The sequence below is a fragment of the Hymenobacter metallilatus genome, assembly GCF_003944705.1.
Classification (GTDB): domain Bacteria; phylum Bacteroidota; class Bacteroidia; order Cytophagales; family Hymenobacteraceae; genus Hymenobacter; species Hymenobacter metallilatus.
Genome location: NZ_RWIS01000006.1, coordinates 226,239 through 283,909 on the forward strand (window position 1 = coordinate 226,239; position 57,671 = coordinate 283,909).

The 57,671-nt window shown below is 60.1% G+C and carries 47 protein-coding genes (1 of these 47 only partly in view); 25 read left to right on the forward strand and 22 right to left on the reverse strand.

Annotation, left to right across the window (positions count from 1 at the left end):
- A protein-coding gene (locus EI290_RS11105) for a TonB-dependent receptor domain-containing protein (protein ID WP_125429840.1) crosses the window boundary here: on the forward strand, nt 1-2,133 show its 3' portion. 459 nt of this gene lie to the left of the window's left edge; only the last 2,133 of its 2,592 coding nucleotides appear in the window; the start codon falls outside the window, past its left edge; the stop codon is at nt 2,131-2,133.
- A gap of 146 nt (nt 2,134-2,279) precedes the next feature.
- On the opposite strand, the gene EI290_RS11110 is transcribed toward EI290_RS11105, so the two are convergent.
- The 3 genes from EI290_RS11110 to EI290_RS11120 all read right to left on the reverse strand — a co-directional run bounded on the left by EI290_RS11110 (nt 2,280) and on the right by EI290_RS11120 (nt 5,495).
- On the reverse strand, nt 2,280-2,489 hold the full coding sequence (locus EI290_RS11110) for a hypothetical protein (RefSeq protein WP_125429843.1): 210 nt from the start codon (nt 2,487-2,489) through the stop codon (nt 2,280-2,282).
- A gap of 185 nt (nt 2,490-2,674) precedes the next feature.
- On the reverse strand, nt 2,675-4,090 hold the full coding sequence (locus EI290_RS11115) for a dihydrolipoamide acetyltransferase family protein (RefSeq protein ID WP_125429845.1): 1,416 nt from the start codon (nt 4,088-4,090) through the stop codon (nt 2,675-2,677).
- A 151-nt stretch (nt 4,091-4,241) separates the two neighbouring features.
- Nucleotides 4,242-5,495, reverse strand: a complete 1,254-nt coding sequence (locus tag EI290_RS11120; RefSeq protein ID WP_125429848.1) for a competence/damage-inducible protein A — start codon at nt 5,493-5,495, stop codon at nt 4,242-4,244.
- 101 nt (nt 5,496-5,596) lie between these two features.
- Here EI290_RS11120 and EI290_RS11125 point away from each other — a divergent pair, with 101 nt between their 5' ends.
- Nucleotides 5,597-6,421, forward strand: coding sequence for a DUF4197 domain-containing protein (locus EI290_RS11125; RefSeq protein ID WP_125429851.1), 825 nt, complete (start codon nt 5,597-5,599; stop codon nt 6,419-6,421).
- A gap of 111 nt (nt 6,422-6,532) precedes the next feature.
- Nucleotides 6,533-7,294: a DUF4197 domain-containing protein gene (locus EI290_RS11130; protein WP_246008925.1), complete on the forward strand. Its 762-nt coding sequence runs from the start codon at nt 6,533-6,535 to the stop codon at nt 7,292-7,294.
- Nucleotides 7,295-7,424: 130 nt separating this feature from the next.
- Here the strand turns inward: EI290_RS11130 and EI290_RS11135 are convergent, their stop codons facing one another.
- The 6 genes from EI290_RS11135 to EI290_RS11160 form a co-directional block, all read right to left on the reverse strand.
- A complete protein-coding gene (locus tag EI290_RS11135; RefSeq protein WP_125429854.1) occupies nt 7,425-7,790 on the reverse strand; it encodes a hypothetical protein in 366 nt (121 codons plus the stop codon).
- A gap of 178 nt (nt 7,791-7,968) precedes the next feature.
- Nucleotides 7,969-8,601, reverse strand: coding sequence for an ABC transporter ATP-binding protein (locus EI290_RS11140; RefSeq protein ID WP_125429857.1), 633 nt, complete (start codon nt 8,599-8,601; stop codon nt 7,969-7,971).
- A 101-nt stretch (nt 8,602-8,702) separates the two neighbouring features.
- Nucleotides 8,703-9,503, reverse strand: coding sequence for an acyl-ACP--UDP-N-acetylglucosamine O-acyltransferase (lpxA, locus tag EI290_RS11145; protein ID WP_125429860.1), 801 nt, complete (start codon nt 9,501-9,503; stop codon nt 8,703-8,705).
- Between the two features lie 99 nt (nt 9,504-9,602).
- Complete coding sequence (locus EI290_RS11150; RefSeq protein WP_125429863.1) at nt 9,603-10,994, reverse strand: bifunctional UDP-3-O-[3-hydroxymyristoyl] N-acetylglucosamine deacetylase/3-hydroxyacyl-ACP dehydratase; 1,392 nt, start codon at nt 10,992-10,994, stop codon at nt 9,603-9,605.
- A 110-nt stretch (nt 10,995-11,104) separates the two neighbouring features.
- Nucleotides 11,105-12,145, reverse strand: coding sequence for a UDP-3-O-(3-hydroxymyristoyl)glucosamine N-acyltransferase (gene lpxD, locus EI290_RS11155; RefSeq protein ID WP_125429866.1), 1,041 nt, complete (start codon nt 12,143-12,145; stop codon nt 11,105-11,107).
- 136 nt (nt 12,146-12,281) lie between these two features.
- The gene (locus tag EI290_RS11160; RefSeq protein ID WP_125429869.1) at nt 12,282-13,511 is read right to left on the reverse strand and encodes an HD domain-containing protein; all 1,230 of its coding nucleotides are present in this window, start codon (nt 13,509-13,511) and stop codon (nt 12,282-12,284) included.
- 352 nt (nt 13,512-13,863) lie between these two features.
- On the opposite strand from EI290_RS11160, the gene porX reads away from it, so the two are divergent.
- Entirely contained in the window at nt 13,864-15,429 is a 1,566-nt protein-coding gene (gene porX, locus EI290_RS11165) for a T9SS response regulator signal transducer PorX (RefSeq protein ID WP_125429872.1), read from the forward strand.
- A 79-nt stretch (nt 15,430-15,508) separates the two neighbouring features.
- The gene (locus EI290_RS11170; protein WP_125429875.1) at nt 15,509-16,051 is read left to right on the forward strand and encodes a hypothetical protein; all 543 of its coding nucleotides are present in this window, start codon (nt 15,509-15,511) and stop codon (nt 16,049-16,051) included.
- Between the two features lie 66 nt (nt 16,052-16,117).
- Here the strand turns inward: EI290_RS11170 and EI290_RS11175 are convergent, their stop codons facing one another.
- Together EI290_RS11175 and EI290_RS11180 are read right to left on the reverse strand one after the other, a co-directional pair.
- On the reverse strand, nt 16,118-17,152 hold the full coding sequence (locus tag EI290_RS11175; RefSeq protein ID WP_125429877.1) for a LacI family DNA-binding transcriptional regulator: 1,035 nt from the start codon (nt 17,150-17,152) through the stop codon (nt 16,118-16,120).
- 132 nt (nt 17,153-17,284) lie between these two features.
- On the reverse strand, nt 17,285-18,358 hold the full coding sequence (locus tag EI290_RS11180; protein WP_125429890.1) for a glycoside hydrolase family 43 protein: 1,074 nt from the start codon (nt 18,356-18,358) through the stop codon (nt 17,285-17,287).
- A gap of 494 nt (nt 18,359-18,852) precedes the next feature.
- On the opposite strand from EI290_RS11180, the gene EI290_RS11185 reads away from it, so the two are divergent.
- The 3 genes from EI290_RS11185 (at nt 18,853) to EI290_RS11195 (ending at nt 22,371) form a co-directional block, all read left to right on the forward strand.
- The gene (locus EI290_RS11185) at nt 18,853-19,884 is read left to right on the forward strand and encodes a glycoside hydrolase family 43 protein (protein ID WP_125429893.1); all 1,032 of its coding nucleotides are present in this window, start codon (nt 18,853-18,855) and stop codon (nt 19,882-19,884) included.
- Nucleotides 19,885-20,019: 135 nt separating this feature from the next.
- Nucleotides 20,020-21,120 (forward strand): glycoside hydrolase 5 family protein, encoded by a 1,101-nt coding sequence (locus EI290_RS11190; protein ID WP_125429896.1) that lies wholly within the window; start codon nt 20,020-20,022, stop codon nt 21,118-21,120.
- Nucleotides 21,121-21,309: 189 nt separating this feature from the next.
- Nucleotides 21,310-22,371 carry a glycoside hydrolase family 43 protein gene (locus EI290_RS11195; protein ID WP_125429899.1) on the forward strand — a complete coding sequence of 354 codons (1,062 nt, stop codon included), beginning with the start codon at nt 21,310-21,312 and terminating at the stop codon, nt 22,369-22,371.
- A 91-nt stretch (nt 22,372-22,462) separates the two neighbouring features.
- Here the strand turns inward: EI290_RS11195 and EI290_RS11200 are convergent, their stop codons facing one another.
- The gene (locus EI290_RS11200; protein ID WP_125429902.1) at nt 22,463-23,524 is read right to left on the reverse strand and encodes a UDP-glucose--hexose-1-phosphate uridylyltransferase; all 1,062 of its coding nucleotides are present in this window, start codon (nt 23,522-23,524) and stop codon (nt 22,463-22,465) included.
- A 261-nt stretch (nt 23,525-23,785) separates the two neighbouring features.
- The gene (gene galK, locus EI290_RS11205; RefSeq protein WP_125429904.1) at nt 23,786-24,955 is read right to left on the reverse strand and encodes a galactokinase; all 1,170 of its coding nucleotides are present in this window, start codon (nt 24,953-24,955) and stop codon (nt 23,786-23,788) included.
- A 425-nt stretch (nt 24,956-25,380) separates the two neighbouring features.
- Between galK and EI290_RS11210 the strand changes: the two genes are divergently transcribed.
- The 6 genes from EI290_RS11210 to EI290_RS11235 all read left to right on the forward strand — a co-directional run bounded on the left by EI290_RS11210 (nt 25,381) and on the right by EI290_RS11235 (nt 35,348).
- Nucleotides 25,381-28,479, forward strand: coding sequence for a SusC/RagA family TonB-linked outer membrane protein (locus tag EI290_RS11210; protein ID WP_125429907.1), 3,099 nt, complete (start codon nt 25,381-25,383; stop codon nt 28,477-28,479).
- 45 nt (nt 28,480-28,524) lie between these two features.
- A complete protein-coding gene (locus EI290_RS11215; protein ID WP_125429910.1) occupies nt 28,525-30,072 on the forward strand; it encodes a RagB/SusD family nutrient uptake outer membrane protein in 1,548 nt (515 codons plus the stop codon).
- 153 nt (nt 30,073-30,225) lie between these two features.
- A complete protein-coding gene (locus tag EI290_RS11220; RefSeq protein ID WP_125429913.1) occupies nt 30,226-31,290 on the forward strand; it encodes a glycoside hydrolase family 43 protein in 1,065 nt (354 codons plus the stop codon).
- A gap of 36 nt (nt 31,291-31,326) precedes the next feature.
- Nucleotides 31,327-32,958, forward strand: coding sequence for a family 43 glycosylhydrolase (locus EI290_RS11225; RefSeq protein ID WP_246008926.1), 1,632 nt, complete (start codon nt 31,327-31,329; stop codon nt 32,956-32,958).
- Nucleotides 32,959-33,078: 120 nt separating this feature from the next.
- A complete protein-coding gene (locus EI290_RS11230) occupies nt 33,079-34,302 on the forward strand; it encodes an aldose epimerase family protein (protein ID WP_185816956.1) in 1,224 nt (407 codons plus the stop codon).
- A gap of 401 nt (nt 34,303-34,703) precedes the next feature.
- Nucleotides 34,704-35,348, forward strand: a complete 645-nt coding sequence (locus EI290_RS11235) for a cysteine hydrolase family protein (RefSeq protein ID WP_125429916.1) — start codon at nt 34,704-34,706, stop codon at nt 35,346-35,348.
- A gap of 180 nt (nt 35,349-35,528) precedes the next feature.
- Here the strand turns inward: EI290_RS11235 and EI290_RS11240 are convergent, their stop codons facing one another.
- The 4 genes from EI290_RS11240 to EI290_RS11255 form a co-directional block, all read right to left on the reverse strand.
- Nucleotides 35,529-37,991, reverse strand: coding sequence for a TonB-dependent receptor (locus EI290_RS11240; RefSeq protein WP_125429919.1), 2,463 nt, complete (start codon nt 37,989-37,991; stop codon nt 35,529-35,531).
- Between the two features lie 190 nt (nt 37,992-38,181).
- Nucleotides 38,182-38,616 (reverse strand): MarR family winged helix-turn-helix transcriptional regulator, encoded by a 435-nt coding sequence (locus tag EI290_RS11245; protein WP_125429921.1) that lies wholly within the window; start codon nt 38,614-38,616, stop codon nt 38,182-38,184.
- Between the two features lie 255 nt (nt 38,617-38,871).
- The gene (locus EI290_RS11250) at nt 38,872-41,322 is read right to left on the reverse strand and encodes an outer membrane beta-barrel protein (RefSeq protein WP_125429924.1); all 2,451 of its coding nucleotides are present in this window, start codon (nt 41,320-41,322) and stop codon (nt 38,872-38,874) included.
- A gap of 275 nt (nt 41,323-41,597) precedes the next feature.
- Nucleotides 41,598-42,854, reverse strand: coding sequence for a pyridoxal phosphate-dependent aminotransferase (locus tag EI290_RS11255; protein ID WP_125429927.1), 1,257 nt, complete (start codon nt 42,852-42,854; stop codon nt 41,598-41,600).
- Nucleotides 42,855-42,976: 122 nt separating this feature from the next.
- Here EI290_RS11255 and tsaE point away from each other — a divergent pair, with 122 nt between their 5' ends.
- Complete coding sequence (tsaE, locus tag EI290_RS11260) at nt 42,977-43,396, forward strand: tRNA (adenosine(37)-N6)-threonylcarbamoyltransferase complex ATPase subunit type 1 TsaE (RefSeq protein WP_125429930.1); 420 nt, start codon at nt 42,977-42,979, stop codon at nt 43,394-43,396.
- Between the two features lie 87 nt (nt 43,397-43,483).
- A complete protein-coding gene (locus tag EI290_RS11265) occupies nt 43,484-44,713 on the forward strand; it encodes an alanine dehydrogenase (RefSeq protein ID WP_125429933.1) in 1,230 nt (409 codons plus the stop codon).
- Between the two features lie 255 nt (nt 44,714-44,968).
- On the opposite strand, the gene EI290_RS11270 is transcribed toward EI290_RS11265, so the two are convergent.
- From EI290_RS11270 to EI290_RS11280, 3 genes are all read right to left on the reverse strand, one after another.
- Nucleotides 44,969-45,592 (reverse strand): DUF6134 family protein, encoded by a 624-nt coding sequence (locus EI290_RS11270; protein WP_246008927.1) that lies wholly within the window; start codon nt 45,590-45,592, stop codon nt 44,969-44,971.
- A 115-nt stretch (nt 45,593-45,707) separates the two neighbouring features.
- Nucleotides 45,708-46,676: an arsenosugar biosynthesis arsenite methyltransferase ArsM gene (gene arsM, locus EI290_RS11275; RefSeq protein ID WP_125429939.1), complete on the reverse strand. Its 969-nt coding sequence runs from the start codon at nt 46,674-46,676 to the stop codon at nt 45,708-45,710.
- Nucleotides 46,677-46,728: 52 nt separating this feature from the next.
- Nucleotides 46,729-47,523 (reverse strand): DUF547 domain-containing protein, encoded by a 795-nt coding sequence (locus EI290_RS11280; RefSeq protein WP_125429942.1) that lies wholly within the window; start codon nt 47,521-47,523, stop codon nt 46,729-46,731.
- Between the two features lie 98 nt (nt 47,524-47,621).
- On the opposite strand from EI290_RS11280, the gene EI290_RS11285 reads away from it, so the two are divergent.
- The 9 genes from EI290_RS11285 to EI290_RS11325 all read left to right on the forward strand — a co-directional run bounded on the left by EI290_RS11285 (nt 47,622) and on the right by EI290_RS11325 (nt 56,205).
- Nucleotides 47,622-48,719 (forward strand): BamA/TamA family outer membrane protein, encoded by a 1,098-nt coding sequence (locus tag EI290_RS11285; protein WP_125429945.1) that lies wholly within the window; start codon nt 47,622-47,624, stop codon nt 48,717-48,719.
- Between the two features lie 116 nt (nt 48,720-48,835).
- A complete protein-coding gene (locus tag EI290_RS11290) occupies nt 48,836-49,525 on the forward strand; it encodes a TIGR04283 family arsenosugar biosynthesis glycosyltransferase (protein ID WP_125429948.1) in 690 nt (229 codons plus the stop codon).
- Nucleotides 49,525-50,556: an NAD-dependent epimerase/dehydratase family protein gene (locus tag EI290_RS11295; protein WP_125429951.1), complete on the forward strand. Its 1,032-nt coding sequence runs from the start codon at nt 49,525-49,527 to the stop codon at nt 50,554-50,556. Before EI290_RS11290 ends, EI290_RS11295 begins: the two co-directional genes overlap by 1 nt.
- Nucleotides 50,546-51,376 (forward strand): SDR family oxidoreductase, encoded by an 831-nt coding sequence (locus EI290_RS11300; protein WP_246008928.1) that lies wholly within the window; start codon nt 50,546-50,548, stop codon nt 51,374-51,376. The genes EI290_RS11295 and EI290_RS11300 overlap by 11 nt, the downstream gene beginning before the upstream one ends.
- A 63-nt stretch (nt 51,377-51,439) precedes the next feature.
- Nucleotides 51,440-51,772 (forward strand): arsenosugar biosynthesis-associated peroxidase-like protein, encoded by a 333-nt coding sequence (locus tag EI290_RS11305; RefSeq protein WP_125429957.1) that lies wholly within the window; start codon nt 51,440-51,442, stop codon nt 51,770-51,772.
- Between the two features lie 120 nt (nt 51,773-51,892).
- Nucleotides 51,893-52,942 carry an arsenosugar biosynthesis radical SAM (seleno)protein ArsS gene (arsS, locus tag EI290_RS11310; protein WP_125429960.1) on the forward strand — a complete coding sequence of 350 codons (1,050 nt, stop codon included), beginning with the start codon at nt 51,893-51,895 and terminating at the stop codon, nt 52,940-52,942.
- A 98-nt stretch (nt 52,943-53,040) separates the two neighbouring features.
- On the forward strand, nt 53,041-53,499 hold the full coding sequence (locus EI290_RS11315) for a BLUF domain-containing protein (RefSeq protein WP_125429963.1): 459 nt from the start codon (nt 53,041-53,043) through the stop codon (nt 53,497-53,499).
- A gap of 92 nt (nt 53,500-53,591) precedes the next feature.
- Complete coding sequence (locus tag EI290_RS11320) at nt 53,592-55,436, forward strand: PAS domain-containing sensor histidine kinase (protein WP_125429966.1); 1,845 nt, start codon at nt 53,592-53,594, stop codon at nt 55,434-55,436.
- Nucleotides 55,437-55,524: 88 nt separating this feature from the next.
- Complete coding sequence (locus EI290_RS11325) at nt 55,525-56,205, forward strand: MIP/aquaporin family protein (RefSeq protein ID WP_125429969.1); 681 nt, start codon at nt 55,525-55,527, stop codon at nt 56,203-56,205.
- A 5-nt stretch (nt 56,206-56,210) separates the two neighbouring features.
- Here EI290_RS11325 and EI290_RS11330 read toward each other — a convergent pair whose 3' ends face one another.
- Both EI290_RS11330 and EI290_RS11335 read right to left on the reverse strand, forming a co-directional pair.
- Complete coding sequence (locus EI290_RS11330; RefSeq protein WP_125429972.1) at nt 56,211-57,125, reverse strand: flavin reductase family protein; 915 nt, start codon at nt 57,123-57,125, stop codon at nt 56,211-56,213.
- Nucleotides 57,126-57,153: 28 nt separating this feature from the next.
- Nucleotides 57,154-57,636: a hypothetical protein gene (locus EI290_RS11335; RefSeq protein WP_148103634.1), complete on the reverse strand. Its 483-nt coding sequence runs from the start codon at nt 57,634-57,636 to the stop codon at nt 57,154-57,156.
- Nucleotides 57,637-57,671 lie beyond the last annotated feature (35 nt).

Here is a 57,671-nt window from a genome sequence, read left to right on the forward strand (position 1 = left end):
AGTCTGGTGGAGGAGAAGGTGGACCGCACGGTGTACAACGCCGAAAAGGACGAAACCACCCGGGGCGGCGACGCCACCGACGTGCTCAAGCGGGTGCCCAACCTCTCCGTCGACCTGGATGGAAACGTGAGCCTGCGCGGCAGCCAGAACATCCGGGTGCTCATCAACAACCGGCCCAGCACCATTTCAGCCAACAGCATTGCCGACGCGCTGAAACAAATTCCGGCCGACCAGATCAAGACCGTGGAGGTAATTACCTCGCCCTCGGCCAAGTACGATGCCGAAGGCTCGGGCGGCATTATCAACATCGTTACCAAGCAGAACAACCTGCAGGGCTTTACGCTGGATTTGCGTACCAGCGCCGGTTTGCGCAGCTCCGACCTGGGCCTGAACGCCTCGTACCGGGTGGGCAAGATGGGCTTTTCTTTGGGCGGTGGTGGCCGGGGCCAGTACAACGTGCCGGGCTCCTTCCGCAACGAGCAAACCACTTACTCCATCAACGGCACCGACGTGGCCAACCGCCAGCTGCTGACGCGCACGGTGCAGTCGGCCGATACGCGCCAGCAGAACGTGTTCGGGCGCTATTCGCTGGGCTGGGACTATGACATCAATAAGTACAACTTTCTCTCGGCCTCGGTGCAGCTGGGGCTGCGCAACGGGTCCAATTACCAGGATAATCTGGCCTCGCAGACTACGTTTTTCCGGCCTGCCCTGGGTGACTCGCTCACCAACCGCCTGAGTGATGTGAAGGTGCTCGATAACTCCAATACCCTGGACGCCACACTGAACTACACCCGCACCTTCGAAACACCTCAGCGCGAGTTTAGCCTGCTGGCCCAGTACAGCCGTAACACCCGCACCAACAACTTCACCAACACCACCCTCAGCGGGGAAGGAGCCGGCGACTACCGCCGCAACCTCAACGACAGCTACAACCAGGAAATTACGCTGCAGGCTGATTATCAAACGCCCCTGAGCAAAACCCAGCTGCTGGAGTTCGGGGCTAAGGACATCATGCGCCGCGTAAACAGCGACTATATCACCTTCCTGAACGGGCAGCAGCAGACGGGTACCAACCTGTCGAACGTGTTTGACTACAACCAGAATATTGCAGCGGCTTACGCCTCGCTCACGCAGAGTTTCCTGAAAAGCTACACCCTGAAAGCCGGGGCCCGCTACGAGTACACCACCATTACGGCCGATTTTCGCACCGGCAATGAAACATCTATTCCCTCGTACGGGGTGTTGGTACCCAGCGTGAACCTCTCGCGCAAGCTGGCCAACGGCAACGTGCTCAAAGCGGCCTACAACTACCGGATTCAGCGGCCCTCCCTGCAGTTCCTGAACCCCAACCGGCAGTCGGGCAACCAGTTGCAATACACCGAGGGCAACCCCGAGCTAAAGCCCGAGTACACCAACAACTACGAGTTGGGCTACAGCACCTTCATCAAGCAGACTTCCTTGAACTTCTCGGTGTTTGCGCGTAATACCAATGGCTCCATTCAGCCAATCCGGGAGCAGGACGGGGCTCTTATCCGGACTAGCTACGCCAACATTGGTACCGAAAACGCCTATGGCGGCAGCGTGAATGCCAACGTAAATATCCAGAATAAGCTTACCCTGGGTGGCGGACTGGATGTGTATTACGCCACACTCGACAACAATACGTCCAATGTACTGTACGCGGCCAGCAACCAGGGCTGGGTGGCCAGTGGCCGCCTAATGGGCGGCTATACCTTTGCGAAGGGCTGGGGCGTACAGGCCTTTAGCTTCTATCGGGGGCGGCAAGTACAGCTGCAGGGCTACCAGGGCGGTTTCGGGGTGTATAGCCTGGGCTTAAAGAAGGATTTCGCCGATAAGAAAGGCAGCATCGGTTTCGGGGCCGATAACTTCTTCACCCCGGTGAACCGTATCCGCAGCTCCATCAGCACCCCCGCTCTCGACCAGTACAGCGTGAACGTGCTGCGCCGCTCGGGCTTCCGCGTGAACCTGAGCTACCGCATTGGTAAGATGAGCATGGCCCAGCCCAAGCGCAAACGCTCCATCAACAACGACGACCTGAAGGACGGCGGTGACGGGGGCAACGGCGCCGGCGCTACTCCCGCTCAAGGTGCCAGTGGGGGCCGGCCCTAGCGTGAGTATAGCCGCTGTCATTGCAAGAAGGCACGATGACGCAGACAACCGGAAAGCCCCTGACGTACGAGCACGTCAGGGGCTTTTCGTTGGGTTGAAACCAGCGCTAAGGCGAATAATAATGCGTTATACGCCCACTAGCTTACTTACTTGCCCACTTTCAGGCTGTCGGGCACGGCGCGGCCGCGGGTAGCCTGGGTGAGCTGATTCTGAAGCTGGAAATTCACCTGCTCGCAGTCGGTGAAACGGCGCTGGGCCATTTCCAGAGCGGCTTCTGTAGTGCGCAGGCGCTGGTACAGAAACAGAATCAGGCCCAGGGCAATGAGCAGGGCTACCAAAGGCAGAGCTTTATTCATAACAGGAAGGAAAAATCAACGGGCCGCCAGAAAAGAAAATCTGGCCATCGGGCAAAAATACGGCTTCGAGCCGCAAAAAGGGCCCCGCCACGTAACCACGGCGGGGCCCTTCGCATACACCTCTAAGCTCTAAGCTCTAAGCTCTAAGCTCTAAGCTCTAAGCTCTAAGCTCTAAGCTCTAAGCTCTAAATACTGGTAGAGGGGTCGAACTGTTCGAGGTAGTCGGCCACGCGGCGCACAAACATACCGCCCAGGGAACCATCGACTACGCGGTGGTCGTAGCTGTGACTCAGGAACATGAAGTGGCGCACGCCAATCAGGTCGCCCTGGGGAGTTTCAATAACAGCGGGCTTTTTCTTGATGGCACCTACGGCCATAATGGCTACCTGCGGCTGCATAATGATGGGCGTACCCATCACGTTGCCGAAGGAACCCACATTACTTACGGTGTACGTGCCGCCCTCCAGATCCTCGGGCTTGAGCTTGTTGGCCCGGGCCCGGTTGGCCAGGTCGTTCACGCGCTTGCTCAAGCCGTTCAGGTTCAGCTGGTCGGCATTGTGGATAACGGGCACAATGAGGTTGCCGGAAGGCAGAGCCACGGCCACGCCCACGTTGATGTCGCGCTTCTTGATGATGTAGTCTCCCTCAACCGACACGTTGATGTTGGGGAAGTCCTGGATGGCGCGGGCAATGGCTTGGATAAAGATGGGGGTGAAGGTGAGGTTCTCGCCTTCCCGCTTCTTGTAGGCGTCCTTGTGCTTGTTGCGCCAGTTTACAATTTCCGTCACATCGGCTTCCACAAAGGAGGTAACGTGGGGCGAAATCCGCTTGCTGTCCACCATACGCTGAGCAATCATCTTGCGCATACGGTCCATTTCCAGCAGCTCCTGCCCCCCGCTGATGGAAGGTACAGCCTTGGTAGGTAGTTGCTGGTTGTTGGTTGCTGGTTGTTGGGTGGGAGCAGTGGCCGGAGCGGCCGGGGCAGCTACCGGAGCCGGGGTAGCAGGTGCATTAACCGGGGCCGCCGCTGCCGGCGCGGCGGCTTGGGCCAGCGGCTGCTTGCCGGCGGCTACATAGTCGAGAATGTCTTTTTTGGTAACGCGACCTTCGCTGCCAGTACCCGGCAGGTATTCCAGGTCGGCCATCGAAATGCCTTCTTCGCGGGCAATGCTGAGCACCAGCGGCGAGTAGAACCGGCCGGCCTGGGGTTGGGTCGTGGCAGCTACGGCCTGTGCCGGATTGGCCTGCGGGTCGTGGGCCTCGGGCAGATAGGGTACCTCGGCCGGAGCCGTTACGGCACCATTGATGGCAGGCGCAGGAGCCTCGGCGGCGGCCGGGGCAGCCGGGGTGGCAGCTGCCGCATCAGTTTCAATTACGGCAATGGGAGCACCTACGGCTACTACCTGACCTTCCTGAACCAGTATTTCCTGCAGTACGCCAGCGTAGAGGGCGGGCACTTCGGTATCTACCTTGTCCGTGGCTACTTCCAGTACCGATTCATCCTGCTCGATGGTGTCGCCTACTTGTTTGAGCCATTTCAGAACGGTGCCTTCCATGATGGATTCGCCCATCTTGGGCATCGTCATTTCCACTCGTGCCATGCGGTTGGGGGTCTTGGGGAAAAAGGGTGGGGTGGGGGTTGGTGCCCCAAAGGTAAGTGAAGTGTTGGACTGTTGGATGGCCCAATTGTTGGATTGCAGGATTGTTGGATGGGTGAGGGATGTCACTCCAACCATTCACCCATCCAATAATTCACCCCTTGCCTACTTCCAGCCGTAGCAGATTCAGGGCGGCCGTAGTTGTGTACTCCAGGTTCAACTGCCGGCCCCGATTGAAGCTGAGTTGGCGCGTTACGGTGCGGTGGGCGTCGGCGTAGGCAATGCAGATGGTGCCGACGGGCTTGGTATCAGTACCTCCGTCGGGGCCGGCAATACCACTGGTAGCCAGGGCCACATCCACGCCCAGGCGCCGACGCAGACCCTCGGCCATTTCGGCCACGGCTGCCTCGCTCACGGCTCCGTGAGCGGCCAGGGTTTCGGCTTTTACCGCCAGCTCGCGCATCTTCACCTCGTTGGAGTAGGCAATGATGCTGCCCTGATAGTAGCGGGAGCTGCCGGGTACGCTGGTGAGGCGGTGGGCCAGCAGGCCGCCGGTGCAGCTTTCAGCCGTGCCCACCGTAAGGCCCCGCTCGGCCAGCAGAGTGCCCACGGCTGTTTCCAGGTTAATTTCACCTTCGGCGAAAATATGGTCGCCGAGTAGGGTACGTAGCTCGGGCAGCAGGGCTTCCATACGGGGCCGCAGGTCCGGCTGCCCGTCGTCGTGACCAGTCAGGCGCAAGCGCACCCCGCCCAGAGAGGGCAGATACGCCAGTTTTACATTGGCGGGCAGGCGGTTTTCCCACGCCTCAATGCGTTGAGCCAGGAAGGATTCGCCCAGGCCCACCGTCTGCACAACCACGTGCTCGATGGCGGGCGTCTGGAAGTGCTGACGCAACCGGGGTAGCACCTGCTCGGTCATCAGGCCTTTCATCTCAAATGGTACGCCGGGCATACTCACAAACACGGTGCCCCGGTCTTCGAACCACATGCCCGGGGCTGTGCCCAGGGCATTGTGCAACACGGTGCAGGCCGCCGGCACCAGGGCCTGCTGGCGGTTCACTTCCAGCATGGGCCGGTTGTAGCGGGCAAAAATACCTTCCACGTGGCGTAAGGTGGGCTCATGCAGTACCAGTTCGGAGTGGAAGTAACGGGCCAGTACGTGCTTGGTGAGGTCGTCTTTCGTGGGGCCCAGGCCGCCGGTCATCAGTACCACCTGAGCCCGTTGCCGGGCCTGGTCCAGGGCCGCCACAATTTCATCGGCCCGATCCGACACGCTGGTAATCTGGCGCACGCGCAACCCCAGTTTACCCAGTTCCTGGCCCATAAAGGCCGAATTCGTATCCACGACCTGCCCATACAGCAGCTCGTCGCCAATAGTCATAATTTCAACGTCCGGAATGAGGGGCATAGGGAGGGTGGTTAGGAGGAGTGCTGGATTTGGCGCAATATTGGCAACTCGCCCGCTAACAACGCCATTTTGGCCCCCAGGTTTTTTCACTTCTCCCCCGTATGACATCCTTCCGCACCCTGGCCCTGGGCCTTACGCTCACGCTGGCCGCCACTCAGCTGGCTTCCGCCCAAACCAAAACCACCACGAAAAAAACTACATCTACCACCAAAAAAACCACCACCGCGAAAAAAACTACTCCGGTCAAAAAAACCACCACCACTACCAAGACTGCCACCACCAAGGCCCCGGCTCCTGTTGCAGCACCCGTTGTTCCGCTTACCGCCGACGAGGCCACCGGAGGACTGCGCGAAGCACTCACCCAGGGCGTAACCAAAGCCGTGGCCCAGGCCGGCGAAACCGATGGTTTCAACGGCAACTCGGATATCCGCATTCCGTTTCCGCCCGAGGCTGAGCTGGTAGCTGCCACCCTGCGCAAGGTACGGGCGGGGGCTCTGGTTGATAATTTTGAGGTTGCTCTTAACCGGGCTGCCGAAACGGCGGCGGCACAGGCTAAACCCATTTTCCTCAATGCCGTGCAGAACCTGAGCCTGCAGGACGCGCTTACCCTGGCTGCCAGCAAGGAAAGTGATGCGGCTACCACGCTCCTGTATGAAAAAACGGCTGCCGACCTTCGCACTGCCTTTCAACCAACCGTGCAACAGTCGCTGGAGCAAACAGGAGCCATCAAGCTGTACGCCGAAATGGTGGCCCGCTACAATAAAATTCCTCTGGTTACGCCCCTCAACCCTCAGCTGGTACCATATGCCACTGAGAAGACGGTAGATGGGCTGTTTGCCCTGATTGCTACCGAAGAAGGGCGCATTCGGGCCAATCCGGCAGCCCAGGGCAGTGCCTTGCTGAAGCGCGTATTCGGAAGCCGATAGGTCCCTGCACCTCGGCTATATCGGGCGTGGAAAGCAGAAAACGGGACAACTGTTTTTGGTCCGGTTTCTGCAAAAGCAACCAGCAGCCCCTTATCGGCTCTTTCTTTTGCTATGACCAACCGCCGCTTTCTTCTGTTACCCGCTCTGCTGCTGGGTATGCAACTCTCCGCTTCCGCGCAGCTCAGGCTGCCCAAGCTGGGCGACATCCTCAAAACCACTACAACGACTACCACCACCACTACTACCAAATCTGGTGGGGTAGGGAGTATCAGTCAGGATGAGGCGGCCCGCGGCCTGAAAGAGGCGCTGACCCTGGGCATCAGCAAGGGGGCCGACCAGGCTTCCAGGCAGGATGGTTTTTACCTGAACAAGCTGATCCGGATTCCGTTTCCGGCCGATGCCCAGCGCGTAGCCAATACGCTGCGCTCCATTGGGCTGGGCAGCCAGGTCGACCGGTTTGAGCTTACTCTAAACCGGGGAGCTGAGGATGCGGCCAAAAGTGCCAAACCCATCTTCCTGTCAGCCATCAAAAGCCTCACGTTTAAGGATGTATGGGGTATTCTGACGGGAGAAAAGGATGCGGCCACCAACTACCTCAAGCGCACAACTACCGAGCAGCTTACAGCTGCGTTCAAGCCCATCATGCAGAAAAGCCTGGATCAGGTGGGGGCAACCAGGTACTACACTGATCTGACCACCCGCTACAACCGGATTCCGCTGGTAACACCGGTGCAAACCGACCTCAACCAGTATGCTACCGGTAAGGCCATCGACGGGTTGTTTACCCTGGTAGCGCAGGAGGAAGCCAACATCCGGGAGAACCCCCTGGCCCGTACCACCGACCTGCTTAAGCGGGTATTCGGCTGGAAGTAGCCTACTCTTCATCAATGCCGCTCACGCAGTGGGCCGGCAACCAAAAAGAGGCCCGCACTCGGAAGAATGCGGGCCTCTCTGGTTCCAGTTAACCGCCAGTCAGGGAAGGGACGGATGCTAATTAAACGACTTAGAAGTCGTCATCGTCGTAGCCGGAGCTGCGGCGGCCGCTGCCGGTGCGGTGGCTGCCGTAGCCGCCGTCCTCGTCATCATCCTCGTCGCCGAAATCATCCTCATCGTCGAGGGAGCTGAACCCACGGCTGCCATCGGGGTCTTCGGCCGCTTCGGCAGTGGTGTATTCATCCTCAGTCATGCTGGCCAGATCCAACGCCTCATCGTGAGAGGAACCCGTGTCGCGCCACATCAGATAATCAGCATACTTAGCCGAAAGCTGATCTTCCGAATTACCACGGGTTGCGCTGCCGCCGGTAGCGGCAAAATTATCTAGCTCATCGTCATCGAAGAGGTCGTCATCCAGGTCGTCGTGTTGTCTCATGGCCTTGCTAGGGGCGGTAAGGGTGAAAAATTCTGGACTAAGCCAGGGCGTGTTCCAGGTGCGAAGATACGTGCAGAAGGGCCTACAAGGTTGCAGCCGGTTACGCAGCCGAAGTGGCCCCAGGGCTTAGGCCCCAGAATCAGGCAGTTCCGAACAATGGTATATACCTAAAAAGAGGCTAACGGGCCGCCTGTGCCCCAAAATCGGTAATCCGGATGTGCTCCTGGCAGAAGTCGTACTCTTCGGGCACGTTACTGGAGAGCAGTACCGTGCGGCCCGGCAGAGTAGCCCGGATGTGCTCCTGATACCAGGCCACTCCGGCCCGGTCGAGGTTGGTGGTGGGCTCATCCAGCAGGAGCAGGGGCGTATCGGCGTACAGGGCCAGGGCCAGCTTCAGGCGTTGCTTCATGCCACTGGAGAAGTCGCGCACGAGCTTATGGCGCGATTTTTCCAGGTACATACATGCAATCAGCTGCTCTGGGGTAAGGCCGGGCTGCAGCGGTTTGAAGCGCGTGTGAAACCGAATCAGCTCGGTCAGGCTCAGCTCCTCAATCAGCTCCAGGTAGGGGGCGGCAAAGGCCAGGCACGTCGGAACATCCTCTACGGCCACAGTATGCCCATGCAACTCATATCCAACAGTACCCGCAGTCGGCAAAATCTGCCCCGACAACGTGTTCAGTAAGGTGCTTTTACCGGCACCATTGGGCCCCAGAATAGCGGTGGCCGTACCTGCCCGGAAGGTGTGCGTAAGGTTCCGGAAAATCCATTCTTGGGCAAACCGCTTACTCAGGCCAGTGGCGGTAATCTGCATTCTTTCAGAGCTTAGACTTGAGAACTTAGAGCTTAGACTACATACTGACGCTACAAACGCAAGAACGAAGTCTAAGCTCTAAGTTCTCAAATCGTGTTTCTCTACTCTCCGCTGCCGTTGCTACCCCGGGAGTAGCCCTTAATTACGCCGCGGCCGGAGTTCCGGATAAAGTTTACTACCTCATCCCGTTCCGGGGAGGGAGCCAGCTCCAGCTCAATCTGGTCGAGGGCGGCGGCGTTGTTGAGCCCGCTCAGGAACAATAACCGGTAGAGCTGCTGGATTTCAGCAATTTTCTGATCCGAAAATCCCCGGCGGCGCAGGCCAATACTGTTGATGCCCACGTAGGTAAGCGGCTCCCGGCCAGCCTTCACAAATGGTGGTACGTCTTTACGAATCAGGGAGCCGCCCGAAATCATGGCATGTGCCCCAATGTGCACAAACTGGTGAATAGCCGAAGAGCCCCCCACAATGGCATAATCTCCTACTTCCACGTGGCCGGCTACCTGCACGGTGTTGGCCAGAATACAGTTGTTACCAATTACACAGTCGTGAGCTACGTGCACGTAGGCCATGAGCAGGCAGTTGGCCCCGATAACCGTTTTGAGCTTGTCGACCGTACCTCGGTTTACCGTTACGCACTCCCGGATTACCGTATTATCGCCAATATGCACGGTGGTTTTCTCGCCGGCAAACTTCAGGTCCTGAGGTTGAGCAGCAATAACTGCCCCGGGAAAAATCTTGCAGTTTTTGCCGATGCGGGCCCCGGCCATAATCGTTACGTTGGGGCCAATCCAGGTGCCTTCCCCGATTTCCACGTCCTTATCGATGGTGGTGAAGGGTTCCACTACCACGTTCTGGGCAATTTTGGCTTCGGGGTGAATATAGGCGAGCGGCTGGTTCATTCGTTTTAATTAAAAATTAAAAATTAAGAATTAAAAAATTGAAGTAAATGCTCCTATTCAATTAAAAAGGAGACATTTTTAATTCTTCATTTTTAATTTTTAATTCTTTTTCACAATGCTGGCCGACATTTCGGCTTCCATTACCACTTTCCCGTTCACGTAGGCTTTGCCGCTCATTTTGGCAATGCCACGCTTGATAGGAGCCGTCAGCTCGCATTTGAACAGAATCGTGTCGCCGGGTTTAACCATTCGGCGGAAGCGGCAGTTTTCAATTCCCAGAAAATACGTCCAGTAATTTTCCGGATCGGGCACAGTGCTCAATACCAGAATACCGCCGGTTTGGGCCATGGCCTCAATTTGCAGCACGCCCGGCATTACGGGGTTGCCGGGGAAGTGGCCGGGAAAAAACGGCTCATTGAACGTTACATTCTTCACGCCCGTCACGGTGGTGGCGTCCAGATGAATGATCTTGTCGATGAGCAGGAAGGGGTAGCGGTGGGGCAGGGTAGCGGCAATCTTGTTGATGTCCATTACCGGCTCCCGGGCGGGGTCGTAGGCCGGCACCGGGCTGGTGTGAGCCTCCATCATCTTCTTCTTGATGCGCTTGGCAAAGGCCACATTGGCCGCATGGCCGGGCCGGGCCGCCAGAATCTGGCCTTTCAGGGGGCGGCCTACCAGGGCCAGGTCGCCTACGAGGTCCAGCAGCTTGTGGCGGGCGGGCTCGTTTTTATACCGCAGGTCCACGTTGTTAAGGATGCCTTCCTTCTTGACGGCTACTTTGGGCTTGCCCAGCATGGTGGCCAGGTCGCCCAACTCCTCGTCGCTCACCACGCGGTCTACCACCACAATGGCATTGCTCAAATCCCCGCCCTTAATCAGGTTGGATTTGTAGAGGGCCTCCAACTCATGCAGAAAGCAGAAGGTGCGGGAGGAGGCAATTTCTGAGGTGAACTGGTCGATGTGGGTGAGTGAGGCATGCTGGGAACCCAGCACCGGCGAGTTGTAATCCACCATCACCGTGAGGCGGTAGGAGTTGAGGGGCAAGCCGGCAATTTCTACGGCCCGGGCGTTGTCCACGTAGCGGATTTCGTCGGGGATTTCGAAGTAGTTGCGCAGGGCGTTCTGCTCTTCCAGGCCCACCTCCATCAGAGGTTTGATAAACTCGTAGCTGCTGCCATCCATAATGGGCGGCTCAGGACCATCCAGCTGAATCAGCACATTATCAATCTGCAACCCTACCAGCGCGGCCAGCGTGTGCTCCACGGTATTTACCCGGGCTCCGTTCTGCTCAATGGTAGTGCCCCGGGAAAGGTCTACCACATTATCTACGTCGGCATCCACAATGGGCTGGCCGGGCAAATCGACGCGCTGAAACTTGTAGCCGTGGTTAACAGGGGCGGGGCAGAACGTCATGGTGGCCTGCACGCCGGTATGAAGGCCAATGCCACTCACGGTGACGGGGGCCTTTATGGTATGTTGCTTGTCGTTCATTTTCTGAGTTGTCAGTTGTCAGTTGCCAGTTGTCAGTTGTCGGACCATCGAAAGCGGGATGGGGCCAACAACTGACAACTAGCAACTGACAACTCAAATAGACTGCAAAGCTAGGGCTTTTCCTGTTCGGTACGGCTGCGCTCCAGTTGGGTCAGGCGGCGCTCCAGGTCGGGGAGGTGCCGGAATACGGCATTGGCCCGCAGACTGTCGCGTAGGTTGAAAGCCGGGGAGCCCTGCAGCAGCACGCCCTCTTCCTTAATGGATTTGCCCACGCCCGACTGCGCCGTAACCGTTGTGCGGTTGGCCAGGCTCAGGTGGCCGGCAATACCCGTTTGGCCCGCCAGTACGCAGAAATCCCCGATTTTAGTGGAGCCTGAAATCCCCGTTTGAGCCGCAACCACGGTATGACGGCCAATTTCCACGTTGTGGGCAATCTGAACGAGGTTATCAATTTTGGCACCTTCCCGGATGATGGTAGAGCCCAGGGTGGCACAATCAATGGTGGCATTGGCCCCAACACTTACATTGTCTTCCAGTACCACGTTGCCAATCTGGGGGATGGTGCGGTAGGAGCCATCGGGCTGGGGGGCAAAGCCAAACCCATCGGAGCCAATAACGGCCCCGGCGTGAATGGTGCAGCGGCTCCCGATGCTGGTTTCGGCGTATACCTTGGCTCCGGCGTACAAAATGGTCCCATCCCCGATTTTCACCCGGTCGCCAATGAATACGTGGGGAAAAATCACCACGTCCTGCCCGATTTCGCAGTTTTCACCAATGTAGGAAAAGGCGCCGCGGTAGTGGTTGCTGCCAATGCGCGAGCTGGCCGCCATGTAGGCGGGTTCCTCAACGCCGCGCTTACCGGTGCGGGTGGCCTGCTGATAAAACTCCAGCAGGGTGGTGAAACTGGTATAGGGGTCTTCTACCCGAATGAGGGCGGCCGGCACAGGATGGCGCAACTCCAGCCCGTGGCCAACAATAACGGCCGAGGCTCCGGTGGTATACAGATGGTGCTCGTATTTCAGGTTCGCCAGAAAGGAAAGGGCACCGGCTTGGGCTTCCTCAATTTTGGCGAGTCGGTCGATGCGCAGGGAGGCGTCGCCTTCCACAGTTCCGCGCAGTACTTCTGCTATCTGGCCTACGGTAAATTCCATCGGGCAAAAGTAGATAAATATTCAGTTGTCAGTTATGAGTTGCCCGTTGTCAGAAGGTGCAAAATAGGGGGGAAAGCTAATTCGCAGCGTGTTACTGGCAACTGACAACCGACAACGAGTAACTACCAACTGACACTCACAGAATCTCCTTGGGGTAGCAGATGTAATGCTTTTCCACGCGCTGGCTGATGGCGCGGATGTTGGGCAGATCGGAGGCTTCGGCCACGTTCACCACCCGCCCGCGCTTGGTGAGCACGTCGATAGGGTCCTGGCCGCCAATGTCGTAGGCGTTGTTGCTGATGCGGCCCGTGAGCATCAGCTGAGCCGCATCGGCGGGGGGGAGTTGGAAGTGCTCGGCAATCAGCTCCACAATGCCCAGCTGAAACTCCTCGTCGAAGGGTTCGGCCTGGAGCGTAATTTTGAACAGGTGCCGGTCGAGCAGGCTTTGGGCCAGGTAGTTGAGTACTTTGTCGGGGTGGTCGGCCCAGAGTTTCACGGCCCCCCACACGTCGGTGTCGTCCAGGCGGGTAAAGCGGCGCAGAATCTGGTCGTCCTGCTCAAACTCCTGCTGCGTAACGTTGCGCGAGAGAAAGAAATGCAGGTTGGGCGAGGCGGGTACCTGCACGCCCGCCCGCACCAGGTCGCGGGCCCGCTCCATTATCCGAATCACCATCTGCTCGGCCGAGGTAACGGTTTTGTGCAGGTACACCTGCCAGTACATCAGGCGCCGGCTCACCAGAAAGTTCTCGATGCTGTACACCGCCTTTTCCTCCAGTACCAGCTTTTCCTCCACCACGGTCAGCATCTTGATAAGGCGGTCGGCACCGGGGCGGCCCTCCTGCACGCCGGTGTAAAATGAGTCCCGGTTGAGGTAGTCCAGCCGGTCCATATCCAGCTGGCTGCTCACGAGCTGGTGGAAAAATGGCCGGGAGTAGGTGCCTTCAAAAATCTGGATTGCCAGGTCCAGGGCGCCCTTAAACTGGGCGTTGAGCTTGCGCATGAGGTGCAGGCTGATGGCCTCGTGGTGCACGTCGTCGAAGAGGCTACGCTCCAGGGCGTGGGAGAGGGGCCCGTGGCCAATATCGTGCAGCAGAATAGCCGCCATGGCGGCCTCACCTTCCCGGGCCGATATTTTCACGCCTTTGTCCTTGAGCGTGCGCAAAGCCAGCGTCATCAGGTGCATGGCCCCCAGCGCGTGGTGGAAGCGCGTGTGCAGTGCCCCCGGATACACAAACATGGTAAGGCCCAGCTGCTGAATCCGGCGCAGACGCTGAAAATAGGTGTGCTCAATCAGGTCAAACAACAACTCCGTGGGGATGGTCACAAACCCATACACCGGGTCGTTGAAGATTTTCTTTTTGTTCATGAGAAGGAGAGAAACCGGGGCCTGGAAACCAGCCAACACCCAGCGAAAAGGAACGGGAAAGTAGGTTCTGTGTTGTTACTACACCAGTACGCCCCCATTGAGGGCCGAACGAACGCCCGGTGAAGTCGACATTTTTCGGCTACTTTACCGCCGAGTTGGGGCGAAGTATAGGCCGGTGCGAATTTTTTAAATCAAAAACCACGGATTGGGAGTAAAGCTACTTACGAAACTTCAGTTGCATTTTGCAGCCACTACTTGCAGCTACCGCGCAAGATGTGGTATCTGTATTTCGTAAAGTGCGTTTAATGACGCGCCGGGCAGTGCCGGGCGCTACACCCCAAGTCCCCACCACATGCAATATTCGATTCTCTGGGCCGATGACGAAATCGACCTCCTGAAGCCTCACATCCTCTTTCTCAAAGACAAAGGCTATGATGTAACCGGCGTAAACTCCGGGGCCGATGCCATTGAGGAAATTCAGGAGAAGACCTACGACATTGTGTTTCTGGATGAAAACATGCCCGGCCTGACGGGGCTGGAAACCCTCACTGAAATCAAGGCTGTGCGGCCTACTGTGCCAGTAGTCATGATTACCAAGAGCGAGGAGGAGCACATCATGGAATCGGCCATCGGTGCCAAAATTGCCGATTACCTGATTAAGCCCGTCAACCCCAGCCAGATTCTGCTGTCGGTGAAAAAGGTGCTCGACAACAAGCGCCTGGTGAGTGAGGCTACCAACAGCGGCTACCAGCGCGACTTCCGCCAGCTGGGTATGCAGCTCTCCGACCGTCTCAGCCCTTCGGAGTGGGCCGATGTGTACAAAAAGCTGGTGTACTGGGAGCTGGAAATCAACGAGACAGAGGGCAAAAGCATGGCCGACGTCTTCAACATGCAGAAGGATGAGGCCAACACGTACTTCGGCCGCTTCATCACGGAGAATTACGAGGACTGGGTAAACGGCGACGATGAGGAAGCCCCGCTCATGTCGCACCAGCTGTTTAAGGAGCGGGTGTTCCCGATGCTGAAGGATACCGGCGACACGCCCGTGTACTTTGTGCTCATCGACAACCTGCGCTACGACCAGTGGAAGGTGCTGGAGCCCATTATTGCCGAGCTGTTCACCGTTGATTCGGAGGAAACCTACTACAGCATTCTGCCTACCACCACAGCTTACGCCCGCAACGCCATCTTCTCGGGCATGATGCCGGGCGAAATTCAGAAGAAGTATCCTAACCTGTGGGTGTGGGACGACGACGATGAGGGCAAGAACATGCACGAGGCCGAGTTCATGGAAATCATGTTCCAGAAGAACAACCAGAAGGCCAAGTACAGCTACAACAAGGTAACCAACCTGCAGGCCGGCAAGGATTTGCTGGGCAAAATGGCCAACCTGCACAACAACTACAAGCTCAACGTCATCGTCTACAACTTCGTGGACATGCTCAGCCACGCCCGCACCGACATGGCCATGATCCGGGAGCTGGCCGCCGACGAATCGGCCTACCGCAGCATTACCCGCTCCTGGTTTCTGCACTCCCCGCTGTATGAAATGATGCAGCAGATTGCCGAGCGCAAGGGTAAACTCATCATCACCACCGACCACGGCACCATCCGCGTAAAACGGCCTTATAAGATTGTGGGCGACCGGAACACGAACACCAACCTGCGCTACAAGCACGGCAAAAACCTCGGTTTCGACGACTCCCGCGACGTATATACCGTACGCAAGCCGGAGCGCATCTTCCTGCCCCGCGAAAACGTGAGCACCGCCTACGTCTTCACCGTGGGCGACTACTTCTTCGCCTACCCCAACAACTACAATTACTACGTGAACTACTATAAGGACACGTTCCAGCACGGCGGCATTTCCCTGGAGGAGTGCATCATCCCGTACGTGGTGCTCAGCCCGAAAGGGTAGAAATTTAGATTCCTCGCTTAGTTTACAACGGCAGCTTTTCGAAAGGAAGCTGCCGTTTGCTTTCGGCAAAAAACTGGAAATGAAAAAGACTTTCGTACTGTATCTGCTAATATTCGCATTGGCGGCAAGTTGCCAAAACAAGGACGTGGATAGTCAAACGCATCAGCGCGCAGAAGTTGAAAAGCCAATGCCCAAGCTGCCGCCAGCATTGTTAAAGCCCAAAGGAAAGGCTAGAGAATACGTTGTTTTGCCTTTTAGCGAAAAGCATACACATTCACTGATAGGCGCAACGCCATCAACATTGACGGAGAAAGAAATAAGCCAAGTGTATGCGTTGGTACAGAAGGCTATTGCAGAATACAATGCTAGTGATACCTTTAAAGGCGAATTCAGAGGAGCAAATGATCCGATTGATATTGTAAACTATAGACTTCAGTTGATACCGGGCATATCAGCTGTTGGGGAGAAAATAGTCTGGGTACAAGGCTTCTGCTCTGATATGCACACAGATTGGAAAACGACGCGGTTGCAAGTACACGATGGAGGCAATTGCTATTTTCGAGTTGATATTAATTTGTCTCGAAAGAAGAGAATAAGGTTTACTGTTAATGGTGAAGCTTAGCAAACTGCTACAAACCAAACAGGCCGGTCAATTGACCGGCCTGTTTGGTTTGTAAATAATACATCCCTATTTCTTCCCGCTTACTCGTTCCGAGGACTCTCGCACCAATAAATCGGGCTGGAGCACGACGCGGCGGGGGGAGAAGGTGCTACTGTGCTCCTCGCGCATCTCCAGAAACAGCCGCACCGCCGACTGGCCCATCTGCTCGCAGCGCTGGTCGACGGAGGTGAGCATGGGCTCGGTAAGGGAGGTGAAGGTTTCGTTGCTGAAGCCGGCCAGGGCAATATCCTGGGGCACGCGCAGCTTACGGCGTTTCAGCTCCTGCAGCGCCCCAACCACCGAAAAGTCGGAGGCCGAAAAAACGGCGTCGGGTGGGTTGGTCAGAGCCAGCATCTGCTGCATACCCTCGATACCATCTTCCAGCGTCATGTCGCAGGTGAAGATTAACTCCTCCACTATGGGCAGGCCGGCTTCCAGCAGAGCATCAATGTAGCCCTGGCGGCGGTGCTTGTAGATGTTCAGGTGCTGGGGGCCGCTGAAGTGGGCAATGCGGCGGCAACCTTGTTTAATGAGGTGTTTAGTAGACTGGTAGCCGCCCTCCCGGTCATCGAGCACTACGGCACTTACATCCAGCCCATCCAGCACCCGATCAAAGAACACCAGCGGAATTTCCTGCTTCCGTACCTTTTCAAAGTGCTTAAAGTCGCGGGTAGTGCGCGACATTGACACCAGAATGCCTTCCACCTGGGCACTAAGCAGGGTTTCGATGTTCTTGCGCTCATGGGCTACGTCCTCATTCGACTGGCAGATCATGATGTTGTAGCCCGCCTTGGAAGCAATGGTTTCAATGCCCTTGACTACCAGCGTAAAGAAGTGCCCGTCGATGTGGGGTACCAGTACACCCAGCAGATTACTGCGGCCCTTACGCAAGCCAGCGGCCAGATGATTGGGTTGGTAATGCAACTCTTTGGCCAGTTTCCAGACCCGCTTTTTAGTCGCGTCGCTGATGCCCGGATGGTCGCTCAGCGCCCGGGAAACCGTGGAAACCGATACACCCAATTGTTGGGCCAGGTCGGTGATGGATGCTTTCGTACGGGCCACGTTGAGGCAGCTTAAGGAGGATGAGGCAGAACTGCCGCGCAAGGTTTATGCAACTGTTCAGTCACTGTTTATGCAAACGTACGCAAAGCAACCCGAACCCTGGCTGGTACGAAAGCCGTTAGTGCCAAAGGCTCAGGGCCGGGGCTGGGGCGTGTAGGTTGGCCCCAGGCAGCGGGGCCCCTGGCTTGTCCAGGCCAGCCGATCAATGCACAGCTGGCGCTCCGTCATATCGGGGTTCCAGGCATGATACACCAGATATTCCTGCTTGCCGTCGGGGCTCATGATGTGGGAGTGATGCCCCGGCCCGCGTACGTGCCCCTCCACCGCCGCCAGCACCCGCGGGCCTTTGCCTCCCCCTGCCTCGGAGTAGGGGCCCATGATGTGGTCGGCCACGCAATAATCAACGCCGTAGCGGGAAGTAAGAAAGTTGGCACCACTGTAAAAGCAGTAATACTTGCCCCCGTGCTTGCGCACAAAGGGTCCTTCCAGAGTGTGCCACTCCGGGAACGTCTGGCCGCCATAAAGCGGCATTGTGCGGTTTTTTTCGAATACCGTCCAGTCGTGGCGGGCCCGCATAACGGTGCGGCTCTGCCCGGCCAGGCGTGTCATATCCAGCAGCCGGTCCACCACCAGGCCAGTGCCCGGCCGGTAGCCGTTGTCGGAGTCTATAAAGTCGCGGGCGTACAGGAGATACCACTGCCCATCGGTATCCTGGAAGGGATGGGCATCAATGGTGAATTTACTGGCCGGTACATCGAGCAGGGCCGTTTGGGTGTACGGTCCCTGGGGCGTTTTGCTGGTGGCCACGTGCAGGCGGTGCCCCACCGATGCTCCAATTGCCCCCCCGCCCATGGAATAGTACATGTAAAAAATGCCCTTGTGATACACTACTTCAGGGGCCCAGAAGTCAGCCCCTTCGGCCCCGGCGGGCGGAGTGAGGGCCCCACCCGCAACTTTCCAGTCGACCAGATTATCGGAGGTGAGTAGGGTAAAAATGCGGCCATCAGGGGTGCGGCCCTGGCCGGTGGTGCCAAATGCATAGTAACGGCCCTGGTGCTTGAGCACAAAAGGGTCGGGAAACTGGCCGGCGTATACGGGGTTGGTGTAGGTGAGGGCCGCAGGGCGGGCCGTGGCTTGGTGCAGTAAGGCCAGGGAGGCCAGGCCTGCAGTGGCTTGTTGCAGAAAGGTGCGGCGTGAGTAGGGCATAGGAAAGTAAGTAAAAGCGGAAGATGATGGAAAGCTGACGGTGCAAGGCAGGAGGCGCTACGCTTGCGGAAGGCTGGCTTATAAGTTATTCCCGCCCCTGTCAGGTACTCCGGCCGTTGAACTAGCAGCTGGAAGTAGACGAGAAATAGTCGGGAATATGAAAGGTGAGTGAGTACTTATACTGGGGACGGGGAGGAAGCTTGCAGCAAGATGCAGATAAATGTGCAAACGTTTGCGTTATTGCATTCGGGAGATTAGCTTGCACCGTTCCAAGGAGGCTGGAGCTTCCTGTTGGCTAACTCAGTGCTGGCTCCCTGCGTTGCCCTACCTATTCACCACCGCGGAACAGCTGAATACTAGCCCCCCTTGGTAGGCCCGCAACTACCGCTTCGGCTGCTGACGGCGGCACCCAGTCTGGCCCGTCCCGGTGCATTTCCCCGGCTCCTGCTTCCATAAGGATGCTTGCTCATTGTCTTCCTTGCTTTTCTACTGCTATGTTTCCTACTTCCCGCCTGCGTGCTGCGTTGCTTGGAGCCGGGCTGGTGGCGTGCGTGGCCGCGGCCGCGCAGGCTCAGCAGCCTCCTGCCACCTTCCGCAACCCCTTGCGCCCGGAGGGCCCCGACCCTTGGGTAATCTGGCACGGCGGCTTTTACTACTATACTCACACCACCGGCCATAATATCACGCTCTGGAAAGCCCATGCCTTAAGCGCCGTGGCCCAGGCTCCGGCCGCAGTGGTCTGGACGCCGCCTGCCACCGGCCCCAACTCCGCCGAAATCTGGGCCCCGGAGCTACACCGCCTCGATGGTAAATGGTACCTGTATTATACCGCCACCGATAAAGCTAATGCCGGGGATGCCACCCGCTACGTGTTTGTGCTGGAAAACGCCGCGGCCGACCCCACCACCGGTACCTGGACCGACCGGGGCAAGGTGAATACTGCCCGCCCCGGCCTCGATGGCTCGGTGTTTGAGCAGGACGGCCAGCGGTACTTTGTGTACTCAGCCTACGTTGGGAACCAAAGCGTATTGGCTATTGCCCCCATGACGAGCCCGTGGGCGCTAGCCTCCGACAAAGAAGTAATTATTGCCCGCCCCACTTTTGACTGGGAAAAAGGGGGCGGCCGCCAGATTTTGGAAGGCCCCGAGTTCCTGCAGGGGCAGCAGGGCCAGTTGCTAGTGGTGTACTCCGCCAGTACCTGCTGGGACGATAAGTACTGCCTTGGGATGCTTACGGCCAGGAAAGGCAGCAACCCGCTTGTGCCGGCATCCTGGGTGAAAACTCCTAACCCGGTTTTCGGGCCTTCCGCTGAAAATAAGGTGTGGGGAACGGGCCATAACTGCTTTACCAAGTCGCCGGATGGGCGCGAGGACTGGATTGTGTATCATGCGAAAACCGCCGCCGACGGCAAGTGTGCCGGCCGCAGCTCCCGTATGCAGCGTTTCACCTGGAACCCCGACGGTACCCCCTATTTCGGTGTACCCGTGTCCATTCTGCAGCCCCAACCCAGGCCCTCGGGGGAGTAGCCCCAAACCGGTTGCTGACGTGCTGCGCGTTTCAGCGGGCGGGCTACCTGCTTCATCATTTGAGGTACTGGGTGCCGAGAGTAGCTTCATACCGTGCTCTGCAACTTTTCTTTCCTTTCTTCCTTGCTTTCTTCCATGAAAAAACTGCTGTTCCTGCTGTTGCTGCTGACTTCCACCACCAGCACGTTCGCCCAAAAAACCAAGATCAAAACCAAAGGCGTGGCGGCTACGGCCGCCGCTCTGCAGGGCCAGCGCTGGTCGGTGGAGAAGGCCCAGGCCTGGTACCGGCAGCACCCCTGGATGTCGGGCGCCAACTTTACTCCCAGCACCGCCATTAACCAGCTGGAAATGTGGCAGGCCGATACCTTCGACCCCGCTACCATTGATAAGGAGCTGGGCTGGGCCGAACGTATTGGCTTTAATACTATGCGGGTGTTTTTGCACAGCCTGGCCTGGCAACAGGACCCCCAAGGCTTTAAGAAGCGCGTGAACGACTACCTCGCCATTGCCGATAAACACCATATCCAAACGATGCTGGTGTTTTTTGATGACTGCTGGGATGAACACCCGCAACCAGGCAAGCAGCCGGCCCCCAAGCCTGGCATTCATAACTCGGGCTGGGTGCAGGACCCCGGCGACCCCACCTCCCGCGACTCAGTTGCTTTCCTCAGGCTGAAGCCGTACGTGCAGGATGTACTGCGCAGCTTTGCCAACGACAAGCGCATTCTGCTCTGGGACTTGTACAACGAGCCGGGTAATAAAGGGGAAGGCAATGCGTCGTTGCCCTTGCTGCGCAACGTATTTGCCTGGGCGCGGGAAGTCAATCCCAGCCAGCCCCTCAGCGCCGGTATCTGGAACCTGGGTTTCCTGAAGCTGAATACCTTTCAGGCCCTGAACTCTGATATTCTGACCTACCACAACTACGATGACCCCGGCGTCCATCAGCTCGTGATTGAGCTGCTGAAAACCCACGGCCGCCCCATGATTTGCACCGAGTACATGGCTCGCCCCCGCAACTCACGCTTTGTAAATACCCTGCCTTTGCTGAAAAAGAACAATATCGGGGCCATCAACTGGGGCTTGGTCGATGGTAAAACCAATACCAAATACCAGTGGGACGTACCCATTGCCGACGGCGGCGAACCAATAGAGTGGTTTCACGAAGTGTTCCGCAGGGATGGTACGCCCTATCATCAGGATGAGGTGGATCTGATCCGGACCCTGAATGGGAAGTAGCCGCAACGCCGTCCCGTAATTCTACGTCGATTCGGGCCGCCCGCCTGCGCTTCGGAAAGTAGGAGAAGTGCTGGATGTTGCCAGTCGAAAATCTGCGGCCTGCCTAAGCTGCTGCTGACTCAGGGCCACCCAGTGGCTCCGCCTTTTCCGGAACGAACGGATACTTACACGCCTAATTTCGTATCGGTCATGCTAAAATCATTTTGCGGTGGGCTGCTGCTGGGAGCCGGGCTGCTGGCTGGCCCGGGAAGCCAGGCGCAGGGGCCGGCCCCGGCAGCCACGTTCACCAACCCGCTGCTACCGGCCGGTGCCGACCCCTGGAGCATCTACCACAACGGCTTTTACTACTACACCCACACTACGGGCCGCAATATTACCCTCTGGAAAACCCCTTCACTCAGCCAGTTGCGTACGGCCCCGAGCAAGGTTGTCTGGACGCCGCCGGCTACCGGCCCCAACTCCCGCGAAATTTGGGCGCCGGAGCTGCACCGCCTGCATGGGAAATGGTACCTCTACTACGCCGCCGACGCCGGCCGCAACCCGGACCACCGCCTCTGGGTGCTGGAAAACAGTGCTGCCGACCCCCTGGAAGGCACCTGGGTTGATAAGGGCCAGATAACGGATGCCACCAATACTTGGGCCATTGATGGGTCGGTGTTCGAGAATAATGGGCAATTGTACTTCGTGTGGTCGGGCTGGGAGGGTGATGTGAATGGTCGCCAGAATATTTACCTGGCCCGAATGCAGAACCCCTGGACCATAGCCGGCCCCCGCCTGAAAGTTTCGACCCCCGTATACAGCTGGGAACGGAACGGCGACCTGGGCCCCCAGGGCGACCCGCCCCACGTGGATGTAAACGAGGGGCCGCAGCTATTGCGCCACCACGACAAGCTCTACCTCATTTACTCCGCCAGTGGCTGCTGGACCGATACGTATGCGCTGGGTATGCTCACGGCCTCGGCCAGTGCCGACCTGCTCCAGCCGGGCTCCTGGGCGAAGTCGTCCCAACCGGTTTTTCAGCAGAATGCAGCCAACGGGGTGTATGCTCCCGGCCACAACTCGTTCTTTACCTCCCCCGACGGTACCCAAAACTGGATTCTGTACCACGCCAACGATGCCCCTGGCCAGGGCTGCGGCCGCTTCCGTACGCCCCGGGCGCAACCCTTCACCTGGAACCCCGATGGTAGCCCCAATTTCGGTAGCCCAGTGCCGGTCGGGCGGCCGTTACCCCGGCCCTCGGGTGAAAAATAAAATGATAGAAAAGGCCTGTGGTGGTGCACCACAGGCCTTTCTGCTCCCTGCTACCCTGTTGCCTCGGCAGCGCCTCCGGCCAGTTGTTGTTTCAGGAGTGTTGCTCGGGTAGCTGCTTGTAATGCACTTCCGGCAGTTCCCGCAGGCGCTGGGCGGCGTATTCCGGCGTAATGTCGCGCTGTGGGTTGGCCAGCAGCTCGTAGCCGACCATAAACTTGCGCACCGTAGCCGAGCGGAGCAGGGGCGGAAAAAAGTGCATGTGCATGTGCCACTCGGGGTGCTCCTGGCCGTCGGTGGGGCGCTGATGCAGGCCGGCGGAGTAGGGGAAGGAGGTCTGGAACAGGTTGTCGTAGCGAATGGTCAGACGGCGGAGGATGTCGGCAAAGGCGTCGCGCTCCGGGTCGGTAAGCTGGGTTACATCCGACACGGGGCGACGGGGCAGCACCAGCGTTTCGAAGGGCCAGGCCGCCCAAAACGGTACCAGCACTACCCAGTGCGTATTTTCCAGCACTACGCGGGTTTGCTCCCGTAGCTCAATATCCAGATATTCGGCGAGCAGGGTGCGGCCATGCTGCTGGTAATAGGCTGCCTGCTGTCCGGTTTCCTTGGCCGGGTCGCCGGGTACCGTCCGTTGGGCCCATATCTGGCCATGGGAATGAGGGTTTGAGCAGCCCATTACCGCCCCCTTATTCTCAAAAATCTGAACGTAGTTGATATCAGGGCGGCTGCCCAGCCTGGCAAACTCCTCGGCCCACACATCCACCACCCGCCGGATTTCCGGGGTACTCATTTCAGGCAGGGTGAGGTCGTGGCGGGGCGAAAAGCAAATAACGCGCCCCACCCCCGATTCTGCCTCGGCCCGTAGCAAGCCCCCTACTTCCACGGAGCCGGCAGGAGCATCGGGAGTGAGGGCCGCAAAGTCGTTGTCGAATACAAACGTGCCCTCATACGCCGGGTTCACTTCTCCGTTGGCGCGGGTGTTGCCGGGGCAGAGGTAGCAGGTTGGGTCGTAGGCCGGCCGCTGCGTGCGGTCGGGGGCCTCCTGTTGGCCCTGCCAGGGCCGCAGCGCCCGGTGCGGCGAGACAAGCAGCCACTCACCCGTGAGCGGGTTGAAGCGTCGGTGTGGTTGTTGAGCGAGGTCGAAGGCAGCCATTGGACAAGAGCAACGACGGCAAGCCGTCGGGAAGGTGGAAAGATAGGTAGACAAAGCAGGGGCAGGACCTGCTAAGCGCCCAAACCAGGCACTGACCGCTTCGGGCCGGGGCGGCTGGCAGCAGTTCCCACGCTACCGCCTGCCGCTCATCCGGCCCAAAACAATCAGGTACTAGTGCGTCGTCGGCCCGGCGGCCGGCAGGTTATCAGGTGCAGCATGACCCCAGCCGTTGCTGAACAGCGGCGAGCAAGCTGGCTGCACTCAGGAGGGCACTACGGCAGGCTCCAGTACCTGCACGCCTCCTACAATGGTGGTTTGGTAGGTTTCCAGCTCCCGGCCCAGCTGTTGCTGGTAGGCCGCTTTCATAGCGGCCACAAATGACTCCACCTGGGCCGGTACTACCAGGTTAATAGTGCAGCCACCAAAGCCGCCCCCCATCATGCGGGCTCCGTACACACCGGGCAAGGGGCGGGCGGCTTCTACCAGCACGTCCAGCTCGGGGCAGCTTACCTCGTAATCGTCGCGCAATCCGGCGTGGGAGGCATACATCTGCTGCCCGAAAGCAGCCAGATTGCCGGCTACCAACTCATGGCAGGCCGTTACAACCCGTTGGTTTTCTTCCACTACGTAGCGGCAGCGCCGGTATACCACCTCGCTTATTTCAGACTGGTGAGCTGCCAGCTGTTGCAGCGTTACGTCGCGCAGACTGCTTATCTGCGGGTAGTGCCGCTGTAATACGCTTACTCCCTGCTCGCACTCCTGGCGGCGGGTGTTGTACTCGGAGCTGGCCAGGCTGTGCTTCACACCGGAATTGCAGAGCACAATATGGCAAGCCTGGGTATCAAAGGGAAAATACTCGTACTCCAGGGAGCGGCAATCCAGCCGCACCACCTGGCGGGGCCGCCCGAACAAGCTGGCAAACTGGTCCATAATACCGCACTGCACCCCCGCAAACTCGTGCTCGGCTAGTTGGGCCATCCGGGCCAGGTCCATCCGCTCCAGGTTGGTGCCCAACAGCTCGTTGAGGGCAAAGGCCAGCCCGCACTCCACCGCCGCCGACGACGACATGCCGGCCCCGATGGGCACGTTTCCGCCAAATACGCAGTCGAACCCCGGTACCGTAACTCCACGCTTCTGAAACTGCGCTACTACTCCTTTCAGGTAATTGGCCCAGTGGGGCTGGCCCGGCTGCACGTTGGCCAGCTCAGTGGTATAGTGCTCTTGGTTGTCGTAGGAATACAGCCTGGCCGAGGATGTGCCGTTGAGGGCAATGGCAAAGAGAATTTCCTTGTCGATGGCAGCGGGCAGCACAAAGCCGCCGTTATAATCGGTGTGTTCCCCAATGAGGTTTACCCGGCCTGGTGCCCGTACCAAAACAGGCGCAGATGAGAAATGCTGCCGGAAAGCGGCCGTGATGTGAGTGGATAGCATGGCGGAGCGGTAAAAGCGTTGCGGCGGGGTACCCGTTGACTGACCCTGCTACGGGTGTAACGAGATGCAAACGTTTGCAAGTTTAAAATTTATTTTGCTCGTAACAACACGATGATCGACTATTTATTAGTCGAAAATGATATTAAGGAAGGGGTAAGTTGTACTGTGTGCCACTGGAGTGAAAGGAAATATTTTTTCCGTTCTTGACATTTGAGTGAATACTCACTATCCTTACGCTGTCAAACAGAAGCCGGTATGCGGTATTGATAGCCTATATTCTGCCTCTCCGGTTCAAATCCTCTCCTTTCTGCTAAGCTGTGCATTTTTTGCAGCTCAGTGTCCCTAGTTGCCGCAAACGTTTGCATTTGCCTGCTACACGCAAACGTTTGCAATTCCCACTTCTTCAAACACCCATTCTGCGTCCCATGAAGAACTCCTTACCCAGTGTGCGCCGGCCAATGGTGCCGGCGCTGCTTACCTGCCTTCCCCTGCTGGCTCCTCTCCTCGGCCAGGCCCACACTCTGCCTCCTGCTTCCGCTACCGATGGGGGAGTAGTATGGGCTACTACTATTACCGGCCGTGTGCTGGACGAGAAAGGCCAGGGCATGCCCGGCGTTACTGTGCTCGAAAAAGGCACGGCCAACGGCGTCACCACCGACGGCGACGGGCGCTACAGCCTGTCGGTAGCTGATAATGCCACGCTGGTTTTCTCCTTTGTCGGATATGCTACGCAGGAAGTGCCTGTAAACGGCCGCAGCACCGTGGATGTGCGCCTGGATGTGGATAGCAAGGTGTTGAACGACGTGGTAGTAGTGGGTTATCTGACCCAGAAGCGCGAAGATGTAACCGGCTCGGTGGCCAGCGTAAGCGGCCGGGATGCCCAAAAAGCCCCCGTGGCTACCATTGCCGAAGGTATTCAGGGGCGTTTGCCCGGTGTGCAGGTTATCAACTCCGGAGTGCCGGGCCAGGCTCCGCTGGTCAACATTCGGGGCCTGGGCACGGTGGGTAGCAACAGCAGCCCGCTCTATATTATTGATGGGCTGTGGGTAGACAATATCCGGGACTTCAACCCCGCCGATGCCGAATCTATTCAGGTACTGAAGGATGGGGCTTCCCTGGCACCGTACGGCTCGCGTGGGGCCAACGGGGTTATCATCATTACTACCCGCAAGGGTAAGTCGGGCACGCCGGCCATTAGCTTCAATGCCTACGGTGGGGTGCAGAAAATCAACAAGACCTACGACCTGATGAACGCCCAAGAATGGGCCGTCATCAACCGCCAGGCCTACGAAAATGCCGGGCGCCCGGTGCAGCCGTTTGTGGCCAACCCTCCCGGCGTCGACACCGACTGGCAGAAAGAACTGATCCGGACGGGTGCGGTGCAGGACTACAACCTGAGCTTCTCGGGGGGCGGCCCTAACTCCAATTTTCTGCTTTCGGGCGAGTATTTCACCCAGAAAGGCACCACCGTCGGCCCTAAATTTGAGCGCTACAGCGTCCGGCTGAACTCGGGCTTCAACCGGGGGCGCCTGCGCGTGGGCGAAAATCTGCAGCTGGCCCGCACCAACTCCACGGCCATCAATGGGCTGCCTTTTCTGGATGTGCTGCGCATGTTGCCAATTATTCCGGTGTACGATGCGGCCAACCCCGGCGGCTTTGGCTTCGGCAACAACAACGCCAGCACCTTCGGCACCAACCCCATTGCCCTGCAGAAGCTGCTGAACAATACCACCGAAAACAACCGGATTCAGGGTAACGTGTACGGGGAGCTGGATATCTTCAGCTTTCTGCGCTACCGCCTCAACCTGGGCACCGAGTACCTGGCCTACCACGACCGGGAAAAGCGCCAGTATGGGCAATGGCGCCAGAACGACCCGCTGAACCCCTCGTACTACGCCGAAAATCAGGGTAACAGCTTTTTCACAATGGTGGAGAACACGCTGTCCTTCGATAAGAGCTTTGGGAAGAACAACGTAACGGCCGTGGCCGGCTACACGGAGCAGCACCAGACCAACGACTTTACCCGGGGCCGCAACAACGACTACGGCACCGGTCCGGTGTACTACTGGGCCCTGGACGCGGGCAGTAGCGCCCCGCAGGTGGTGGGCTCCTCCTATACCTACAACAAACGCTCCTACCTGGGGCAGGTTACCTACGACTTCGACCAGCGCTACCTGCTCACCGGCGCTGTCCGCCGCGACGGCTCCTCCCGCTTCAGCCCCGAAAACCGCTACGGCACCTTCTATGCGGCTTCGGCCGGCTGGCGGGTTTCGCAGGAGCAGTTCTTTCAGAACTTCACCGATAACGTGAGCAACCTGAAGCTGCGGGCCAGCTACGGCGTGCTGGGCAACGAGCAGATTGGTGGGCCTTACGGCGGGGCCTACCGCTGGCAGGGCGTTATCAACCCCAACGTGAACTACCCGTTTGGGGGCGACAACATCCAGAACGGTAGTGTGCAAACCCAACTCCCGAGCACCGACATTGCCTGGGAGGAGCGCCGCACTGCCAACGTCGGTGTTGATGTGGGCTTTCTGGAAGACCGTATCACCCTGTCGGCTGATTACTACCGCTCGGAAACGCGCAATGCGCTAGTTGATCCGGCTATTCCGATTGTGCTGGGTAATGCAGGCAGCAACCCCTACCAGCGCATTGGCCGCATTGAAAACCGGGGCCTGGAGCTGGTGCTGGGCTACAATGAAAACCGCCGCGACTTCAAGTACAGCGTTACGGGTAACCTGACTACCATTAAAAACGAGGTGACGCGCCTGAGCGCAACCGAGCGCCAGAACTTCTTCGTGGGCGGCCCCGGCGAATCGACCCGCACGGAAGTGGGCTACGAGCTAGGCTCGTTCTACCTCTACCAGTTTGATGGTATTTTCCAGACCGGCGACAACATTGCCGGCAGTGCCCAGCCCACGGCCCGGCCCGGCGACGTGCGCTATAAGGATATCAACAACGACGGCCAGATTACGGCGGCCGACCGTACGCACATTGGGCGGGTGTTTCCCAAAATTCAGTACGGCCTGAACCTGACGGCCAGCTACAAGGGCCTGGACCTATCGGCCTTTTTCCAGGGTGTGCAGGGCAATGATATCCTGAACACCGGGCGCTACTGGCTGGACCGCACCGACGACAACGGCAACTATCGTAAGGATTTCAGCCCCTGGACGCCCACCAACCCCTCCACTACCACTCCCCGCGCCATTATTGCGGGTGGGGGCGGGCAGGCTGGGGAGGCGGCCATCAACAACTCGCGCCTGAACTCCTCGCGCTGGCTGGAAGACGGCTCCTACCTGCGCCTGAAAAACCTGCAGGTAGGCTATACCATTCCCAAAACCCTGACCGAGCGGGTGAAGGGCGTAGGCAGCCTGCGCGTGTATGTAACGGCCCAGAACCTGTTTACCGTTACCGACTACACCGGCTACGACCCCGAGGTGGTAAGCGGCAACCTTTCGCGGGGAGTGGATGAAGGCAGCTACCCCAATTTGCGCACCGTGTCGCTGGGGCTGCAGCTGGGCCTGTAACGCTGGCTGTGTTTTTCTACCCACCTTCCCAACTCTGCAATTCCCATGAAACTACATACACTCCGCCTGGCCGCCGTGGCTGGCAGCCTGCTGCTTACCACCGCCTGCGACAAGGACTTTCTGGATCAGGTAAACCCCAACCAGCCCACTACCGAGTCGTTCTGGAAAACTGAGAATGACGCCATCAAGGGCATTAACGCCTGCTACAGCGGCCTGCAGCAACTAGGCACGTACCGGCGCTGGTCGCACTTTGCCTTCGACCTGCGCTCCGACGACAGCTTCAGCCAAAGCCCCTGGGGGGAGCTGGCCGATTTCACGCGCTTTGTGCAGGCCAACTATGATTTTGAAGTGTCGCAGAACCTGTGGCGCGACCATTACCGGGCCATCTGGCGTACCAACCAGGTACTGGCCAATGTACCCGGTATGCCAATTGGGGAAACGCTGAAGAAGCGGGTGCTGGCCGAGGCCAAATTTCTGCGCGCCCTGTACTACTATAACCTGGTAACGCTGTACGGCAACGTGCCGCTGGCGCTTACGCCCTCCGACCCGGCTAACTTGCCACCCCAGGCCACGGAGGCACAGGTGTGGGCCCGGATTGTGCAGGATTTGCAGGAAGCCAAACCGGATTTGCCGGAGTCGTACGGCGGCAGCGACACTGGCCGGGCTACCAAGGGTGCGGCTACCACTCTGCTGGGGAAAGCCTTTATGCAACAGCAGCAATGGGCCTCGGCCGCCACGCAGTTTGCCGAGGTCATCAGCTCGAACCGCTACCGGCTCACGGCGGCCTATACCGATAACTTTCGCCACACCACCGAAAACAACTCGGAGTCTATTTTTGAAGTTCAGTTCTCGGATGCCAAGCTGGGCGGCAACGACGGCGACGACGCTACTTCCTCGGAAGGCGGGCAACGCTCCCAGTTCTGGGGCGTGCCCGGCGCGGGCTTTGTGGATGGAGAGGTGCGGCCCTGGGTGGTAAATGAGTTTCTGCGGGAGCCCACCGCCACCGGTGGCCGCGACCCGCGCCTGGCCGCCACCGTATTCTACAACCGCCGCCAGTTTACCACCGCATTGCCCGTGGATGGCGACACGCTGGTGTATGGCACCGGGTTTTTGCGTCGGTTCCGGGGCAATGCCCGCGACCTAAGCCGCATTTACTGGCGCAAGTACCAGACGGATTACTACCGCACCTTTGAAAACTTCGACTCGCCCATCAATCACCGCGTGATGCGCTATGCCGATGTGCTGCTGCTGCAGGCCGAAGCCCTCAACGAGCAAGGCCAGACCAGTACGGCCGTGCCACTGATTAACCAGGTGCGGAGCCGGGCAGGACTGGCCCCGCTTACGGCGGGCAGCTTTAGTCAGGCCACGCTGCGCACCCAGCTTATGCACGAGCGGGTAACCGAGCTAACGGGGGAGGGCCAGCGCTTTTTCGATCTGAAACGCTGGGGCCTGCTGGATAACCAGGCCGGCCTCGACCAACTGAAAACCCGGGACTCTGATTTCAATAACTTCCGCCTGAACCGCTCCCGTCTGCTGCCTATTCTGCAAACGGAAGTTGACCTGGCCCGCTACCAGCAGAACCCCGGCTGGTAACCACCAAGGCCCATACCGCAGAAATAGAGCCGTTCCGGCCTTGTGTCGGAACGGCTTTTATTTGTCGGAAAGCTGTCGGCAGCCTGCTCTCCCGATTCGGCCTTTACGGCGTATACTATAGTGTATTACCCAGCACGTGTTTTTCCTTTCCTCATGACCTGGTATCCTGCCCGACTAGTGCCCCTGGCGCTGCTCACGCTGACACTCTCCTGCAACAGCGGCTCCGCGCCCGCGCCGCCTACGCCTCCGCCGCCTACGCCGCCAACCTCCACCACCTTCACCAACCCGCTGCTGAGCGTAGGCCCCGACCCCTGGGTGTACCAGAAGGACGGGGTGTACTACTACATGAGCACCACCGGCAGCAACCTCGTGATTCGCAAAACGGCGAAGATGACTGACCTGGGCTCGGCGGTGAGTACGGTGGTCTGGACGCCCCAGCAGGCCGGCATCAACCAGCGCGACCTGTGGGCGCCGGAGCTGTTTTTCTTTGATGGCAAGTGGTATATCTACTACTCGGCCGACCCGCTGTGCTGCGCCGGCCACCGCGTGCACGTGCTGGAAAACGCCACCGCCGACCCTACCAGTGGCACCTGGACCTACAAAGGCCGCATTGCAAGCCCTGCCGATGATTTGTGGGCCATTGATGGCACCGTGCTGGAGCAAAACGGGAAGCGCTACCTGATTTGGTCGGGCCACCAGACGGTGGGCGCCGGCACCCAGCGCCTCTATATTTCGGAAATGAGTAACCCCTGGACGCTGATAGGGCCCCGGGTAGAACTCTCACGCCCCGAGTACAACTGGGAAACCATTGGGGAGCCGGACGTGAATGAGGGCCCGGAAATCATCAAGCGCGGCAATAAAACCTTCCTGGTGTACTCGGCCAGCCACTGCAGCACCGACGACTACGCCCTGGGGATGCTTACGGCCTCCTCCACCGCCGACCCCCTGCAGCTGTCTTCCTGGACGAAATCGGCTACGCCGGTGTTTACCAAAAATACCAGCGGGCAGGCGTTCGGGCCGGGGCACAACGGCTTCTTCAAATCCAAGGATGGTACTGAAGACTGGATGATTTACCACGCCAACCCGCTCTCGGGCCAGGGCTGCGGCGACAACCGTAGCCCCCGTATCCAGAAAATCAACTGGAAGGCCGATGACACCCCTGATTTTGGTGCTCCCGTGGCGCTGGGCACTGCTTTGCCTAAGCCCGCCGGCGAGTAAGCCCGGGTCATCTTCTACTTTACCGCCCTACCTACCTTGTACCTCAATTCTCTGCGTACTTCCGTTTGGCAACTTAGCGGCCCGGTGCTGCTGAGCCTGGGGTTGCTGGCGGCCTGCCAGCGCCCAGCCACCACTACCTCCGCCCGTCCCGCTGCGGCAGGCAGTAGCAATGGCCCGGCTGCGGCCCTGGCACCGGCTGTTATTGCCAACCCCGTGCTGCCCGGCGACTTCCCCGACCCCTCCGTGGTGAAAGTGGGCGACACCTATTGGGCCACGGCCACCAGCTCCAACTGGGGTCCTACGTTTCCACTGCTCAAGTCCAGGGACCTGATGAAGTGGGAGTTGGTAGGCCACGTATTTCCGGGGGAGCGGCCGGCCTGGGCCGACTACTACTTCTGGGCCCCCGAAATCAGCGAGGAAGGCGGCAAAATATATGTGTACTACACGGCCCACAAGCGCGGGGGCAACCTGGCCGTGGGCGTAGCCAGCGCCAACCGCCCCGAAGGCCCCTACACCGACCATGGCCCCCTGGTGGGTCAGCCCGATGGCTCCATCGACGGGTTTCCCATGCGCGACGAAAACGGCCAGCTCTACCTGATCTGGAAGGAGGACGGCAACAGCGTACAGCAGCCCACGCCCATCTGGGCCCAGCGTATCAATGAGGCCCGCTCGGCGCTGGTAGGGGAGAAGCAGGAGCTGTTCCGCAACGACCCCGCCACCTGGGAAGGCAACCTGGTAGAGGGTGTTTCAATAGTGCGCCGTGAGGGGTATTTCTACGCCTTTTATGCCGCCAACGGCTGCTGCGGCCCCGGCTGCACTTACGCTACCGGCGTGGCCCGGGCCAAAAACCTGCTGGGCCCCTGGGAGAAGTACGCCAAAAACCCCATTCTTCTTAACAACGACGCCTGGAAATGCCCCGGCCACGGCACGGCCGTGCAATACCAGGACCGTTGGTTTATGCTCCACCACGCCTATGCAGCCAACAGTCAGCAGTTTGTGGGCCGCCAGGGCGTGCTGACCGAGTTTACCTGGGCGGCCACCGGCTGGCCCGAGTTCCGGGGCGGCAGTACGGCCGTAGCGCCCACACCTGTGCCGGCCCAGCGCTTCACCGATGAGTACACCAGTCAAACGCTGGCTCCTTCCTGGCAGTGGCCCGTGGAGCAGCGTCCCAGCTTTACCCTGCGTGGCGGCCAGCTCCACCTCACCGCCCGCCCCGACCACGCCGGGGCTGCCCTGGGTCAGTCGACCACGGCACCGGCTTACACGGCTACTACCACCCTGCTTAACCCCGCCGCCCTGCCTGCCGCCAGCCGCGCCGGCCTGGCCGCCCACGGCGACCCGGACAATACCCTGGCCCTGGTGGCCGGTGGGGGCAAAGTGCAATTGCTGCAAACCGAAAAGGGCCAGACCAAAACCCTGGCCGAGGCCACGCTGCCCGCCGCCAAAACCCTGCAGCTGCGCCTGCAGGCCCGCCAGGGCAGCCAGTTCACCTTTGCCTGGAGTACCGATGGCGGGGCTATCTGGCAGCCGTTGCCCGCTGGCGGCACGGTCGTAAACGGCAGCTACCTGCCGCCCTGGGACCGGGGCATTCGGGTAGGGCCTTTGGCCCAGGGCCCGGCCTCGGCGGTAGCCGTGTTTGAAAACTTCCAGTTGGAACCTCAACAGTAAGCTGTGCTGTCAAGCGGGACGGGGCGAGGAAGCCAGGTGAGCCGTTAAAAGCTGTACACAGCTTCCTTTCTTTACTCAGTAGGATAACCACTAACCAACAACTACCAACCAACAACCAAGATGACTTCATCCTCCCGCGCGAGCCTGGTAGCCAGCGGGCTGGCCGGCCTGCTGCTAACGGCTGCCTGCCAGCCCGCTGGCAAGCCCACTACCGCCGAAACCAGCACTACGCCCGCCGCCGCTTCCGACTCTACTCAGGCTACTTCCGCAACCATGCCTACTTCCAGCGTTTTCGGCAAACTTGCCGATGGTACTGAGGTGCCGCTTTATACTCTTACCAACGCCCACGGCCTTAAGGCCACCATTACCCCCTATGGCGGCACGCTCACCAGCCTGCTGGTGCCCGATAAAGCGGGCAAGCTGGGCGACGTGGTGTTGGGCTTTGATGAGCTGGCCGGCTACCTGGCTCCGGTGTACAAGCAGGAGGGACCCTACTTTGGGGCTCTGATTGGGCGCTACGGCAACCGCATTGCCCGGGGCAAATTCACCCTCGACGGCCAGCCGTACTCCATCCCCGCCAACAACGCCCCCAACACCCTGCACGGTGGTAAAGAGGGCTTCGACAAAAAGCTGTGGACGGCGGAGCCCGGCACCTCGGCCGCTGGGCAGACCCTTACACTCACTTACCTCAGCAAGGATGGGGAGGAAGGCTACCCGGGCACGCTGACAGTAAAAGTGGTGTACACGCTGACTCAGGATGATGCCCTGCGCCTCGACTACACCGCCACCACCGACAAACCCACGGTGCTTAACCTCACGAACCACAGCTACTTCAACCTGAATGCGGCCTCCGGCAAGGGTATTCTGGACCATGAGCTGACCCTGAACGCCGACCGGTTTACGCCCGTGGATAATACCTTGATTCCGACTGGGGTGCTGCAGCAGGTGCAGGGCACGCCCATGGATTTCCGCCAGCCCCACCGCATCGGGGAGCGAATCAAGCAGGTGCCCGGCGCGGCCCCCGGCGGCTACGACCACAACTGGGTATTAGCGGATAAGCAGCGCAGTCGCCCGGAAAAGGCCGCTACCGTGTATGAGCCCACCACCGGCCGCGTGATGGACGTGTACACCGACCAGCCCGGGGTGCAGTTTTACTCCTCCAACTTCCTGAAAGGCAATCTGCAAGGCAAGGGCGGCATCACCTACAACCAGTACGCCGGGTTCTGCCTGGAAACCCAGCACTTCCCCGACTCGCCCAACCGGCCCAACTTTCCCAGCACCACGCTCAGGCCCGGCGAAACCTTCCGCTCTACCACTGAATACCGCTTCAGCACCCGCCAGTAAGCTTCTGGCTGCTGAAACACCTGACCCGGGGTCAGCTCACATAGTGGCATCCTGGCTGAGTGCTGTTGAAGTTGTGTGGCAAACGAGTACTGCTGAGCTCGGGGTGTGTCCACCTGCGTGTTCGGGGTAGACCCGCGCTGGCTTGGTTCGTGGGGGAATTCTGCTGCTGATTCCGGTCCGTCGTGCCAGGCGCGGGTAACTGGAAGTATACTACCAGTAACAACACAAGGGCCGCTTCGGTAAGCGGCCCTTGTGTTGTTACTGGTGGCTAGGGCTGAAGTATGCTGCACCTGCTCATGGCAAAATAATACAAGCATAACAGTATATAAATCAAGAAGCTATTGCACAAAAGGTAGCCAATCTGTACCTTGATTACCCCGCAATTCAAACCCTCTGCCGCTATGAAGCCAAGCTCTACTGCCGTACTATTGATCGAGTTTCAGAATGATTTTACTACGTCGGGCGGCTCCCTGCACGATGCGGTAAAAACCGTCATGAAGTCAACAGACATGCTGGCTAACACCGAGGAGCTGACCCGGCAGGCCCGCAACGCCGGCGCCCTCATTGTGCATGTGCCCATCAGCTTCACCGAAAACTACCGGGAGCTGCACCCCCGGCCCTACGGTATCCTCAAAGGCGTCGTCGACAGTAACTCCTTCCGCCAGGGCTCCTGGGGCGCCGATATTGTGGATGTGCTCAAGCCCCAGCCCGACGATATCATCATCGAGGGCAAGCGGGGCCTGGACGGCTTCCTGAGCACCAATCTGGATTTTATTCTGCGGCAGCGCGGCATTACCCACCTGGCCCTGGCCGGTTTCCTCACCAACTGCTGCGTGGAGTCCACCATGCGCACGGCCTATGAGTACGGCTACCAAGTGTACACCCTCACCGACTGTACTGCTACGGTGAGCGAGGAGGAGCAGCGCATGGCCTGCGAGAAGAACTTTCCTATGTTTTCCCGCCCCCTCCCGCACCGGGAGTTTCTGGAGCAGCTCTCCGCCCTGGAGCAATCCACAGCCGTGGAAGAGGGCCGCAGCTACTATTAGAACGTGTTTGGGAATTTACGAAGAACGTCATGCTGAGCGAAGTTGAAGCATCTCTACCTCTTCATCCGGGCGTTTTTCAACGAAGCGGTAGAGATGCTTCGACTTCGCAGACGCCAAATCAAGCATGACGTTCTTCGTAAATTCCCAATCACGCTCTTAGGAATGATAGTTTATAGCCAGCTACTGGCCGCCGGCGCGACGCTTCTCGTCCTCGGCGCCGCCGCCCCGGCGTTTAGCCGGGGCCAGCTTGTCGTTGCCGAAGCGGTAGGTAAAGGTCAGCGTACCCTGGCGGGAATCCTGGCGCTGGTAGAACCGCTCCACGTAGGTATCATACTCCGACACGGCATGAATGGGGCTGGTGAAGAAAATATCAGCCATGCTCAGCTTGAGAGTAGCTTTGCGGTTCCAGAAGGTTTTCTGCACCCCGGCATTTACCTCCCCGTTAGGCCGCACTTTCAGAAACCCGTAAATGTCGCGGGCCTGGTAGTCGGCGTTCAGCTCAGCGCTCCAGCCTTTGCCCAGCGTAAAGGTGTGGTTGGTGGTGAGGGTGAAGGAGCCCTGGCCCCGGTTCAGGTCGGTGCCGGCCAGGCTGCCCTCAAAGCGGCTGTAGTAGAACACGGCGTTGTTGTACATCGTCCACCACTTGGCCACTTCCACCGGCACCGTCAGGGTGAGGGCGTAGTAGTGCTGGCGGCTCAGGTTCTGGGTGGTCGATACCACCGTGCTGTCCGTTTCGGGCTGCACCACGCTGATGAGGGGCAGGTTGGTGAGGCTGTAGCTCAGGCCCAGGTTGTACTTCTGCCGGAAAGTGTGCGTCAGTTCCAGGTTGTAGCTGGTTTGGGGGCGCAGGTTGGGGTTGCCGGCCCCGGAGGTGGTTTTGTCGATAATCACCCGGAACGGGTTCAGCTGCCCATACGAAGGCCGGTCAATGCGGCGGCTCAGCGAGAGGCTGGTTTCGTGCTTGTCCGAAAACACCCGTTTCAGGGCCGCACTCGGGAACAGCTGGAAATAGTGTCGGCTGAAATCGGGCAACTGGCCCGGCTGCGCCACATCCTGCCGGCCCTCGGCGTTGGTTTGCTCCCCGCGCAGGCCGGCTTGCAGCGTGAACTTGGGCTGGGTATAGTTCAGGTTGAGGTAGCCGGCGTTAATGTTCTCATCGTAGCGGAAACGGTTGGAGCGGTTGCGGTCCAGCGCTCCGTCCGTGAAAAACTGCACGTCGTTATCCGCCGATACCAAGCTGGTTTTGGCCCCCGCATCCAGCCGCAGCTGCTTGCTCAGAAACTGGGTATAGTCCACCTTCGCCGACTGAATGGTGAGCGTGCCCTGCTGGTCGCCGGTAATCACTTCGCCCACCTGCTCGGCCCCGTTGAAGCGGGTTTCCAGGCGCTGGTCCCGGCTGGTGCGGTAGCGGGCGTAGTCGGCATCGGCGGTGAGCTCCCGGGTACCCATAGTATCCCGGAAAGTGTGCCGGAAGCTGAGGTTGCCGGCCGCGTTGGGCGTGCGCCCCAGGCGGTAGTTAGCGGAGTTGTACTGCTGGGTCTGGTTGCGCAGCAAGTCGTTGATGGTGGTACTGTTGCGGCCCCGCTGCTCGTTGCGGTTGGCCAGTCCGGTTAGCGCCCCGCCCAGCACCGTGCGCTCCGTGAGGTTGTAATCGATACCCGCCTTCCAGGAGTGGGAGCGAAGCTGAAAGGGGGAGCGGTTGGCTTGGTCCGTCACCTGAATCAGCTGGCGGCCGGCGTCGGGGCTGGCACCCGGCCGGTAAAAATCCCGGTAAATGGTCAGGCGCGGCTCCCCGGCGCGGTCGGTGTAGGTATAGGAGCCGAACAGATTGTATTTCTGCTGGCGGTGGTTGAGGCTCAGGCCGGTGTTGTACTTGTTGTACTGGGTGCGGCCGTAGCTGGTATTCAGGCTGCCATTGGTGCCTATCCGCTGGTCCTTCTTCAGGTTGATGGCAATGATGCCGGCCCCGCCCTGGGCGTCGTACTTGGCCGGTGGGTTGGTAATCAGCTCAATGCTTTTGAGCTGCTCGGCCGGTAACGCCCGCAGGTAGTCGGCCAGTTCCGTACCCGTCATGGGCTGGCGCTTGCCGTCAATGAGCACCAGCAGGCCCTGTTTACCGCGCAGGGCCAGGTTGTCGTTGCCATCCACGGTCACGCCCGGGGAGCGGCGTAGTACATCCAGGGAGGTGTTGCCGGCCGCCAGGGTCGAGCCCTCCACATGTACAATGGTGCGGTCGGCTTCCCGCTCAAACGTGGGGCGCTGGCCCGTAATGGTTACTTCCCGGAGGGCCGTGGCCGTGCTGGGCTGCAGCGTGATTTCCAGTGCCCGTACGGGGCTGCCGGCCACCAGGTCCAGCGGCCCGGCCCAGGCCCGCCCAAAACCCACCTGCGCCGCCGAAACCAGGTAGCGGCCCGCACTCTGTTCAAAGTGAAAGGCGCCCTTCTCGTCGCTGAACTCCGTTTTGATGGCTACGGAGTCGGTGGCGCGGTGCAGCACAACGGTAGCAAACTCCACGGGCACACCCGTCGCCGATTTCACTCGTCCATCCAGGCTTTGGGCTAGTGCTGGCGTGCTGCTCAGTAGGCTAAGTGCCAGTATGCACCGCGTGCTATGCCGGGAGCCGTTGTTGTTTGCCGTGTTCATAGATAAAAGGGAGGGAGAGAGTGGGGGATATATGTGAAATAGAAAGGCAAAGCTGCGCCAGCGTCCTCTCGAGGCCGTTTTTTTGCTTTACAGAAATGGGCGAAATCAGTATTACGAATGATTTCGTAGTAAACGTACGAATATTTTCGTATATAAAAATAGAGAAATCAATATTTACCTGATAAGTAGCTTATTCGGCAGATGAAGTGCAGTTCACGGCAATCTGGTCCAGCAGAAAACGGAGCGTGTTCAAATCATTTTCGCTCAGGCCCTGCAGGGCTTTGGCCCGGTTGCTGAGCACTACCGGCTCCACGGCTTGCAGAGTATGAAGGCCCTGCTCCGTAACGCGTAGCTGGGTGCGGCGGCCGTCGTGAGGGAGGGGCTCGGCCCGGAGCAGCCCCCGCTCCAGCAGCAGCCGGATTATGCGGGCCACGGAAGCCTGATCCTTGAAAACCCGCTCCGCAATATCGGTTTGGGTTAAGTCGTCGATTTCCTGAATCACGCACAGCACCAGCCACTGGTCGATGGTAATAGCAATGCCCGCGCGGTCAATGTTGGTCTGGGCCATGCGGCGGTACTGCCGGATGGCTTTGTCCAGGGAGTAGAAGAGGATAGAAGAAAGCATGGTCAATGATATATCATATAGATGTATGATATATCATGATAGTTGCCTAAGTGCCCAGTTTTATTTTCAAAGGGGCTCCTTCCAGCGGGTTCGTAACCGGCAACCGTGCCAGCGGCGCTCAGCGGCCGGCACGGTTGCCGCGTGCCAGCGCCGGAACATCAACAGTCAGTGACAACCGACCCGGCGGCGGCTTGCCCCCGGACCGGATATGCCGCTACGCCATTGATACGTCTGCTACGCAGCGCGCGACTTTGCTTACTGCACACCGGCGGCCCTGCGCTTTTCCTCATCGGCACTGCCGGCGCGTTTGCGGGCCGCGGCCACCTTATCGTTGCCGAAGCGGTAACTGATGGCTAGCGTAACCACCCGCGAGTCCTGGGCCAGGCGGAAGGTTTCGGTGAGCGGCTGGTAGCGGGAGGTTACGCGCAGGGGAGTGGTATAAAGCATATCCGTAGCATTCAGCTTCAGCGTAGCTCGCCCCACTGATTTCTGCACGCCCAGGCTCAGCTGCCCGAAGGAGCGCACCAGCTGGTAGCCGTAGCGTTCCAGAGAGTTGTAGCTGCCATTCAGCTCGGCGCTCCAGCCCTTGGGCAGGCTAAATGAATTGCTCAGGCTCAGGATGGCGCCGGGCTGGCTGGCCGGCAACTCGGAGCCTCCCACCGTGCCCCGGAACCGGATATAAAACACTTCGGCGTTGGCGTAGAGCTTCCACCATTTGGCCGCTTCCAGGGGCGAGGAAACCGTGAAACCCCAGTAATCCTGGGCGGTGAGGTTCACATCGGTGGCGGCCAGCAGGCCCTGGGCGTCCAGCAGGTACACGCTGAGAATGGGGCGGCGGGTGTGGGTATAGCGCAGGGACGTACTGGTTTTGTGCCGGAACGTGTGCGTCAGCTCCGCCTGGCTGCTGATCTGGGGCCAAAGGGCGGGGTTGCCCACGCGGTAGGAGGTAGGGTCCACGTAGGAGCGGAAGGGGTTGAGCTGGTTGTAGGTGGGGCGGTCGAGGCGGCGACTCAGCGAGAGGGCCACCTCGTGGGCTTCGCTGAGGGAGCGCCGCAGGGTAAGGTTGGGAAAGAGCTGGAAGTAGTTGCGGCTGAATTGCTCTGCCCCCATTGCCTGGCGGCCGTAGGTGCTGGTTTGCTCAGCCCGCAACCCGGCCGTAACCTGCAAAGCAGGCCGGTTGCGGCTCAGACTCAGGTACCCGGCCCGAATGTCTTCCTCGTACCGAAACTGATTGGTCAGGCCGGTATCAACCTGCCGGCCGCCCCCATTCAGCTCCCGCTCAAACAGCACGTCGTTGTCAGAAGTGACCCGGCTCACCTTCAGTCCGGCTTCCAGGCGCAGGCCGTGGCGCAGGGTCCGGAGGTAGTCGGTTTTGCCGCTGAGTAGGGTGAGCTTTCCGCTCTGGTCGCCGAGCAGGCGGCTGGCAAAAGCGCTGGGGCGCAGCACCGAGTTGGCACTCAGCTCCAGGGTGCGGGTGAGGTCGTAGCGGGCCACGTCCACATCGGCCGTCAGCTCCGGCGTACCCAGCGAATCCTTCGGGAACTGGTGGCGCAGCAGCGCGGTGGCCGTGAGGTTGGGCGTGAGCAGGTTGCGCTGGTTCTGGGCCAGCACTACATCCATGAGCTGGTACTGGGCATCATACAGCCGCGACTCGTTCAGGCCCTGGGAAGGCAGGCGGCTTTCCAGCCCGCTGAGTACCAGGCCCAGCGTGGTGCGGGTACTAACGGTAATATCGGCCCCGGTGCGCCAGGTATGCGACTGCAAGTGCCCGCGGGGCGTGTTGTACTGCTCCAGAAACCGCACCGGGCGGCCGTCCTGCAGGTAGGTGCGGCTGATGGCCAGCTCCTGAAAGGTCTGGCGGTCGGCGTAGGTGTAGGTGCCGTAGAGGTTGAGGTGTTTGCGGCGGTAGTTCAGGCTCAGGCCGCTGGTGAATTTGCCGTAGCGGCCCCGCCCATAGGCCGCATTGGCGGACCCGTTCAGACCCAGGCGCTGGTCTTTTTTGAGGTTGATGCTGATAACGCCGGCCCCGCCCTGGGCGTCATACTTAGCCGGCGGGTTGGTAATCAGCTCCACGGTGCTCACCTGTTCGGCGGGCAGGGCCCGCAGTAGCGCCGCCAGCTCCGGGCCGGTGAGGGGTTGCCGTTTCCCATCAATGAGCACCAACAAGCCCTGGCGGCCACGCAGGGTCAGGTTGTCGTTGGCATCCAGGGTTACGCCGGGGGCGCGGCCGAGCACATCGAGGGTGGTGTTGCCAGCGCTGAGTACGCTGCCCTCCACGTTCACCATGGTGCGGTCGGGGAGGCGCTCATACAGGGGCCGCTGGCCGGTCACGGTTACGCCCTTGAGCTGGGTGGCGGCTCCGGCCGCCAGCTCAAACTCCAGCGGTGCCAGCGCCTGGGTGGTTGCTGCCAGCGGCCCCTGCCAGCTGCGGCCGTACCCAAGCTGGCTGGCCGAAACCAAATAGCGGCCCTCGGCCGGAACCGGCAGCTGGAAATGGCCCGCCGCATCACTGAACTCCGTTTTGACCACGGCCGAATCGGTGGCGCGGTGCAGGGTAACGGTGGCAAACTCCAGGGGACCCGCCGCGGCACGAACGGTGCCCGAAATAGGGGCGGGGCGGCTCTGGGCCAGGGCCACTGAGGAAGCCAGCACCAGTATGGAGCAACAGGCAAAACCTGCTACTGGCCGGGTAAGATAACATAGCATGAGTACACGTTCCGGTTGGTTGTGAAAATCGGAATGTGCAATAGGAGCAGGACACGGGATGGCAGAGTACTTCCCGCATTATAGAGAGCAGATGGTACTGTTGTTCCCAGAAAGAACAAGCAGTAACCGGCGTAAGATAACAGGTTTGCGGGAGTGCGGAAGCAAAATGTTCTTTCCCGAACACGGCAGCATTGGGCCCGCATCGGTCCGAAAAAGCCGGTTGCCCGGCCGCAGCGTGCAGCCCAGCAACCGGCTTAGGGAAGCGCAGGGGCTGCCTACCGCAATGCTTCCAGGGCAGCGCGCAGGCGGGGCAGGGCCGCCTCAATCGACTCCAGGGAAGCGCCACCTACCGACATCCGGAACCAGGGGGAGGTGCCATCCGTACCGAAGGCGCTGAACGGCACCAGGGCCAGCCGGGCCTCGCTGATCAGGTAAGAAGTCAGCTCCTTGGTCGACGTCAGCACCTGCCCCGCGGGGGTGCGGCGGCCCAGTACATCCAGCTTGGCCGTGAGGTAGATGGCGCCCATCGGTACCATGGAGTCCACGGGCAGGCCAGCGGCTTTCATGGCTTGCAGGCCCTGGTGCAGGGCCTCCAGGCTGTGCTGTACTTTTTGCTTGAATGAGTCCAGGAAACCATCTACGGCACTGGTCTGGGGCAGGTACTGGGCCGTGGCCACCTGCTCGGCTTTGGGAGCCCAGGCACCCACGTGGCCCAGTATGGCCTTCATCTTGTCAATTACCGAAGCCGGCCCAAACGCATAGCCCACCCGTACGCCGGTAGCCGCCAGGCACTTGGAAATACCATCGATGTACACGGTGTAGTCGCGCAGCTCGGGGCGCAGGTTCACGGGGTCGTAGTGCTCAGTAGCGCCAAAAGTCAGCAGCCAGTAAATCTGGTCGTAGAGCAGGTAGAGCGATTTTTTCCCGGGGCCGCGGCGCTTGTTCTCGGCCAGTACCAGGTCGCAGATGGCTTCCAGGTCCTCGCGGCTGAAAACGGTACCGGTGGGATTGAGTGGGGAGCATAGGGCCAGCAGCGTCGCTCCGGCCAAGTGGGGTGCCAACTCGGTGGCCGTGGGCATAAAGTTGTTTTCAGGGCGGGTTTCCACCATCACCGCTTCGGCCGAGGAGAGGTGGCAGTAATGGTTATTGTTCCAGCTGGGTACCGGAAACACCACTTTGTCGCCGGGGTCTACCAGGGCCAGGTAGGTGGCATAAATCAGCGGGCGGGAGCCCCCGGCCACCAGGAAGTCGTTGGGGGAGTAGGAGAGGCCCAGGCGCGACTCCGTGAAGGCTGCGGCGGCCTCGCGCAAGGCAGCCATGCCGTTGGCGGGCGGGTAATTGGTATGCCCGGCCTGGTAGGCAGTGGTAATTTCCGTCTGCAGTTCCGTAGGAATGGGAAAAATAGACGGGTCAAAGTCGCCAATGGTGAGGTTGCAGATTTGCTCCCCCTTGCGAATCATGTCGTTGACTTCGTTGCCGATTTTAATGATTTCGGAGCCAATCAGGCTGCCGGCCATTCGCGAAACTTGCATGGTAGGTGTTGGTTTGGATCGGCCAAATGTAAGAGGTGAGAGGGGGAAAATGAGGGGAGTTGGCAGGAATCTATCCGGGCTGGGCCTCAGCTACATTAGCAACTCCCCGTACCTTTGCCCACATGCTGACCATCAAAATTTCTTCTCTAGACGCGCTGCCGGCTGCCGCTGAGCAGGTGCGTGCTGCTATTCAGGGGCATTCCATTGTGTGTTTTGAAGGGGAGATGGGAGCTGGAAAAACCACGTTTATCAAGGCCCTATGCCGCAGTCTGGGTGTGCAGGAGGAGGTGAGTAGCCCCACGTTTTCCCTGGTGAATGAGTACCGCACCGGGCAGGACCAGCCGGTTTACCACTTCGACTTTTACCGCCTCAACCACCCCCGCGAGGCCGAAGGAATTGGCGCTTTGGAGTACTTCGATTCTGGCTATCTTTGCCTGATAGAGTGGCCCAGCCGCATCGAAGCCCTGTTACCCCCCGACCGGCTCCTCCTCACGCTTACCGTTACCGGACCCTCCTCCCGGGAATTAAGAATTGAGAATTAAAAATTAAAAATGGTTGGTTCTGCTTTCTGCGACATTAGCCATGTGCTCAATTTTTAATTTTTAATTCATAATTTTTAATTCAAGAAAATGCCCGACGCAGTGCCCTCCGGATTCGAGCAGCTGGCCGCCAGCCGCGCCTACTTCACCCAGGAGTCCATGCTGGCCGTGGAAACCCGGAAGCGGAAGCTGTTTATCGGGCTGCCCCGGGAAACGTCGTTGCAGGAAAACCGCATCTGCCTCACGCCCGAAGCCGTAAAGCACCTGGTGGAGGCCGGCCATGAGATTCTGCTGGAAAGCGGGGCCGGGGAACCCAGCAAGTACTCCGACCATGACTACTCGGAGGCTGGGGCCACGGTAGCTTACTCCCAGAAAGAAGTATTCGAGGCCGATATCATTCTGAAGGTGGCCCCCCCCACCTACGATGAGATGGAATACCTGCGGGCCGGCCAAACGCTGATTTCGGCCTTGCAGTTCGGCTCCCTCACCGGCGAGTACATTACGGCCCTGCTGCGCAAGAAGGTGAATGCCATTAGTTTTGAGCTGATCAAGGACCCCTCGGGGGCGCGGCCGGTGGTACGGGCCATGTCGGAAATTGCCGGCTCCACCGTCATGCTGATTGCCGCCGAATACCTGGCCCGCTCCAACGAGGGCAAGGGTATTATCCTGGGCGGCATTACGGGCGTACCCCCGTCGCAGGTGGTTATCCTGGGGGCCGGCACGGTGGCCGAGTACGCCGCCCGGGCTGCCATTGGTCTCGGGGCTGAGGTAAAAGTGTTTGATAATCATCTGTATAAGCTGCGGCGCCTCAAGCAAAACTTAGGACAGCCCCAGCTCTATACCAGCACCTTCGATACCTTCGCTCTCAACCAGCAGATCCGCCGGGCCGATGTGGTAATCGGGGCCTTGAATGCCGAGGAAGGCCGCATTCCATTTATGGTATCGGAGGATGCCGTATCGACTATGGCCCCCGGCTCCGTGATTATTGACGTGAGCATCGACCAGGGCGGCTGCTTCGTAACCAGCGAAATGACCAGCCACAGCAAGCCCGTCTTTCGCAAGTACGACGTCATTCACTACTGCGTGCCCAACATAGCCTCGCGGGTGCCGCGTACGGCCACCAACGCCCTTAGCAACATCTTCACGCCCATTTTGCAGGAAATCAGCCAGCACGGCGGCATCAACGAGGTGCTGTTTACCAACGAGCATTTTCGCTCCGGTGTGTATATGTACAAAGGCTCCCTCACCAACGCCAGCATTGCCCGCAAATTCAACATGCGCTACAAAGAGCTGGCCCTGATGATTGCCGTGCGCAACTAAATCACGGATTTAGCTGGATTTTGCGGATTACACGGATTTTGGGATTCGGTTGGCAGGTCAGATCTGTCAGGTTGTGTGGAGCGTATCTATGGCTTCGCTGAGTCACTGTCCCGGTAAAATGTAGAACGTCATGCTGAGCTTGCCGAAGCATCTCTGCCGCTTCGTTGAATCAAGACGAACGAAGCGGTAGAGATGCTTCGACAAGCTCAGCACAAGGTTTTTGGTTGCAGCTGAGCCTGCCAGCCTGGCCGCCGCTCAGCTTTCCGGGGGCAGGAGGCGGATGATGAAGTTTTTGAGCGGGTTTTTTTTGATGAGGGTAACCAGCTGGCCGTTGGCGTACTGATATTCATCCTCGCGGCCGGCGCGGCCGGCGCGGCTGGCAAGCCAGCGGCTGGGGCGGCCGGGACGCAGCGCGAAGTAGTCGCCAAAGTATTCGGCAAAGGCCCGCGCCTGCCCGGCGGGCGGCTCGGCAAAGAACAGGTTGGTAACGGCGTAACGGATGGGCTGGGTTTCGGTGGCCTGATAGTCGTGCTTGTACTGGTGGGCCACTATGTCGTAATGGTCACCCTTCCACTCGGTGCGGGTGCTGAAGTTGCCCTGGTTGGTGCGCGCTTCCACCGTGGACAGTAGCAGCTGGCCGTTGCGGAAGCGGTTGACGACATGGTAGTAGATGACGAGGTGGTAGAACAGGAAGTTTACCCGCACGTCGCTCACCAGCGAGTACGTTACCTCGGGGCCTACCGGCGGCTGGCGGGTGGCCGTCATGGTGCCAACCCGCACGCCCGCCACCTCAATGGCGTAGCGCCGCACTTCCGCCGTTGGCGGCGGGCCAGCCACCATAGGCAGCGTACCGGATAATAACAAAGCCGACAGAACCATGCGGATAGGGCTGAAAGGAAGTCAGGCAATGAGCCGAACGGTTAAAATACACTAAACCCCGTCATGCTTCGGCAAGCTCAGCATGACGGGGTTTTAGCCGTTTTCATACCGCTGTCTAGCAGCAACCACCGCCGTCATAGTGGTAGGTGGAGGGCGATACGAAGATATCAGGGCGGCCCAGGGCGAGCAGGTTGGCGGCGGTTTTGTCGCACACGGCCAGGGGCTGGTTCTGCAGCAGCACGTGGCCCTTGTGGTCGTCGAAGTACTCTTCGCCGCCGTAGTAGATGGCCGTGCGGCCTGTGAAGATACAAGGGCCATCGGCGGGCATGGGGTCCTTGATGGCGCACACCTCCACGCTTTCAATGAAAATCAGCTCGTTGGTGGCGTAGTGCTGGGGCGAAAGCACCCGGTAAGCTCGCTTGGCCCGCACCTCCACCGTGCCAAAGCCGACTTCGGTAATCATATCCAGGTACTGCTGCAGCGGCAGTGAGCCGGTGAGGCAGAGGGCGCGCAGGCGCTCATCGGCCCGCAGCTCGTCGCTCATGGGCTGCTCACAGGTGGGGTCCGACATTACCAGGCGGCCGTGGGGCTTGAGCACCCGGTAGGTTTCCTGCAGGGCCCGGCGCAAATCATCCAGCTTGAAAATGTTGAACAGGCAGTTCTGGGCGGCCACGTCCACGCTTTCATCGGCTACGGGCAGGTGCAGGGCGTCGCCGGCCCGTAAATCCACGAATTCCGACTGAAACCACTCGTTCTGGCGCTCGGCTTCCTGCATGTTCTCGCGGGAGGCGTCCAGCATTTCGCTCACCACATCCACCCCAATGATGGCGCCGGGGCGGCGGCTGAAATAGGCAAACTGCAACAGCTCCATGCCCCCGCCCACGCCCACGTACAACACGGTGGGGTTGTTGGTCAGGTCGCGCGGGTTCACGGTGCTGCCGCAGCCGTAGTTCATGGCCAGCATCCGCTGCGGAATGCTTAGGCCAGGCAGCTGCCAGACGGGGTTGGTTGTGCAGCAAAGGCCCACCTGGGGCTCTTGGGCCGCCTGGCGGTATACGTCGGCGGTGGTTTCTAAATAGCTCATGCAGGCTGGGAGAGAAAAGAAGATAAAGTGGGAAGGGGGCGTAACCAGTGGGTTACTGCTTGTTCAGATTCCAGTTATAGTCGAGGTAGTCAATCCGGGTGTTGCCATCGATTTTGGTGGTGGCGTAGCGGTTCACCCACTTCACTACCGACTGCCCGTTCTGCTCCCAGTCGCCCTTGTACCAATCAAAATACTTGGAGAGCTGGGCCTGGTCCTTGGCCAGTTTGTTTTTGGCCGGATTGTTCAGGAAGTCCCGGCCCTGATCGTCGAGCTGGGCGTTGAGCTTGTCGGCGGTATAGGCTTCGTTGCGCAGGCGGGGGCAGGAAATGGAGGCGCACACCAGCGCAAAGTGAATGCGCGGGTCGTTATACTGCTTGCGCAGAATGCCGTGTTCAATGTTGTCGAGGCTCATTTTCTCGCCCCCAATGCTGAAGAACTTGGCCGCCCAGGGCGTGGTCACAAACGGAATCTTGATTTTGGAGCCGATGTCCTTGATGCTCTGTACGGGGTAGTGGTCTAGAATCAGGCGGATGGTGTAGGCGTTGTAGGCGTTGATCCAGAAGACCATCTGGTCGTTCTTGGGCCAGCTGCTGGTGGGGCGGTTCTTGCTGAGCTGAGCCAGGTACTGGTTGAACGCCGCCTCGTCGGCCTTGAAGCCTTTGTAATCGACGAGACCCTGGGCATTCACATGCTTTTTGAGCAGCTTATCGAAAGCCGCATGGTCGAGCGGAGCGGCGGCGGGACGGACGGCAGCTGCCGGGTGGGCAGGAGGGATGCCGTGGGCGGGGGAGAGGCCGGCCAGCGCCAGCGCGCCGCCGAGCAGGGGAAAGATCAGGGGTTGCTTCATTGCAGGGAATATACGGCAACTTGCCCCGGAAAAGATTGCCCCCCGGCAAACTCCGGGCCGCCGCAACTTCGTAAAGCTAGCTTCACCATCCTGCCCGTATGTTCCTTGTTCTTGTGCTGCTGGGCGGTTCCACCCTCGCCCCACCCGACACGGCGCGGCCCAAACGCCTGGCCCTCATTCCGGTGCCACTGGTGTACTACACTCCCGAAACGCGACTGGCCGTGGGCGCCGCCGCCACCGCCACCCTGCGCTTCAGCCGCGACGACGGCTTTGCCGCGGCCCGGCCCTCGCAGGCCACCCTGGCCGTGGCCTACACCCAGAACCGCCAGCTACTGCTGTACCTACCGTTTCAGCTGTTCTACAACCACAACACCTACTACGCCTACGGTGAGGCCGGCTACTACCGCTACACCTATTATTTCTACGGGCTGGGCCGGCAGGAAGTCCCGCGTGAGCTGTACAGCGTCAATTTTCCGCGGGTGCGGGTAAATGCCTTCCGGCGGGTGGGCCGCCTGCTGGGTGAGCGGGGCCAGCTGTACGCCGGCCTGCGCTACCAGTACGAGGACTACCAGGTAACGCGCGTGGCCCCGGGCGGGCTGCTGGCCGGCGGCACGGTGCCGGGTGGGCAAGGCAGCCGCCTCACGGGCGGCGGCCTGGGGCTGTTCTTCGACTCCCGCGACAACGTGTTTTATCCCCGCAAAGGCGTAGTGGCCGACGTGGGGGCCTTCCTGCGGAACCGGGCCACCGGGGCCGGGCCGGCCGGCGAAACCGCCCGCTTCAGCCGCTACGTGGCCGACGTGGCCGAGTACCACGCCCTGGGCCGCCGTGCCGTGCTGGCCCTCAACTATGCGGGCAGCCTGATAGTGGGCACGGCTCCGTTCAACGCTTTGTCACAGCTGGGCGGCTCGCGGCGGTTGCGGGGCTACTACGAAGCCCGCTACCGTGACCAGAACCTGGCTCTGGTGCAATCGGAAGTGCGCCTGGAGGTGTACAAGCGGCTGGGCGCGGTGGTGTTCGGGGGCGTGGGCGCGCTGGGCGACGAGCAGAAGCTGCTGCGGCTCCGCGACCCGAAAGCGGCCTACGGGGCCGGCCTGCGCTTCACCGCCAACCGCCGGGACCACCTCAACGTGCGCCTCGACTACGGCCTGGGTCGGCAATCCACGGGCTTTTACCTGACCGTGGGGGAAGCATTCTGACCTCCGGCCGCTTGCTTATCCGAAAACTGTGCGGAAGTTGCCGCCGCCGCCTTGCCGCTGCTCTTATTACCACCATTCTGTAGTTCGCGCCCTCTTTCCTTTCCCGTTTCTGCCCGATGATTAGCGTTATTATTCCTACCTACAATGAAGCCGACAACATAGTCCGGCTGGTAGCTGAGCTTGGCCGCTTCGCTCCGCCCGGTGCCGTGGAGGTGCTGGTGGTGGACGCCCACAGCCCCGATGGCACCGCCGCCGCCGCCCGGGCGGCCGGGGCTACTGTGCTGCTGGCCCCGCAGGCCGGCCGCGCCGCCCAAATGAACCACGGTGCCCGTCACGCCCGCGGCTCACTACTCTACTTCGTGCACGCCGATGTGAGCATCCACCCCGACTACGTGGCCACGCTGCAGGCTGCCGTGGCGCAGGGCTACCCGGCGGGCTGTTACCGGTTTCGGTTCAACTCCCGCCACCCGCTGCTGCGCCTCAACAGCTACGGTACCCGCTTCAAGGGCATCATGAGCCGGGGCGGCGACCAGACGCTGTTCATCACCCGGGCCCTGTTTGAGGAGCTGGGCGGTTTCAATGAGCAGTTTGTGATAATGGAGGACTTCGAAATCATCCAGCGCATCCGGCGGGTGGCCCGCTTTCACATTGTACCTCAGGAAGTCGTGGTATCGGCCCGCAAGTATGAAACCAACAGCTGGCTGCGGGTGCAGCTGGCCAACCTCACGGCCTTCACCCTGTTTTTTCTGCGCGTGTCGCCGCCCCGCATTGCGCGCACCTACAAGGCCCTGCTCAACTACCGCTGATGGATGCTGCTGTGCTGCCGCGCGTGCTCCTGACCGGGGCCAACGGGTTTCTGGGCCGCCACGTGCTGGCCGAGCTGCTGCGGCGTGGCTACCCGGTGCGCGCCCTGGTGCGGCCCGGTCAGGCGGTTGGGGCGGCCCCCGGACTACCGCCGCTGGCTGCGTTGCCCATCGAAATCGGGGAGGCCGACCTGAGCCGGCCGCTGGAGCCGGCAGCCTTAGCCGAGTTGGGGCGCGGGTGTGGGGCTATTGTGCACGCGGCGGCGCTGGCCCAGGTAAACCCGGCCCGCAACCCGGCCGTGTGGGCCGTCAATGAGGGCGGCACCCGGCAAGTGCTGGCCCTGGCCCGCCTTGCGGGCGGGCCCCGGCTGGTGTATGTGGGCACGGCCAACGTATTCGGCTTCGGCTCCCGCACCCACCCCGGCAACGAAACCCGGCCCTACGCCGGCCGCCGCTACGGCCTCGACTACATGGACAGCAAGCGCGCCGCCACCGACCTGGTGCAGCAGGCCGTGGCCCGCGAGCAACTGCCGGCCGTGCTGGTGCATCCCACCTTTATGCTGGGGCCCGGGGATGCCAAGCCTACCTCCAACGCCCTGGTGCTGGAGCTAAGGGCCGGCCGCCTGCCCGGCTACCCGCCCGGCGGCAAAAACTACGTGCACGTGCACGACGTGGCCGAGGCCACCGTCAGCGCCCTGACGCGGGGGCGGGTGGGGGAGTCCTACATCCTGGGCCACGAAAACCTGAGCTACCGCGAGGCCTTTGCGTTAATTGCCGAAACCGTGGGGGCGGCCCCGCCCCGCTGGCCGCTGCCGGCCGCCGCCGCCCGCCTCTACGGTGCCTTCTGCGACCTACAGGCCCGCCTTACGGGCCGCCCGGCGGCGCTCAACGCGGCCATGGCCGCCGTGGCCAACGATGGTCATTACTTCACCGCCCAGAAAGCCCGCACCGAACTGCTGCTGCCCCAGACGCCCATCCGGCAGGCCGTTACGGAGGCCTTTACCTGGTTTACCGCCCACGGCTATGTTCAGTAAGGCAACCCCGCAGCCACTGGCCGGTAAGGTGGCCCTGATAACCGGCTCCGAATCCGGTATCGGGCGCGAAACAGCCCGGGCCTTTTGCCGGCAGGGGGCGGCCGTGGTGCTTAATGGCCGCCAGCCCGAGCGGCTGGAAAGTACCCGCCAGGCCCTGGCTGCCGAGGGCTACCGGGTAGCCGCCTGCGTAGCCGACGTGACCGACTATGCCGCCTGCGAGCAGCTGGTGGCCGTGGCCATCCGGGAGTTTGGGCGGCTGGATATTCTGGTGGCCAACGCCAGCATTTCCATGCGCGCCTACTTCTTGGACATGACGCCCGCGGTGTTCCGGCAGGTACTCGATAGTAACGTGTACGGGGCCGTGTTTCCGCTGAAGGCCGCTTTGCCCCATCTCATCCGGAGCCGGGGCAGCGTCACGTTCATCTCCTCGATTTCGGCACTGAATGGGATGCCCAGCGGCTCGGCCTACTGCGCCGGTAAGGCGGCCTTGGCCAACCTGGCCCACACCCTGCGCCTGGAGCTGGCCGATACTGGCGTCCATTTCGGGGTGGTACACATTGGCTTCACCCAGAACGACCCCGAGAAGCGTGTGCTTGATGCTGCCGGCCGGCCCGTACCCATTGCCCACCGGCCGCCCCGCTGGCAGAAGTCGCAGGCCCAGGTGGCGGCTATTATTCTGGGCCACGTGCAGCGGCGGCGGCGGCGCACCGTCATTTCGGTGTTGGGTGTGCTGATTCTCGTCGTACATTCGGTACTGCCCCGGTTGGGCGACTGGGTGGTGCGCACCTCACAGCGCCGGCTCCGCAACTTCTATGAATAGCTGCCGCGCCGCAATCTGCTTCATCTCTTTTCCTCGTATTATCTTCTCATCTTTTCCCCGCACATGGAAACCTACTACAACCCCGCCGACCTCAAGAAATTCGGCAACATTGGCGAGTTTCAGAAAGAGTTTGCCGATAAGTTCTTCTCCTACTACGGGGCCGTATTTGCCGAAGGCGCCCTCACCGCCCGCGAAAAATCCCTGATTGCGCTGGCCGTTTCTCATGCCGTGCAGTGTCCGTACTGCATTGATGCCTACTCCGCCGACACGTTGGAGAAAGGCTGCACCGAATCCGAAATGATGGAAGCCGTGCACGTAGCCGCTGCCATTCGGGGCGGGGCCACGCTGGTACACGGCGTGCAGATGATGAATAAGGTAAAAGAGCTTTCTATGTAGTGGCTTCTGGTTTTTCGTTATGGGTTGTTCGTTGTTCGGGCGTGGCCGATGACGTTTCCTAAAACGGGCTGCGAGTGACGAACAACGAACAACCAATAACGAACGACAAACGACAAACCCGTGACGAAATCCCTCAAAGCCACCGGCAATCAGCTCGCCGATTCGGCTTTTCAGCTGACCGTGCTGCGCCAGGAAGTGGTGGACGTGCTGCACCTGCCGCCTTTTCATCAGAAGATGGGGGAGGCCGGGCTGTTTCCGCTGCGGCCTCTGGCCCCGGCCGTATTGCAGATCAACGTGGGCAAAATGTGCAACCAAGTGTGCAAGCATTGCCACGTGGATGCCGGCCCCGACCGCAAGGAAATTATGACCCGCGAAACGATGCAGCTCTGCCTCGATGCGCTGGCCCAGACCGATATTCCGACCGTGGACCTGACCGGCGGCGCGCCCGAAATGAACCCCGATTTCCGGTGGTTCGTGGAGGAAATCAGCAAGCTGGGGCGCAAGGTTATTGTGCGCTGCAACCTTACCATCATCGTGGCTAACAAGAAGTACCACGATTTGCCCGAGTTCTTCCGCCAGCATGGGGTAGAGGTGGTCAGCTCCCTGCCGTTCTACAGCGCCGATAAAACCGACCGTCAGCGCGGCGACGGAGTGTTTGCTGATTCCATCCGGGCCCTGCAGATGCTCAACGCCGTGGGCTACGGTCAGCCTGGCAGCGGCCTCATTCTAAACCTGGTATATAACCCGGCCGGGGCCTTTATGCCCGGGCCACAGGCGGGGCTGGAGCTGCAGTTCAAGCGCGCCCTGCAGAAGGATTTTGGCATCGTGTTCAACAGCCTGTTTGCCATTACCAACATTCCGGTGAGCCGCTTTCTGGACTACCTCATCGAATCGGGCAACTACGCGGGCTACATGGAGAAGCTGGTGAATGCCTTTAATCCTGCCGCCGCTGCCGGCGTAATGTGCCGCGACACCATTTCGGTGGGGTGGGACGGGGGCCTCTATGACTGCGACTTTAACCAGATGCTCGACCTGCACGTAGCCAGCCCCAGCAGCCACATCCGAAACTTTGATGCGGCAGCTCTGGCCCAGCGGGCGGTAGTGGTAAACCAGCATTGCTATGGCTGCACGGCCGGCGCGGGCTCCAGCTGCGGCGGTACCGTTGCCTAGCGTAAGAGTTGAGTTTGGCCCCCCCGGCGAATTCCCAGTTTAACCTTTTCGCCCGCATGAAGACAACGGATTTAAAAGGGCCGTTGTAGTTTAGCAGCATGAAGCATATTGTGTATATCAGCCGGGCTGTGCACGCGCTAACCGACTATGACCTGCAGCACCTGTTGGATCAGAGCCGGCGCGACAACGCGGAGAACGGTATTACAGGCGTACTGTTTTATAGCCACGGCAACATTGCTCAGCTGTTTGAAGGAGAGGAAGCAACGGCCGATGCCTTGTATGAGCGCATCAGCCAGGACGGCCGACATTCCCATGTGCGCAAACTGATTGACCGCTCCATTGCTGCCCGCAGCTTTTCGGAGTGGTCAATGGCATTTCATCCGTTGGCGGCCGAGAGCTTTGAAGCCCTGCAGGGATTTTTACTGCCCCACCGGGTACCGCCGGCCCCAGCCACCTTGCCCATTGCTGATGCGCTGCTGGTAGAGCTGGTACGGCTGGCGGTATTTGGTCCCGACCCGTCACAGCCATATCATCATATCGTAGCCCCCACGCTCTAGCACCCGCCTGCCTACTATGGCTGAAGTGGTCATATCTCATTCCTTACGGGCCGGCCCTCAGGGGCGCATATAAGCCCACATGATGCTTGCCCTTGATACCTACTCTCCCTTTTGAGCAGATGCTGCGCCAGCTGCAGGCGGGTGTTGCAACACTGGAAGGCCCCGACCTACGCTATAGTTTCGTAAACGACCAAATGCGGGAGTTGGTGGGTGAGGCTAAGCCGGGTCAGCGCGTAGCCGACCAGCCCGGGCAGTTACCTTCTTCCTTACTGGAGGTATTACCCCGTATTTATGCGGCCGGAGAGCAGTACACGGTCAAAGCCTGTGCCTGCGGCCCTCAGCACTGCTATGATTTGTCGGTACAGCCTTACCACGACGAGCACGGAGCCATGGCCGGGCTGCTACTGCTGGCCGTGGATGTAAGTGAGCAGGAAGCGGCCCGGCAGCGGGCCCACGAGTTGGCCCTTACCACGCGCCGCCTCGACGCCCGCCTGCGGGTGCTGACGGAAACGGCCCCCCTGGTTACCTTCACCACCGACGCTCAGGGTAAGGTAACCTATGTCAGTCCGCAGTGGTACCGCTTTACGGGCCAGCCACCTACGGCCGACTTAACGGCTATCTGGCCGTTGCTGGTGCATCCCGACGACCGGTTGCGGGTGCTCTACGAAGCCGAAGCGGCGCGGCGGGTAGGAGCAGGGTGGAATTTTGAGTACCGACTGCGCCGCTACGACGGGGCATACCGCTGGATGCTGAGCCGGGCCCTGCCCGAGATGCATCCTCCCGATGCGCCGGTTTTCTGGCACGGGGCACTGACGGAAGTACACCAGGAGCGCGAGCTGAGCGAGGCTCGCCGCCGTGGGGAGGCTGAGCTCCGGTTTCTGGCTGATAGTATTCCGGAGCTGGTCTGGACGGCCTCGGCCGAGGGCCTGGTCGATTATTACAACCAGTATACCTTGGAGTACACGGGACTGACCAAGGAAGAACTGGGGCCCACCGGCTGGGTAGGATTGCTGCAAACCGAAGAGCAGGCTGCCGCCGCCCGCCGGTGGGTGCAAAGCGTGGCCAGTGGTACCGAGTTTGAGGGCGAATACCGGATGCGTCGCCACGACGGAGTGTACCGCTGGCACACCATCAGGGCCCGGCAGCTTAGCGACGGCAGCGGCCCGCGCTGGTTTGGTACCTGCTCCGATGTGGAGGAACAGTACCGCCTGCGCCAGGTACTACAAACCCAGTACGACGAACTTTCCCGCGCCCATCATAACCTGGATACCTTCGTGTATGCGGCCTCCCACGACCTGCGGCAGCCGACCAACAACCTGCGTGGGCTGTTCGAGGAGTTGCGCCGCTCCGCTACCTTCGCCGACCCCGAGCAGGCCCTTATGCTACAGATGGTGGATGCGGCCCTCACTCAACTGGATGATACCCTGATTGATCTGGCTACCACCGTGCGGACCCAGCGCCAGCAGCAGGAACCCGTGGAAGTACTGGATATGGCCCTGGTGCTGGAAGAAATTCTGCTGGGCCTGCGGCCGGAGATTATGCAGCGCGGGGCCCGGATTGAGGTGCTGGTTGGCGATGCACCGGGCCTGCGCTACAGCCGCGCCAATCTGCGTTCCGTAGTGCATAACCTGGTCAGTAATGCCCTTAAATTCAGTCATCCTGTACGCCCGCCGCATATCGTTCTGCGCAGCTACCATACCCCCGACGACCAGCCTGTGCTGGAAGTTCAGGACAATGGCCTGGGTATGCACATCGACAATCCGGCTCACCCGGTGTTTCAGCTCTTTGCCCGCCAGCACACCCACGTAGACGGCACGGGGGTGGGTTTATACCTGGTGCAGCGCATCGTGAGCAGCCAGGGCGGACACGTAACGGTAACCAGCACGCTGGGCGAGGGTACTGCTTTTCGGGTGTATTGGACGGTGCCGGCCGCCTGACCAGACTTCGGATACCAGCCGCGTGTAGCGCGCACGGCGTACCCTACCACGCAGCTGGCAGCCGAACCAGCGTATCAGCTTCTTCTATATGAGCCCAACCTTACGACAATGCCTGCTGGCTGAGGTGCTAGGCACGGCCTTCTTATTGATTTTTGGTACCGGAGCAGTGGTGGTGGATGAGCAGACGCACGCCATAGGGCACGGCGGGGTGGCGGCGGCCTTCGGGCTGATAGTACTCATTATTATTCAGGGCCTGGGGCATATCAGCGGGGCTCACGTTAACCCGGCCGTTACCATCGGGTTCTGGGCGGCGGGGCGCTTTCCGGGGCGGCGGGTAGTGCCGTATGTGCTGGCCCAGCTGGCAGGTGCGGCTCTGGGCAGCGGGGCCGTATGGCTGTTGGCCGCGCCCGGCTCCTCGCTGGGAGCTACGCTGCCGGCCCATGGGGTAGCCCAGGCATTTGCTGTGGAGTTAGGACTTACCTTCTGGCTGATGCTCATAATTCTGCGTGTTACCTGCAGCTACTATGAGCAAGGCTTGCTGGTGGGCCTCACCATCAGCAGCACTGTGGCGCTGGAGGCGCTGGTGGGTGGCCCTTTGAGCGGTGCTTCCATGAATCCGGCCCGCTCCCTGAGTCCGGCCTTGTTCAATGGCAACTTCACGGCTGCCTGGGTGTACGTGGCAGCGCCCCTGGCCGGGGTGCTGCTGGCCGTGCTGGCCGACCGTGTGCTCGACCTGAAAGCCCCTGCCACCCCCATGCCACCGCAATAGCCGGCCTAAGCCGCCAGCAGCAGCACTTTCCAGGCGTCCAGCAAGCGGCCTTCTTCCAGCAGCTGCTTACCCAGCTGCATCAGAGCAGACCGTTGGGTGGCGGGTTCGGAGTGCTTGCTCAGAGTATAGCTTACCATGGGCTCCTGACGGAAGGCCTGCACCTCTTCCTGAGTGGGAATAGACGGGGCTTCTATATTGGCCAAGCGGCCCAGGTTGTTGCCCGTGAGGATGTCGGAAGTGCGGATGTGCTCCGGCAGCTGATCGATGCCGATACCAAGGTGACGGTTGGGCTTGGGTACTTCGAACAGCGTAGCAGCGGAGCGGCTGTACCAGTCGCCGCCGAGGCGGGCAATGGCATCGAGCTTCACGGGGTCGATGCCGACGCCCGAGGACAGGATGATGTCTTCGCGGAAGTGGGCCAGCACCACCCGGCACAGTACCAGGTTGCCGGCACCGTTGTTCTGGCCCAGCTCGATTACCTGCTCCACCACGCACTCAAACGCGGCCGGGGCCTCCAGCACCCGGGGTGGGCGCACCCGCTGGCTGGGCACGGCCGTAAAGCCGGCCTTCACGAACTCATTCACGCCCCGGGCATATTCTGTGCTGGCCAACGACATCTGCTCCACCATGGCATAGTCGCAGATGTGAACCACGCACTCGGCTACCTCCCGCACATTTTGCAGGGTGTGTTTCTGGGAGTTGTCGCGCACCCGGTTGGCGGGAGAGAAAGCCAGAATAGGCGGATTGGAACCGAAGCAGTTGAAGAAGCTGTAAGGACTCAGGTTCACGCTGCCATCTGCGGCCACAGTACTTACAAATGCCACGGGGCGCGGGGCAATGGCCCCTACCATAAACGGGTGCCAGTCGGCGGGCGAAAGGTCAGACGGAACGATGCTGCGGAACGGGGTGGGAGTAGACATGGGGGCGAAGTTCGGCGTTGGCCGGCAATTATTCGTGGTAAGTCCACTGCCCGGTGCTGCTGCTGTAAAATGCCTGGACAAATAGCCCCATTCCATACCCTAGCTGATAGGTAGCGGAGTCGTTGGTAAGCGCAGGGGAATAGTACTGGAAAGGGGCTGGGGTAACTATACCGTAGGCAGTGGTAGGAAGCCGGGGCAGGTAGCGCGGCGTTAGTTGCGCCAGGGAGTCGGGAAACTGCTGCTGCGTGCGGTGGTACGTTGCCAGGGCCCGGATAATAACGCCCGCCCGCCGCTGCGAAATGCGGTTCTGCCACTGCTGTACGAGCAGGTACAATGGTAGCTGCAAAAGCAGGGCAGCGGCAGTAATCAGCCAGTACTGCCGCCACCGCCACCTGCTCATCGCATAACCTCCCACCGCCACCAAACTGCCCCCTACGCCCAGACTGAGTACCGGAGGCAACAGCCAGGCGTTGGTTTCCAGCTGGAGCAGCAACAGGGCTGCCAGTGCCATACCCCCCCACATGGCTACTGGCATTCTGGGAGCTT

Bases quoted from the DNA above. Each gene is read 5' to 3' on its own strand.
- EI290_RS11110 (WP_125429843.1), bottom strand. From the start codon at position 2,489: ATGAATAAAGCTCTGCCTTTGGTAGCCCTGCTCATTGCCCTGGGCCTG.
- EI290_RS11230 (WP_185816956.1), top strand. From the start codon at position 33,079: ATGACTTCATCCTCCCGCGCGAGCCTGGTAGCCAGCGGGCTGGCCGGC.
- EI290_RS11335 (WP_148103634.1), bottom strand. From the start codon at position 57,636: ATGGCACTGGCAGCCCTGTTGCTGCTCCAGCTGGAAACCAACGCCTGG.
- tsaE (WP_125429930.1), top strand. From the start codon at position 42,977: ATGCTGACCATCAAAATTTCTTCTCTAGACGCGCTGCCGGCTGCCGCT.
- EI290_RS11255 (WP_125429927.1), bottom strand. From the start codon at position 42,854: ATGCAAGTTTCGCGAATGGCCGGCAGCCTGATTGGCTCCGAAATCATT.
- EI290_RS11180 (WP_125429890.1), bottom strand. From the start codon at position 18,358: ATGCCCTACTCACGCCGCACCTTTCTGCAACAAGCCACTGCAGGCCTG.
- EI290_RS11285 (WP_125429945.1), top strand. From the start codon at position 47,622: ATGTTCCTTGTTCTTGTGCTGCTGGGCGGTTCCACCCTCGCCCCACCC.
- EI290_RS11220 (WP_125429913.1), top strand. From the start codon at position 30,226: ATGACCTGGTATCCTGCCCGACTAGTGCCCCTGGCGCTGCTCACGCTG.
- lpxD (WP_125429866.1), bottom strand. From the start codon at position 12,145: ATGGAATTTACCGTAGGCCAGATAGCAGAAGTACTGCGCGGAACTGTG.
- galK (WP_125429904.1), bottom strand. From the start codon at position 24,955: ATGCTATCCACTCACATCACGGCCGCTTTCCGGCAGCATTTCTCATCT.
- lpxA (WP_125429860.1), bottom strand. From the start codon at position 9,503: ATGAACCAGCCGCTCGCCTATATTCACCCCGAAGCCAAAATTGCCCAG.
- EI290_RS11270 (WP_246008927.1), bottom strand. From the start codon at position 45,592: ATGGTTCTGTCGGCTTTGTTATTATCCGGTACGCTGCCTATGGTGGCT.
- EI290_RS11185 (WP_125429893.1), top strand. From the start codon at position 18,853: ATGTTTCCTACTTCCCGCCTGCGTGCTGCGTTGCTTGGAGCCGGGCTG.
- EI290_RS11170 (WP_125429875.1), top strand. From the start codon at position 15,509: ATGAAAAAGACTTTCGTACTGTATCTGCTAATATTCGCATTGGCGGCA.
- EI290_RS11315 (WP_125429963.1), top strand. From the start codon at position 53,041: ATGAAGCATATTGTGTATATCAGCCGGGCTGTGCACGCGCTAACCGAC.
- EI290_RS11235 (WP_125429916.1), top strand. From the start codon at position 34,704: ATGAAGCCAAGCTCTACTGCCGTACTATTGATCGAGTTTCAGAATGAT.
- EI290_RS11300 (WP_246008928.1), top strand. From the start codon at position 50,546: ATGTTCAGTAAGGCAACCCCGCAGCCACTGGCCGGTAAGGTGGCCCTG.
- EI290_RS11200 (WP_125429902.1), bottom strand. From the start codon at position 23,524: ATGGCTGCCTTCGACCTCGCTCAACAACCACACCGACGCTTCAACCCG.
- EI290_RS11295 (WP_125429951.1), top strand. From the start codon at position 49,525: ATGGATGCTGCTGTGCTGCCGCGCGTGCTCCTGACCGGGGCCAACGGG.
- EI290_RS11160 (WP_125429869.1), bottom strand. From the start codon at position 13,511: ATGAACAAAAAGAAAATCTTCAACGACCCGGTGTATGGGTTTGTGACC.
- EI290_RS11195 (WP_125429899.1), top strand. From the start codon at position 21,310: ATGCTAAAATCATTTTGCGGTGGGCTGCTGCTGGGAGCCGGGCTGCTG.
- EI290_RS11150 (WP_125429863.1), bottom strand. From the start codon at position 10,994: ATGAACGACAAGCAACATACCATAAAGGCCCCCGTCACCGTGAGTGGC.
- EI290_RS11125 (WP_125429851.1), top strand. From the start codon at position 5,597: ATGACATCCTTCCGCACCCTGGCCCTGGGCCTTACGCTCACGCTGGCC.
- EI290_RS11265 (WP_125429933.1), top strand. From the start codon at position 43,484: ATGCCCGACGCAGTGCCCTCCGGATTCGAGCAGCTGGCCGCCAGCCGC.
- EI290_RS11250 (WP_125429924.1), bottom strand. From the start codon at position 41,322: ATGCTATGTTATCTTACCCGGCCAGTAGCAGGTTTTGCCTGTTGCTCC.
- EI290_RS11290 (WP_125429948.1), top strand. From the start codon at position 48,836: ATGATTAGCGTTATTATTCCTACCTACAATGAAGCCGACAACATAGTC.
- EI290_RS11240 (WP_125429919.1), bottom strand. From the start codon at position 37,991: ATGAACACGGCAAACAACAACGGCTCCCGGCATAGCACGCGGTGCATA.
- porX (WP_125429872.1), top strand. From the start codon at position 13,864: ATGCAATATTCGATTCTCTGGGCCGATGACGAAATCGACCTCCTGAAG.
- EI290_RS11215 (WP_125429910.1), top strand. From the start codon at position 28,525: ATGAAACTACATACACTCCGCCTGGCCGCCGTGGCTGGCAGCCTGCTG.
- EI290_RS11140 (WP_125429857.1), bottom strand. From the start codon at position 8,601: ATGCAGATTACCGCCACTGGCCTGAGTAAGCGGTTTGCCCAAGAATGG.
- EI290_RS11130 (WP_246008925.1), top strand. From the start codon at position 6,533: ATGACCAACCGCCGCTTTCTTCTGTTACCCGCTCTGCTGCTGGGTATG.
- EI290_RS11135 (WP_125429854.1), bottom strand. From the start codon at position 7,790: ATGAGACAACACGACGACCTGGATGACGACCTCTTCGATGACGATGAG.
- EI290_RS11210 (WP_125429907.1), top strand. From the start codon at position 25,381: ATGAAGAACTCCTTACCCAGTGTGCGCCGGCCAATGGTGCCGGCGCTG.
- EI290_RS11280 (WP_125429942.1), bottom strand. From the start codon at position 47,523: ATGAAGCAACCCCTGATCTTTCCCCTGCTCGGCGGCGCGCTGGCGCTG.
- EI290_RS11305 (WP_125429957.1), top strand. From the start codon at position 51,440: ATGGAAACCTACTACAACCCCGCCGACCTCAAGAAATTCGGCAACATT.
- EI290_RS11115 (WP_125429845.1), bottom strand. From the start codon at position 4,090: ATGGCACGAGTGGAAATGACGATGCCCAAGATGGGCGAATCCATCATG.
- arsM (WP_125429939.1), bottom strand. From the start codon at position 46,676: ATGAGCTATTTAGAAACCACCGCCGACGTATACCGCCAGGCGGCCCAA.
- EI290_RS11245 (WP_125429921.1), bottom strand. From the start codon at position 38,616: ATGCTTTCTTCTATCCTCTTCTACTCCCTGGACAAAGCCATCCGGCAG.
- EI290_RS11190 (WP_125429896.1), top strand. From the start codon at position 20,020: ATGAAAAAACTGCTGTTCCTGCTGTTGCTGCTGACTTCCACCACCAGC.
- EI290_RS11330 (WP_125429972.1), bottom strand. From the start codon at position 57,125: ATGTCTACTCCCACCCCGTTCCGCAGCATCGTTCCGTCTGACCTTTCG.
- EI290_RS11325 (WP_125429969.1), top strand. From the start codon at position 55,525: ATGAGCCCAACCTTACGACAATGCCTGCTGGCTGAGGTGCTAGGCACG.
- EI290_RS11120 (WP_125429848.1), bottom strand. From the start codon at position 5,495: ATGCCCCTCATTCCGGACGTTGAAATTATGACTATTGGCGACGAGCTG.